The organism is Pseudomonas sp. MPB23 (genome assembly GCF_046605395.1).
In the GTDB taxonomy this organism is placed as follows: domain Bacteria; phylum Pseudomonadota; class Gammaproteobacteria; order Pseudomonadales; family Pseudomonadaceae; genus Aquipseudomonas.
This window is the reverse complement of record NZ_CP176771.1, coordinates 5,142,207-5,199,877: the sequence shown is the minus strand read 5'-3', so window position 1 is coordinate 5,199,877 and position 57,671 is coordinate 5,142,207. Positions and strand designations below refer to the sequence as shown.

Here is a 57,671-nt window from a genome sequence, read left to right as displayed (position 1 = left end):
TGAAATGCTGACGACCGTCGAGGTCAGGTGGTTCCGTACCTCCACCGATGGCAAAAAGGAACACTTTTTCACCACCAAACTGGAAGACGCCACCGTCGTCGACATCCACACCGTGTTGCCTCACGCCCAGGACAGCGAAAACGAAAACTACACCCAGTTGATCAAGACCAGCCTGGCTTATCGCAAGGTCAGTTGGACCCACAAAGTGTCCGGCACCGAAGCCTCGGATGACTGGCGTAAACCGGCAGAGGCGGGCTAAACACAGGCCCGTTCCGTCGCTGCGGTGCGTGCAGCGGCGGGACCTTCACTGACTCAACCTGGTTAAGAAGGAGGTTTCATGCCGCGCCAAAGCGACCTGCGTTACACCTTCGAACCGCTGCGGGGCGATCCCTTCGAGGTGGTCTCGTTCACCCTCGAAGAAGGCCTGTCCCAGCCGTTCAAGCTCGTACTGGCGCTGGTGAGCTTCGATGCCGCCATCGACTTCAATCGGGTGCTGGATCTGGCGGGGCTATTCACCTTATGGCGTGGTGAGACTCCGGTGCGCTACGTCCACGGCCTGGTCAGCCTGTTCCAGCAGGGCGACACCGGCTTTCGTCGCACCCGCTACACCGCCGTGGTCGAACCGACCCTGGCGCGTTTTGATCTACGCTCCAACTGGCGCATCTTCCAGGGCCAGACCGTGCCCGACATCATCACGGGCCTGCTGGCCGAGCAAAAGCTGAGCGACATCCGCACGGACATCTGCTTCGACCACCAACCCCGCGAATACTGCGTACAGGCCGGTGAAACCGACCTCGATTTCATCGCCCGCCTGGCCGCCGAAGAAGGCCTGCTCTACACCTTTGAACACCGCGTCGACGGCCACACCCTGGTCCTCACCGACCACGTCGGCGGCCTGGGTACCATCGGCACCCACACCGATTGCCCGGTGATCTACCAACCCATGAGTGGCGGCGACTCCAATGAGCCGGCACTGAACCGCTTCCACTACACCGAGCAAGTGCGCACCGCCGTGCAGGTGCAGCGTGACTACACCTTCACCCACCCGCGCTACAACCAGCAACACACCGCCACCGGCGACCAGGACCTGAACAACCAGCACAAGGATTACGAACGCTACGACTACCCTGGCCGCTACAAGCGCGATATCGCCGGCAAGCCCTTCACCAAGACGCGCCTGGCCGCCCTGCGCAACGACGCCAAGCTGGCCCATCTGGAAGGCGACGATGCGCGCCTGCAACCGGGATTGGCCTTTGACCTCAACGATCATCCACGTGAGGACTTCAACGACCGTTGGCGCACCATCGCCATCAAGCACGAGGGCAAACAGCACACCCGTTTGCAGGAGGAATCGTTCGGCAGCGGTCTTGGCACGTCCTATGAAATGCAGGCCAGCGCCATCCGCTGGACCTGCGACTGGAAAGCCCCGCTGCGCGACAAACCCTGCATCGACGGCCCGCAGATCGCCACGGTGGTCGGCCCGCCCGGTGAGGAGATCTATTGCGATGAATGGGGCCGGGTCAAGGTGCAGTTTCCCTGGGACCGCTCGGACCAAAACAACGACCAGAGTTCGTGCTGGATTCGGGTGGCGCAGGGTTGGGCGGGTGCCACGTGGGGCGCCATGGCGATTCCCCGTGTCGGCCAGGAACTGATCATCAGCTATCTCGACGGCGATCCGGACCAGCCCATCGCCACAGGTCGTACTTACCGCGCGACCAACCTGCCGCCGTATGAGCTGCCCAAACACAAGACGCGGATGACCATCAAGAGCCGCACCCACAAGGGCGAAGGCTTCAATGAGCTGCGCTTTGAAGATGAGTTGGGCCACCAGGAAGTGTTCATCCACGCTGAAAAAGACAAGAACGTCCATATCAAACACAACAACGGCATCTTCGTCGGCAATGACCGCAAGGAGCGGGTCGAACACAACGAAACCGTGTCCATCGGCGACCACCGCACCGAAGACGTCGGCCAGAACGAAACCATCAGCATCGGCGCCAACCGCAGCGTGACCATCGGCGGCAACAAGGTCGAAACCATCAAGTTGGCCAAAGCCGAAACCATTGGTTTGGCCAAGGCATTGACTATTGGTGCGGCTTATCAGCGGACAGTGGGTGGGGCCATGAATACAACGGTGGGCCTCAGCCAGAGTGAGCAAGTTGGGCTGAACAAAGCGGAGTGCATCGGACATACCTACGCTATCGACGTCGAAGATGAGTTTTCGATTGTGGTGGGTAAATCAATTCTGGTGATGAAGTCTGACGGCACCGTTCTTATCAACGGCTGTACGTTCGACTTCAGTGCCACTGGGGCAGTCTTCATCAGCGGCGCAGAGGTGGATCTCAATATCAAGCTGGCTGAGCACGACAGCTCGATACACATCCACCGGCCGCCGCTTGAGTTGCATTACACCTATGACGATTTGAAGCCTGAGGTCGGGGCACTGTATCGAGTTGACTTTGAGGACGGCACGCAGAGAACCGGCAAGCTCGATGATCAGGGGACTGCGCTAATCGACAACCCTCCAGGCGCGGGAGTGGCCTATTTCGGCTATGACATCAGAGAATCGTTTCCCACCAACAAACAGACAAAAAATGACGTGTTTGGCCTTTTACCCAATACGCCGGGGGAGGCGGAGCAAACCATTGAGCGCTACCGGCGGCAAGAAGAGGAACACCGACAAAACACTTACTTTGCCGATGAGATTGAGGCGCTAGAAGCTGGCCGTCTGGACTACGACGACATGATTGAAAGCTATGCCTATACCGAGGACCCCGCCACTGAAGAGTCAGACCTCGTGACAGCCGGTGAGCATGAACAGGTTTCCTTAGTGATCGATCAAGAGGACGTGTCATGAGTCACCCCAGCACTTCCCGCCTTGAAGACGACACCTTTCTGCAGGTCCTTACCTGGGTCGAGGAGGTCGTCGAAGGACGTGGTGCTTCGCTGGCGCAGATGATGGTCAGTACGGTGCTGGGGCTGATCCCGTTTGTGGGGCAGGCGGTCGATGCGTACAACATTCTGCGTTGTCTCTATCAGCTCACACGCACCCCTGACAGCCACCAACACTGGCTGGACCTGGTGTTATCGCTGGTCGCGCTGGTGCCGGGATTCGGCGATGCGCTGAAAAACGTCTTCAACATGCTGCGTCACGGCAAGCCCATGGGGCGCATTCTCGACAGCCTGCCGCGCCATGTGCGCGGCGATATCGAAATCTGGTTTCGCCAGCTGGATTGGGCACGCTATACCGCCGAGATCCTCCAGAACATCGACGCGATTCTGTCCGGGTTGATCACCATGCTCAGCCGCAGCCTGTCGACCTGGGCGCTGGGACGCAACGGCGTGCAGCGCCTGATCGAGCAGTTGCGCCAGCTTCAGGATATGGCCCAGCGCCAGATCACCGAGGCGATGAACACCCTCAAGCGCGCTCACCAAAAAGCCCTGGCTGATCCGTTGCCCAGCACCACGGCGCGCACCCCTGCCGCGCCGGGCGGAAGCAAAGCGCCTGCGCCCAACAGTCAAGCCAGCGGCAATGTGGCGACCACGACGGCGGGTACTCAGTTACCGGCGCAAGGGCGGGTCTCGGCGCAACAGAGGCAGAGCGAACGCTCCAGTCAAAGGCCTCATCAGATCAGCGTCTCGGGTGAACACATTGCCGATTACTACTTCGTCAAACGCCAGCGGCGCCGGGCCAAGGTCAACCATCGCGGCAAGCTCTATGAAATGAGCCAGCCAGGGCATCGGGGGATTGACCATGTGTGGCATGGCGGCGGCTTGCCGGTGGGTTATCGCATCAGCGACACCAAGGGCACGGGTGGCGCGTTTCATCGATTGGAAACGGCCAAGGCGGTGTTTGCCGGGCTGGAGTATGGGATCGATGCGTACTTGGGGATGGAGGATGAAAAACGTGTGGAACGAGCGGTGAACAAACCCACGGTGGGGGATGGGCGACAGCTGAGTCATAAGTGGATTGCGGCGAAGATTCGGGATGCTCAGTTGACGAATGCTCACAGTGGAAAACTAGTGGACGCTATCGAGGCCTGGGAGCGAGTTGATTTCAAACTGGGTGCTAAAACCCACGTTGAGGTTGGTGAAGCTAACCGCCAACTGGTGAAGTGCCCTTATGACCGCAGTTTGATCACCGTGGTCGGCCCCAACCACAACCTACACGAGCGAGCTAAGGGGCCTGTCACGCCCAAATGCTGCAAAGCCTCAGTGTCGCATCAGATCGGCACCGAGTTCGTTTTACCTACCCAGATGCTAATCAAATGAGTGAAGCCATGCCTAATTTGCCTATTCCCGATTGGCCCCGCTGGTTCAGTTGGGAGATCACCGAAGCCGATTTTGAAAAGCGTCGGGAACGTTATGTGCTCTTTGAAAATTATGAGAAGCGTTTTGAGCGAATGCTGAATGGTATGCACATGATCACCACGGACTTGCCCAAGCATCGCGAGCGCTCTAAATCGGGAGGGTTGATGACTTCAACCCGGCGTCGACTCTGGGACGCCCTCGACTGGACCAACCTGCAATATTCCGCCGGTGCCCCTGTCGAGCAACTGGCCGAGGTCTGGCCTTACGCACTGGAGTGGGCAGAAGAATACGGCTACTTCGATGCACTGTTCGACCAGTCGCCCGAAGCGGGCAATTACATGGCCCCGCATGCCGCGTTGCGCACCGAAGAATACTGGATCGTCGCCCTGCGTCTGACCTGCTTTGGCCTGCTCAGCGGCTACGCCCATACCATGCCAAGGGTCATGGCGTTTCTCGATTACGCCAATGAACTGATGGGCGTGCGCGACGGTTTACTCGAGCACTTGGTGCGTCCGTTTGTGCCGGATCGTGGCCTGCCGCCGGATAAATGCACCCGGCACCTGCCGTATCGAAAACTGCTCAAAGTGTTCAGCACCGCTCCGACCAAGCGTGCGGAACTGATGAAGACCTATCTTGACGAGTGGTACCACGCCAGCCGCCGCGAACCCTATATCGATCAGCACGAAGAGGGCGGCTATCTCCACTACGGCTACTGGTCCTGGGAAGCCGCGGCCGTCACCTGGCTGCTATGCATCGACGACAGCAGCTACCGCGACATGCAGTTCTACCCCAAGGACTGGGTCGACTACGCCCGCCAATATCCGCCACCGCCCATCGAATCGGTTCTGCATTCAGGCCAGGCCTGCCCACAAAGCGGTTGGTGGTGGAGCGATGCCAGTCACCAGTCCCTGCGTCGCTTCGAGGCGGGGGATATTTTCCCGGACATTGCCAGCGGCCCAGCCCGTGGAATTACCGTGTGGCGTTGGTCGCTCGACCAGCGGCAGGGGGGATAAAGCAATGAGTCATCCCGCCATTTCCCGCCTTGAAGACGACACCTTTCTGCAGGTCCTCACCTGGGTCGAGGAGGTCGTCGAAGGACGTGGTGCTTCGCTGGCGCAGATGATGGTCAGTACGGTGCTGGGGCTGATCCCGTTTGTGGGGCAGGCGGTCGATGCGTACAACATTCTGCGTTGTCTCTATCAGCTCACACGCACCCCTGACAGCCACCAACACTGGCTGGACCTGGTGTTATCGCTGGTCGCGCTGGTGCCGGGATTCGGCGATGCGCTGAAAAACGTCTTCAACATGCTGCGTCACGGCAAGCCCATGGGGCGCATTCTCGACAGCCTGCCGCGCCATGTGCGCGGCGATATCGAAACCTGGTTTCGCCAGCTGGATTGGGCACGCTATACCGCCGAGATCCTCCAGAACATCGACGCGATTCTGTCCGGGTTGATCACCATGCTCAGCCGCAGCCTGTCGACCTGGGCGCTGGGGCGCAACGGCGTGCAGCGCCTGATCGAGCAGTTGCGCCAGCTTCAGGATATGGCCCAGCGCCAGATCACCGAGGCGATGAACACCCTCAAGCGCGCTCACCAAAAAGCCCTGGCTGATCCGTTGCCCAGCACCACGGCGCGCACCCCTGCCGCGCCGGGCGGAAGCAAAGCGCCTGCGCCCAACAGTCAAGCCAGCGGCAATGTGGCGACCACGACGGCGGGTACTCAGTTACCGGCGCAAGGGCGGGTCACGGCGCAACAGAGGCAGAGCGAACGCTCCAGTCAAAGGCCTCATCAGATCAGCGTCTCGGGTGAACACATTGCCGATTACTACTTCGTCAAACGCCAGCGGCGCCGGGCCAAGGTCAACCATCGCGGCAAGCTCTATGAAATGAGCCAGCCAGGGCATCGGGGGATTGACCATGTGTGGCATGGCGGCGGCTTGCCGGTGGGTTATCGCATCAGCGACACCAAGGGCACGGGTGGCGCGTTTCATCGATTGGAAACGGCCAAGGCGGTGTTTGCCGGGTTGGAGTACGGGATCGATGCGTACTTGGGGATGGAGGATGAAAAGCGCGTGGAACGAGCGGTGAACAAACCCACGGTGGGGGATGGGCGACAGCTGAGTCATAAGTGGATTGCGGCGAAGATTCGGGATGCTCAGTTGGTTGAGCCGCACACGTTAATTCTGGGGCGGCAGATTGAAGCTTGGAGGAGCGTCGAGTTCAAGATGGGGGCTGAAACCCGTCTCGAAAACGGTGAAGCCACTCGCCAGTTAGTGAGGTGCCCCTACGATCGCAGCCTGATTACGGTGGTTGGCCCCAACCACAACCTGCACGAACGAGCTAAGGGGACCGTCACGCCAAAATGCTGCAAAGCCTCAGTGTCGCATCAGATCGGCACCGAGTTCGTTTTACCTACCCAGATGCTAATCAAATGAGTGAAGCCATGCCTGATTTGCCTATTCCCGATTGGCCCCGCTGGTTCAGTTGGAAGATCAATGAAGCGGATTTCGAGCAGCGCCGTGAACACTATATTCTCTACAAAAATTATCCAGAGCGTTTTGATGACTTCATGGGCCGTATGCACATGATCACCACGGACTTACCCAAGTATCGCGAACGCTCAAAGCCCAGTGGGTTAATGACTTCTACGAATCAGAGACTCTGGGACGCCCTCGACTGGACCAACCTGCAATATTCCGCCGGTGCCCCTGTCGAGCAACTGGCCGAGGTCTGGCCTTACGCACTGGAGTGGGCAGAAGAATACGGCTACTTCGATGCACTGTTCGACCAGTCGCCCGAAGCGGGCAATTACATGGCCCCGCATGCCGCGTTGCGCACCGAAGAATACTGGATTGTCGCCCTGCGTCTGACCTGCTTTGGCCTGCTCAGCGGCTACGCCCATACCATGCCAAGGGTCATGGCGTTTCTCGATTACGCCAATGAACTGATGGGCGTGCGCGACGGTTTACTCGAGCACTTGGTGCGTCCGTTTGTGCCGGATCGCGGCCTGCCGCCGGATAAATGCACCCGGCACCTGCCGTATCGAAAACTGCTCAAAGTGTTCAGCACCGCTCCGACCAAGCGTGCGGAACTGATGAAGACCTATCTTGACGAGTGGTACCACGCCAGCCGCCGCGAACCCTATATCGATCAGCACGAAGAGGGCGGCTATCTCCACTACGGCTACTGGTCCTGGGAAGCCGCGGCCGTCACCTGGCTGCTAGGCATCGACGACAGCAGCTACCGCGACATGCAGTTCTACCCCAAGGACTGGGTCGACTACGCCCGCCAATATCCGCCACCGCCCATCGAATCGGTTCTGCATTCAGGCCAGGCCTGCCCACAAAGCGGTTGGTGGTGGAGCGATGCCAGTCACCAGTCCCTGCGTCGCTTCGAGGCGGGGGATATTTTCCCGGACATTGCCAGCGGCCCAGCCCGTGGAATTACCGTGTGGCGTTGGTCGCTCGACCAGCGGCAGGGGGGATAAAGCAATGAGTCATCCCGCCATTTCCCGCCTTGAAGACGACACCTTTCTTCAGGTCCTTACCTGGGTCGAGGAGGTCGTCGAAGGACGTGGTGCTTCGCTGGCGCAGATGATGGTCAGTACGGTGCTGGGTATGATCCCGTTTGTGGGGCAGGCGGTCGATGCGTACAACATTCTGCGTTGTCTCTATCAGCTCACACGCACCCCTGACAGCCACCAACACTGGCTGGACCTGGTGTTATCGCTGGTCGCGCTGGTGCCGGGATTCGGCGATGCGCTGAAAAACGTCTTCAACATGCTGCGTCACGGTAAGCCCATGGGGCGCATTCTCGACAGCCTGCCGCGCCATGTGCGCGGCGATATCGAAACCTGGTTTCGCCAGCTGGATTGGGCACGCTATACCGCCGAGATCCTCCAGAACATCGACGCGATTCTGTCCGGGTTGATCACCATGCTCAGCCGCAGCCTGTCGACCTGGGCGCTGGGACGCAACGGCGTGCAGCGCCTGATCGAGCAGTTGCGCCAGCTTCAGGATATGGCCCAGCGCCAGATCACCGAGGCGATGAACACCCTCAAGCGCGCTCACCAAAAAGCCCTGGCTGATCCGTTGCCCAGCACCACGGCGCGCACCCCTGCCGCGCCGGGCGGAAGCAAAGCGCCTGCGCCCAACAGTCAAGCCAGCGGCAATGTGGCGACCACGACGGCGGGTACTCAGTTACCGGCGCAAGGGCGGGTCTCGGCGCAACAGAGGCAGAGCGAACGCTCCAGTCAAAGGCCTCATCAGATCAGCGTCTCGGGTGAACACATTGCCGATTACTACTTCATCAAACGCCAGCGGCGCCGGGCCAAGGTCAACCATCGCGGCAAGCTCTATGAAATGAGCCAGCCAGGGCATCGGGGGATTGACCATGTGTGGCATGGCGGCGGCTTGCCGGTGGGTTATCGCATCAGCGACACCAAGGGCACGGGTGGCGCGTTTCATCGATTGGAAACGGCCAAGGCGGTGTTTGCCGGGTTGGAGTATGGGATCGATGCGTACTTGGGGATGGAGGATGAAAAACGTGTGGAACGAGCGGTGAACAAACCCACGGTGGGGGATGGGCGACAGCTGAGTCATAAGTGGATTGCGGCGAAGATTGAGGGGGCGCAGATCACGGAGGCTAACTATCTTCGGTTAACGCGTCAGATCAAGGCTTGGGAAAGTGTGGATTTTAAGCTTGGTGCTGAAACCCAATTTGAAAATGGTGAGGCTACGCGCCAGTTGGTGAAGTGCCCTTACGACCGCAGTCTGATCACGGTGGTCGGCCCCAACCACAATTTGCATGATCGAGCCCAAGGCCCCGTCACCCCCAAATGTTGCAAAGCCTCGGTATCGCATCAGATCGGTACCGAGTTTGTGCTGCCAACCCAGATGCTACGAGAGTGATGCCCATGCCCCCCCTACCTACCCCTGACTGGTCCCGATGGTTGACCTGGAAGATCAGCGAAGCCGACTTTGAAAGGCGCCGTGAGCGTTATGTGCTTTTTAGGAACTATTCGATCAATTTCGACGATAACGTCAATCGAATGGTAATGATCACCACGGACTTGCCCAAGTATCGCGAACGCTCCAAGCCTGGCGGCCTGATGACCTCAACGCGCCGACGGCTATGGGACGCCCTCGACTGGCTCAACCTGCAATATTCCGTTGGTGCGCCAGTCGAGCAACTGGTCGAAGTCTGGCCATACGTACTGGACTGGGCGGAAGAATATGGCGACTTCCACGCGCACTACCATCAGTCGCCCGAAGCAGGCAATTACATGACGCCCCACGCCGCCCTGCGTACCGAAGAATACTGGATCGTCGCCCTTCGCCTGACCTGTTTCGGCCTGCTTAGTGGTTACGCGCACATGATGCCAAGGGTCATGGCGTTTCTTGATTACGCCAACGAATTGATGGGCGTACGCGACGGTCTACTGGAGCGTCTGGTACGTCCGTTTGTGACGGATCGTGACCCGCCACCGGACAGTTGCACGCGGCACTTGCCCTATCGAAAACTGCTCAAAGTGTTTAGCACCGCTCCGACCAAGCGTGCGGAACTGATGAAGGCCCACCTTGACGAGTGGTACCACGCCAGCCGTCGTGAACCTTATGTGGATAGACATTTTGAGGGCGGATTCAGTCATTTCGGCTACTGGTCCTGGGAAGCCGCGGCCGTCACCTGGCTGCTAGGCATCGACGACAGCAGCTACCGCGACATGCAGTTCTACCCCAAGGACTGGGTCGACTACGCCCGCCAATATCCGCCACCGCCCATCGAATCGGTTCTGCATTCAGGCCAGGCCTGCCCACAAAGCGGTTGGTGGTGGAGCGATGCCAGTCACCAGTCCCTGCGTCGTTTCGAGGCGGGGGATATTTTCCCGGACATTGCCAGTGGCCCAGCACGCGGAATTACCGTGTGGCGTTGGTCGCTCGATCAGCGGCAGGGCGGGTGAAGTAATGGCGCGACTCGCCACTGATGACAATCAAACTAGCTAGGAGCGATTCATGAAAATGGTCTGGAGTTACCTCAAACGCTGGGGCTTGCCGGTACTGCGCCAGTTCAACCAGGCGGTGCCGGTCCTGGTATTGCTGGGCATGGTGTTGTTATTGATCGTCATTGGGTGGCTGGGCCCGCAGTGGATGTGGCGTGGGCATCAGCCGCTGGGTGAGTTGGCGATGCGCGTTTCGGCCAGTGTCGTGGTGCTGGTGGTGCCGCTGCTGATCTGGGCGTGGCGGGTGCGTAGTCGCTTCCAGCGTTTGCAACTTGAGCGCCAACATGAGACCGCGGTGCAAGTCGATCCTTGTCTGCCTTATGTCGAGGCGCAGGAGCGAGCGCTGGACCGCAGCCTGGGCAATTTGCTGAACAACATGGAGCGCCGCGGCTCGCTCTATCAACTGCCGTGGTATCTGGTGCTGGGCGAGGAAAATGCCGGCAAGACCAGCCTGATCACGCGTTCCAACCAGAGCTTTGCCTTGTCCCATGTGACCAAAGCCGGGGTCAGGGCGCATCAGGAAGAGCAACTGGCCTATCCGGTGGATTGGTGGATCGGTGACGCGGCGGTGTTGATTGACCCGCCGGGTGAGTTCCTCAGCCATCCGGAACCGATGCCTGACAATGTCGAGCAGCAGGGCGTGACCCAGGGCAAGTTCAAACCCGTATTACCCGCCGGGACTCATCCGCGGTTATGGCTGCACCTGCTCGACTGGCTCGCCCGCAACCGCAGCCGTCGAGCGTTGAACGGGGTGGTGTTGGTGGTCGATGTGCAGGCCTTGTTGGCGCAACGTCCCGAACAACGCAAGGCCCACGCCAACCTGCTGCGCACCCGGCTGTTTGAGCTGACGCGGCAATTGGGCACGCGTTTGCCGGTGTACGTCACGCTGAGCAAGTTCGACCTGCTGGAAGGCTTCGAGGAATTTTTCGCCCGGTTATCGCGCAGTGGGCGCGAAGACCTGCTGGGCTTCACCTTCAGTCTGGATGCGGTGGATGATTTCGATGCATGGCTGGCGGAGCTGACGCGCCAATACCAGGCCTTTGTCGTCTGCCTCAGCGAGCAGGTTTTCGACAGCGCCAATGAGTCGCGTACGTTGACTGAGCGCGATCGCTTGCAGGCGCTGGTGCATCAGATGGCGGGCCTGCGCCCGGCGCTGTTCGGCTTCCTCAGCGAAATGCTTGGCAGCGATCGTTTCACCACGCCGGCGTTGGTGCGCGGGCTGTATTTCTCCTCGGTGCTTCAGCAAGGCACCCTGAGCAACGCCTTCGTCAAAGAAGCAGGGCAAGCCTATCAACTGCCGCCACCGCCACCCGAAGTCAAACCGGCCGGTGGCACGGCCATCTACTTTGCCCAACAACTGTTCCAGCGAGTGATCTACCCCGAAGCGGGCCTGGCAGGGGACAACATCAAGGTAGCCCGCAACAAGCGGCGGCTGCTGATCGCCGGATTCAGCGTCGCGTCCCTGGGCTGTCTGGTGGTCATCGGGACTTGGCAGTTTTACTTCACTATCAATCGCGACAAGGCTGCCAGTGTGTTGGCCAAGAGTCAGGAGTTCAGTGGTCGGGACATCGACGCCAAAGTCGACACCACCGGTCGCAATCTGCTGGTGCCGTTGGAGCAGATTCGCAATGCGGTGCTGGTCTACGGCGACTACCGCGAGGCGTGGCCGTTGCTGTCGGACATGGGGCTGTATCAGGGGAGGGCGATTGGCCCGACGGTGGATGAGGCCTATCTGAATCTGCTGTCCAAACGCTTTTTGCCGGCCATTGCCAGCGGTGTACTGGAGGCAATCAACACCGCGCCCGCCGGCAGCACTCAGCAACTGGCGGCCTTGCGCGTTTACCGCATGCTCGAAGAACGACAGAACCGCCGCCCGGCCATCGTCGAGGAGTGGGTCGCCAGGCAATGGCAGCGCGCCTATCCGGGCCAGGGCCAGTTGCAGGTCGACTTGATGGGGCACTTGGACTACGCGCTGAAATACGCCGACGCCGACCTGCCGCACTACCGAGAACGCATAACCCAGGTGCAACAGCAATTGCGCCAGTTGCCCATGGCCGAACGGGTCTACATGAGCCTGAAACAGGATGCACAGCAGCGTTTGCACCGCCCACTGGACCTGCGCAATGAGGTCGGCCCGGCGTTCGATATCGTCTATCGTCCGCTGAGCACCGATCAAGAAGGCAGCGGCTTGCTGCTGGCGCCACTGCTCACCGCCAAGGGCTTCAAGGATTACTTCGAGCCCGGCACCGAGGGCATCATCGAGCTGGCCATGATCGACCAGTGGGTGCTCGGCGAACGGCAACGCCCGGACTACTCCGACGAAGACCGTAAAGTGCTGACCCAGCGCATTCGCGCTCTGTACAGCGCCGACTACGTGGACAGTTGGCGGCGCGCTTTGAATCGGTTCGCGGTGACTGACTTCGATGACCTCAGTCACGGTGTGGCCGTGCTGGAACAGGTCACCGGCCCGGCCGCACCGCTGCGGCGTTTACTGGAAACCCTGCGCGACAACAGTGTGATTTACCCGTCGGTGCCTTTGGCCGAAGGGCAGGCGCCCCTTGCGCTGGACAAGGTGTCGGACGGCCAACAACAGGCGGCAGGGATTCGGCGCGCGTTCTCCAGTCTTGCAGAGCTGATCATTACGCGAGGCGAGCAGCCATCTTATTACGAAGAAACCCTGCGTTCGGTCAGCGGCGTCTACGACTACGCCAAAGCGGTGCGCGACAATCCCGATCCCGGCAAGGCGGCGCTGAAAGCCGTACTCAACCGCTTCTCCCTGGGCGGTGCCGACCCCATCGCCAACCTGCAACGCGTCGCCGTGGGCCTGCCCGAGCCGCTGAATCAGCACGTCAAAAAGCTCGCCGACCAGACCTCACAGGTACTGGTGATTGCGGCGTTGCGCGAACTGGAAAAGCGTTGGGACAGTGAAATCTACCGTTTCTACCGTGATCGCCTGGCAGGCCGTTACCCGTTCAAGGCCAGCGGTGAGGACGCCTCGCTGGAAGACTTCGAAGCCTTCTTCGGCCCCCAGGGGCGCCTGCAGCAGTTTCACGACCAATACCTGAACGTATTCCTCAAGGACAACCTCGACGCCCTGTACTCCGACAGCCTCGGCGGCTATCTGGTGCGCAGTGATGTGCTGGATCAGCTGAAAAAGGTCGAGCACATCCGCGACACCTTCTTCAACCATCGCGGCCACCTGGCGGTGCAACTCACCATCGAGCCCCTGGCCCTGAGCGCCACCCGCCTGAGCAGCATGCTCAGCGTCGACGGCCAATTGATCCCTTACCAGCACGGCGCACCACAACGCACCGGACTGGTGTGGCCCAACAGCCTGGGCAATACCAATGGCAGCCAACTGACCCTGGTGCACAGCACCGGCAATACCGCCAGCCTGAGCTATCGCGGACCGTGGTCACTGTTCCGGCTGCTCAGCCGTGGGCACCTCAATGGACGAACCGACACCAGTGTGGACCTGACCTTTGCCGTTGCCGATGGGCTGATGCGTTATCGGATTGGCGCGGAGAAAGCCAACAACCCGATTACGCAGCGCAGTTTTGAAGGGTTTGTGTTGCCCAGGACGTTGCTGGAGGAACGTCGATCAAAGAGAACCATAAACAAAGTTGAAGATGTCGCCGTAACGGCGCTCAGCGATGAGCGCACCTAAATCAGCGCGTGCTGGATACGAAGTAATCACAAGTGAAACAGGACCGTTTACATGGCAATCAGGCTACAGATGTTGACTGAAGACCCCAAAGAAATTGAGTTGATTGAGCGTTACTGGGCCGTCGACGAGTCAGGGCAATACCTCGAGAAAGTCAGTGCTCTAGAGGGCATCGTTGAAATGGCTCAGGGCGTTACCCTTGCCAGTTTCATACGGCAACGTTGCAATGCGTTCGATGAAAATCAGGTCTGTCCCAAGTGCGCGGGGCTGGTCGAAATCAAGAATCGCTCACAGGCTAAAAAAGTCTCGCAGCCCTCTATCAAGCTTTGTACGTTGTGTCAGGAAGATCAGGACGCTATTGCCTTAGAGGCTCAAAAGGCGAAGGCAGCGGAGCTTGCGCGGCAGTTGACGGAGTATGTCCGCAAGCAGTCAACCCGAACGGTGGACTACTCAACTATTGCGGATAGGCAGGTGCTTCTTCTGTTGGCGTTAGACAGGGCCGTTACGCCGAGATTGACCCATGGCGGCTTCACCGTAGGTGACTGCCGAGGACTTGCGCCCAGGTACGTCGGTGACTTTTTGCAGCAATTGCGTGAGGCCGGGCTGGTCCTTGATGACCCCACCAAAGCCAGGCCGGGCACCTACTATTGGGAGGGCGACGAGATTTGGATGTTCCGGGATCAAGTGGTTTATCGTTTGGCGCCGGATGCCGCGTCAAGAAGTGCGGATGAGGTCATTCGGAGCCTGCAGGATAGGGTGTACACCGACGCTGAAGGGCTCTTCACTCTGTGGCTTGATTATTCAGTGGCTGACGTCATGCGTTATTTGGGTGCCCAATGTGCACTCTACAACCATGAACTCTCTGAGCGGGAGCTGGAGGAAATTAACAGCACCCTGCGCTCAGCGCTGGAAACCTACAGTGTCTCGCAGCTCTGGTCGGTGGTCTGGAAGGTCGTCAGGGACGCCGCCAGTTTAGCTAATCGTGAGTATTACAACCGCCCCAAAGCGGCTGCGACCATTCCTGGGAAGATTCGGCGGAACTTGGAGAAGGTGCAGCGCGAATCGATTGAACTCAAGGCATGGAGTCGCCCGGAGCAACATCCCGCAGGCACATTGGGGATGGTGTTGGGCGAGATTTTGGGCGTTGATGAAAATACATCAGGCCATAGGGTCTCTTCCCTTGTTACCTGGTTCACCGGGCAGGCTTGTTCACCCACCGTCGAAGCCGAGCTTCATGAGCCGGTGCGGGAGTTGATGACCATCGCGCTGGCGCATGACGTTGGATCTAGCGTTATGCTTCGGTTTGCCGAACTGATTCGTGCGGGTCATGACGTGGGTTCTGCGGTCGAGGAAATTGGGAGTGCTTTGCGATCGTGAATGGCAGTGCGTAGTTCAGTCTGAACCTACCGCCACGCATGACGCGCTACTGGGGGAGGAGTCTCTGGCCCGGGCTCTGTTCAGGCGCTCGAACGGGGGGGAGCGGCATCCAATACGGTCGTAATCGCCGATCAACCGGCACGAAAAAAGGCGGGAGCTGGATGGGGGCTCAGGTGTGTCGCTAGGTATTGAGTCAAGGTTGATGATAGGTTTTGCGTCCAAACCATCCTCTGCGGGAGATAACCGATGTTTGGCGTGACCGACTATGGCGCTTTCATCATCGCATTCATCATCGTCCTGGCCATTCCCGGCCCCGGCAATTTTGCCCTGATCACGGCCACCGGCAAAGGCGGCATAAAAGCGGGTTTGGCGGCGACATGCGGGGTGATTCTGGGGGATCAGGTGCTCTTGTGGTTGGCGGTGGCGGGTGTCGCAACCCTTCTGGCGGCGTATCCGGCAGCGTTCCATGCCATTCAATGGCTGGGCGCGTCGTACCTGGCGTGGCTGGGCCTGCGGATGCTGTTCAGTAAGGTGGGCAGCGCGCCGCGCAAGAGCCGCATGGATAACGGCCATTACCTGCGCCAGACCATGATGATCACCTTGCTCAACCCCAAGGCGATCGTGTTCTACATGGCCTTTTTTCCCCTGTTTGTCGATCCGGTGAAGCATCAGGGCATCGTGACATTCGCGTTGATGGCCGCGACCGTGGCGGTGGTGACCTTTCTCTATGGTTTGATCGCGGTTCTATTGACCCACAAGCTGGCCCAGCGCATGCGGGCCAATCCGCGCATTGCCAATGTGCTCGAGCGCCTGGCCGGCGTTTGTCTGGTGGGGTTTGGCATCAAACTGGCAGCCATGCGCTGAAAGGCGCTGGGTTTAATTGTTCTCGGTAAAATATTTTATTGACTAAAATTATTTGTCGGTTAATTATTTCTGCGCATCTGCTTTCACGCAGAGTCATTTCCAGGGTTATTTCCCATGGGCCAGAAAATCACGCCATCACTGGCGAATCTTTATACCGACAGCCTCCAATCGTCATCCCAGCCTCGCGTGGCGCCTTTACTGATGCAGGGCTTCCCGGCGGAGGCTAAACACCGGGTTACGTGGAACAACTGGATGCGCTCACCCTTCAGCCAATGGGGGTTTCGTAATCTGGGGCGACTGCGTCCTACCATCGATGTGCAGGCGGGCGCCGGGCCTGTCGGTCCTCTCAAGACTGCCCCGCTCGCATTGGACACGTTGCAGTTCGACAGTGAGTGCGGCGTGAGCGTCAGCGTCATTGATCATCTGCGGGCCAGTCAGACCGACGGCTTTGTGGTGATGCAGGGCGACACCGTGTTGTTCGAGCGCTACTTCAACGGTCAACGTGCGTGTGACCGGCACATCATGTTCTCGGTGACCAAATCTCTGATTGGCACGCTGGGCGAGCAACTGGTTACCCACGGCGTGCTCCGGCCCGAATTGCCGGCAGCGCACTACGTGCCTGAGCTGGCGGGCAGTGCATTCGGGGATGCGACGGTGCGCCAGTTGTTCGATATGGCGGTCGGCGTCGACTACAGCGAGGTCTATGACGATCCCGATTCAGAGAGTTCGCAGTACGGTTATGCCTGCGGCTTTCAACCGGCACCGGCGCACTACGCCTCGTTCGAGTCGTTGTACCAATACCTGCCGTCCCTCAAGAAACGCGGTAGCCATGGTGGGTTTTTCCACTACGTGACGGCGACCACCGAAGCCTTGGCGTGGGTCATGGAGCGTGCCTCGGGCAAGGCCTGCAGTCAGTTGTTGCAGGACGTCTGGGAGCGATTGGGGTGTGAGCGCGACGGCTATTTCATGGCTGATCCCTGGGGGCGTAACGTCGCCGGGGCGGGCTTCAGTGCCACGTTAAGAGACATGGCGCGTTTCGGCGGCCTGCTGGCCAATGAGGGGCGTCATGAAGGGCGTGAGCTGTTGTCGCCCGAGACCGTGGCGCGCATTGCCGCCGGGGCCGATCCGGCGATCTACGCCAAAAATACCGAGTTCTCCCGTTGGACACCGGGTGCTTCCTATCGAAGCCAGTGGTACGTGTTCAACGATCACAGCCAAGCGCTGATGGCCGGCGGTATCCACGGCCAATACCTGTTCATCGACAAGCCCTCCGGCGTGGTGATCGTCAAGCAATCGTCCCTGACCGATGCGGTCGGGCCGTTCGATGCCGACAGCGTGCGCATGCTGCGCGCGATCACCGCCCACCTGAGTCGCTGACACACACCCAAAAAACAACAATCTTGCGTTTTGTTCGCCTGGCTAGACCAGGCGTTGGCGGCGCTTTGCGTCGCTATTGACTGCCCTGTAACAACAATAATCACACAGGAGCTTCTTATGATTTTCAGCAAGCGTTTCTCTCGGGTGCTCTTGGCGCTCGGTTTACCCCTGACCACTCACGTCGCGTTGGCGGGCTACACCTTCGAGGATGGCGACCTCAAGGGCGAAGTCAACCTCACGGCAGGGGGGGCGACGCTATCAACCCGTGGCGTCAACTTCGGTAGTGGACGTGTCGATGCCCGCAACGGTAAAAACGGCGGTGCCGAGATCAACTGGCAAGAGTTCTACGTAAAACCAGGGGTCAAACTCGACTATGCGTTGCAACCCGATTTCAGCCTGCTGGCGGGCGGTTCCCTGGTGGCGGCAAGCACTTTCGGCGATGGCGATGCTGGCGGCTTCACCCGCAGTTCCGACGGCAAGGTGGCGGCGGAAGAACTCTACGGCGGGTTTCGCGCCGGTGAGTGGACGTTCACGGCCGGCCGCCAGAACTACATGATTGGCACGGGCTTCATCGTCATGGACGGCAACCTCGACCAGCTCAAGGATGGCGCCTACTGGCTGGGCCCTCGAACCGCCTTTAAGGATTCGGCGGTTCTGGCCTGGAGTCATGGGGCGGTGAAGTCGCAGGCATTCACCTTGCGCACCGATGACGATCTGGGGGATTTCCGCATGACGGGCGTCAACCTGGATTACAACGTCGACGATCAGCTGACACTGGGTGCCATGGCCATGAAGGTCAATGCCCTGGGGCCCAAAGGCAGTACACTGCCGCGTCGGCGCGACGGGATGCTGGTGTACAACCTGAGGGCGCTCAATGCCAAGCCGCCCGGCATAGAGGCACTGACGCTGAATGCCGAGTACGCGCTGGAGCGAGGCAGCGGCGAAGGGGTCGATTACGACGCCAACGCCTGGTATGGCCAGGCGGACTATGCCTTCAGCACATTGCCGCTGACGCCCGTCGTGGGTTATCGCTACGCGAGCTTTTCCGGTGACAGCAACCTGGCCGATAACCGGCAAAAAGCCTGGGACCCGCTGAGCAAAGGCTTCGTTGACTGGAGCACATGGCTTGTGGGCGATGTGGTCGGCAACTACCTGCTGTTCAACAGCAACGAAAATGTCCAGCAGTTCTCACTCAAGACCCACCTCAATCAGACCCTGACCCTCGGCGCGATTCACTATCAGTTCTGGCTGGATGAGAAAAACTACATGGGCGCGGCGGTCAGCGATCGACGTTTTGCCGACGAGAGCGTGGTCTTCCTCGACTGGACGCCGACCCCGTCTTTCTATACGTCGCTGTCCTATAACTGGGTCAAGCCATTGGCCGCCGCCAAACAAGTATTCGGTGATGACCGTACGTTCAGCGCGCTGGAACTGTACTTCACCTATCGCTATTAAGTGCTGCGAGCCATCGCGGCCGCGCTGGAGTGTTTTCTTATGAACAGGTTTTTGCGTAACACCTTGCTGGGCACTATCGCTTCGTTGCTGATCAGTGGTTTTTGCCTGGCACAAGAAAGAACGGTACGGATCTACAACTGGATCGAATACCTGCCCCCCGAGGTGCTCAAGAGCTTCCAGGACGAAACCGGCATTCGCCCGATTTACGATGTGTTCGACAGCGCCGAAACCATGGAGTCCAAGCTGCTGACGGGGAACTCCGGGTATGACGTGGTGTTCCCGGGCACCGCCAACCTGGGGCACCTGATCACCGCCGGCGCGGTGCAGCCACTGGATCGCAAGCAACTGCCGAATTGGCAGCATCTGGACCCGCAGTTCATGCAGTCGCTGGAAGCGGTGGGTGACAGTGGCAATCGCTACGCCGCCCCGTACCTGTGGGGCACCACGCTGATCGGTTACAACGTCGATAAGGTGCGCAAAGCCCTGGGCCCCGATGTGCAGATGAATACCTGGGACATGATCTTCAAGGAAGAAAACCTCGCCAAACTCGCCAGTTGTGGGGTCGGATTTCTCGACGCCGGCAACGAGATCGTGCCCATTGCCTTGCACTACAAGGGTCTCGATCCCAACAGCCAGAAGCGTGAGGACTATCCCCAGGCCCAGGCCGTGATGATGAAGATCCGCCCGTACATCACTTACTTCAACTCGTCGCGCTATGGCATGGACCTGGCCAACGGTGATATCTGCGTGGCCGTGGGCTGGTCCGGCGGTGTCGCATTGGCCAAGCAATTGGCCGATGCCGCGGGCAAGGGCGTCAAGGTCGAGATGGCATTACCGAAGGAGGGCGCGCCGATGTGGTCGGACGTGATGATGATACCGGCCAACGCACCCGATCTCCCGGAGGCCCATGCGTTCATCAATTACATCCTGCGCCCGGACGTGATTGCCCGAATCAGCAACAAGATCGGCTACCCCAACCCGAACAAGGACGCGACCGCACTGGTGGATGCGAGTATCCGCAACAACCCCAACATGTATGTGCCGGACGAAGCGCGTAAGACCCTGTTCGCCCTGGAGCCGGTTCCGCCCGCAGTAGAACGCATCCGTACCCGGACCTGGACCACCATCAAGACCAACCGTTGAACGATATGGCCCGGTGCACGTGCGCCGGGCCTGGTGGTGATTCATGCCTATCGCTTTTACTGAGCGTCGACCCAGGGATGGGTCAGGCCTGCATGCCGTAGAACACCAACTCGGTGATTCGCTTGACCTGCGCGGAGTGCGCGTCGATGTCCGGGGTTTCCTGGTTCACCAGTCGGAATAGCTGCAGGTGGGAGTAGTCGTTCAACAGGAACGCGGCCAGCTCGACATCCAGTTGGGGTCGCAGCTTGCCGGCCCGTTGCAGCTCCCGGAGCAGCTCGCTGATTTGTGCCCTGAGCGCGTCGTTCATGGCGCGATAACCTTCGGGCAGTTCATTGTTGCCGCCGAACAGGATCAGAGGGAGCAGTTCGCGCCAAAGGCTGGGATGCATGACTTCCAGGGCATAAGCCGTGAGGAGCCGTTCCAGATGGCAGAGCGCCTCGACCGGGTCCTCGATCTCTTGGATCAGGCGGCGGGTGTCGGTGATGGCGCGTTGATCGGCGTGATGCAGGATTTCCAGAATGATTTCCTGCTTGTTGCCGAAGTACTTGAACACCGTCGGCGCCGACACGCCCGCCTGGCTGGCGATCTGTTCGATGGTGGTGTGTTGGAAACCCTGGCGCTCGAACAGTTCGATTGCCGCCTGACTGATGGCTTGCCGGCGTTCGGCTTTCTGACGTTCACGCAGTCCGCTCACGGGAGATCCTTGTCACGAGGAAGAAGAGGGCGTGTGTCGCCCATTACCCGTGCAAAATACTTAATTGGGTAAAGCTTTTAAAGCACTTATTGCCAGTCCGAGCTTTTTGCCGCCAAAGGCAACCCGCTGCCGATCAGCGGGCTGCACACGGTTCAGGCGTTGGTGCGGCTGGCCGTCCCAGCCTCGGGCCGGTTCAGTGGCGTCGTGCGCACCAGCACACTGATGATGGTCAGTGCGGCGATCACCACCCCGGGGGACGTCGCCAGCAGAACCCCCGCAGTGCCAGCGCCTGCAGCGAGCAGTTGCCCGGCCGCCAGCGGCCCGGCCACCGAGCCGAGTCGGCCGATGGCCACGGCGGCACCGACGCCGGTGGCGCGTACCGTCGTCGGGTAGGAAGGCGGTGCCGATGCATAGAGCACCAACTGCGCGGCCATGACGAACAAGCCGGCGGCGAAGCCTGCGATGGCCATGGGCACGATGCCCGCCGACAGCCCGACACCGGCCAGCGCGGACAGCAAGCCGGCGTACACGAACAGCACCACTTTGAGCGCGTTGCAACGGTCCAGCAGTACACCGCCGAGCAGCGAGCCCAGGGCGCCGCCAATGTTGAACAGCATCTGCACCATGCCCGCCTGGGGCTTGCTGAAACCCTGTCCCACCAACAGTGAAGGCAGCCAGTTGAGCAGCATGTACATCACGGTCAGGGTAAAGAAGTAGCTGAGCCACAAGGCCAGTGTGGTGCGTGCGCGACCTTCGCCGAACAGCGCCTGGCGCGTGGAGGGGCGGGCGCCGGGCGTGCGTTCGAGCTGTTGGCGAAAGGCGTTGGATTCAGGCAGCAGCAGGATCATCAACGGCACGGCCAGCAACGGCGCCAGGCCGCCGATGATAAAGGTGGTCTGCCAGTGCTCGCTGGAAAACATCGCCACCACCGCAGCCAAGGCGCCACCCAGCGGCACGCCGCAATACATCACGCTGATGGCGGTGCCACGGCTGCGTTCGCTGACCGCTTCGGCGCACAGGGCGATCAGGTTGGGCAGCGCGGCGCCCAGTCCCAGGCCGGTCAGAAAGCGCACCAGCAGCAGGCTCGAGTAGCTTTCGACAAACGCGGTGCTCAGGGAGAACAGCCCGAACAGCAGCACGGCGATCACCAGGATCTTCTTGCGTCCGATGCGGTCAGCGACCCAGCCCCCGAAGAACGCTCCCGGCAGCAGGCCAATGATCCCGACGCTGAATACCCAGCCGAGCATCTTCGGGTCCAGGGCAAAACTCTGACGCAACCCCGCGGCGGCGGTGCCGGCGGCCTGCAGATCGAACCCCTCGATCAGCGCAACGATAAAACACAACGCAATAGTCAGCGTCGAACGACGCGATGGACTGTCCATGGGCAAACCTCATTGTTGTTTTTGTTGTGGTGGCGAGCCTGACCGGCCGCTGGCAATTAAGATAACAAATATAACTATAAAAAGAAGGGTGCCGAATTTCCGCGAAAAAACACGATAAGAGCCTTCTAGATCAATGGTTATAGATTCTCGTCAGTAGACAATCTGAAAATAGATATGTTTATTAATGTTCGATTATCGGTCATTTACAGTTGACGAGTGCCGTCAGCTGTTTCCATTCTCTGTTCGCCAGGCCGATTGGGCCGAGCGCGTGTCACCCCCAAAAACAACAACAAAAAATGGACATCGAACATGCAAAAACTTCCCACGGGCGCCGTCGCGGCGACCTGCTGTGCGTCGAACAGCACCCCACGCCTGATCAGTGCGTTGCTGATGTTGAGTGTGCTGCCCACCCCACTATGGGCGGCCGGCTTTATCGACGACAGCCACGGCACCTTGACCCTGCGCAATTACTACCTGGACCGGGACTACAAGGACGACGGTGCGAAGACCGCCGCGCGGGAATGGGCCCAGGCGTTCATCCTCAACCTGGAATCGGGATACACCCCAGGCCCGGTAGGTTTTGGCCTGGATGTGCGCGGGTTGATGGGGGTCAAGCTCGACTCGTCGCCGGACCGCAGCGGCACCGAGTTGTTGCCGGTATCGGCCAGCGACAAGCGGGCCGCCGATGAATACTCACGCCTGGCGCCCACCGCCAAGTTGCGATTTGCACAGACCACGGTGAAAACCGGTGACGTGTCGATCTTCCTGCCGTTCGCCTTTGCCAGCCCGTCGCGCCTGCTGCCGCAGACCTTTCGCGGCACCACCCTGAGCTCCAAGGACATCGACGGCCTGACGCTCAACACCGGCTATATCGACCGCATCAACAAGCGCGATTCCACCGACTATCAGGCCATGACCGTCGCCTCGCCCAACCGGCGTTTCAACTCAACCGCCACCACCTCGCACCTGGCTTACGTGGGCGGCGATTACCAGGTCAACAAAGACCTCAGCCTGCGCGCCTACCACTCCCAGGTGGCAGACCTCTACCAACAGGACACCCTGGCGTTGCTGCACAATCTGCCGGTGGGCGATGGCGTGCTCACCAGCGACCTGCGCAGTTTCTTCAGTCGCGAGGACGGCAGTGCCAAGGCCGGCAACGTGGATAACCGCAACCTCTCGGCGCTGTTCGGCTATCGCCTGGGCGGTCACAAACTCAGCCTGGGTTACATGCACTCCAGCGGGGACACGGCCACGCCCTATATCTCCGGGACGGAGCTGATGGGCATGAGCGAACTGACCATGAGTTCGGACTTTCTCAACGCCAAGGAGCGCACCTGGCAGGCGATCTACGACTACGACTTCGCCGCCTCGGGCGTGCCGGGCCTGAAGGGCCGGCTGCGTTATGTGCGGGGCGACAACATCGAGCTGGCGGCTTTCAATGCCGAGGATCGCAAGGAGCGCGAGTTCCAGATGGAGCTGGGCTACGTGATCCAGAGCGGCCCGCTGAAGAACGTCGGGTTGATGGCGCGCAAGTCGATCTATCGCAATGACTTCCCGAGCGGCGCGGCGTTTCGCGATGAAAACCAGACCCGTTTCCTGGTGCTCTACACCGTGGCGCTCTGGTAACCCCGTCAGTCCTGATAGACCTTCTTGAGCAAGCGCAGCAGCTCTGCACGTTCCTCACCGTCCAGGGCTGCGGTGGCGTCAAGGTCACTCTGGGCGGCGATCTCTTTAAGCGTCTTGAGCAGGGTTTCGCCGGGCTTGCTGAGGAAGATCCCGTAGGAGCGCTTGTCCGGCTTGCAGCGCACGCGTACGGCGAGTGCGCGGCTTTCCAGTTTGTTCAGCAGGGGCACTACCTGGGGCGGCTCGATGGCCAGGGCGCGGGCCAGGTCGGCCTGCATCAGCCCGGGGTTCTGTTCGATGATCGCCAGGGCCGAGAACTGCGCCGGGCGCAAGTCGTGCTCGGACAGCCGGCCGATCAGGTTCTGGAACAGCTTGAGCTGGGCGCGACGCATGGCATAACCGATCAGGTCGTCCAGGGCCGAATCCAGCGGCGCAGGCCCTTCGGGGGTGTCGGGCAGGGCCAGGTTGGCGTCGGCGATAGTGGAAGGCTTGGCCATTAGCAGTGCAATCCTCAGAAGGTGGAGGTTAAGAAAGCTATCTAGTTTGCCGAGGTTGGCGCGCCATGGCTATGCCGGCTTTTCATAACGCCCCAGCAGCTTAGGGTTTACACGGGGAAAATATTGGTTATGCAGATTAATAGTTAATTGACATAACTATATTTGCGGTTTAATTTCGACTCATCTTCCAACCAAGAACAAGAGCGTACCGTCATGAGCAATTACGAAGGCCGTTGGACCACTGTCAAGGTAGAGATCGAGGAAGGCATTGCCTGGGTCATTCTCAATCGCCCGGAAAAACGCAACGCCATGAGCCCGACCCTGAACCGGGAAATGATCGACGTCCTGGAAACCCTGGAGCAGGACCCCGCCGCCGGCGTGCTGGTGCTGACCGGTGCCGGCGAAGCCTGGACCGCCGGCATGGACCTCAAGGAATACTTTCGTGAAGTGGATGCCGGCCCGGAAATCCTTCAGGAAAAAATCCGCCGCGAAGCCTCGCAATGGCAATGGAAACTGCTGCGCATGTACGCCAAGCCCACCATCGCCATGGTCAATGGCTGGTGCTTCGGCGGCGGCTTCAGCCCATTGGTGGCGTGCGACCTGGCGATCTGTGCCGACGAAGCCACCTTCGGCCTGTCGGAAATCAACTGGGGCATCCCGCCGGGCAACCTGGTGAGCAAGGCCATGGCCGACACCGTGGGACATCGCCAATCGCTGTACTACATCATGACCGGCAAGACCTTTGGCGGGCAGAAAGCCGCCGAAATGGGCCTGGTCAACGAAAGCGTGCCGTTGGCGCAACTGCGTGAAGTGACCATCGAACTGGCGCGCAACCTGCTGGAAAAAAACCCGGTGGTGCTGCGGGCCGCCAAGCATGGCTTCAAGCGTTGCCGCGAGCTGACCTGGGAGCAGAACGAGGATTACCTCTACGCCAAGCTCGACCAGTCACGCTTGCTCGACACCGAAGGCGGTCGCGAGCAGGGCATGAAGCAGTTCCTCGACGACAAGAGCATCAAGCCTGGCCTGCAGGCGTATAAACGCTGAAGTGTGCGGCCTGCGGGCCGCACTGCTGTGACCCTGCTTGAACGTGTTCCCGATAAAGACAATAAAGAGGAATCACCATGCTGGACGTGCCCCTGTTGATTGGCGGCCAGTCGTGCCCCGCCCGCGACGGTCGAACCTTCGAACGCCGCAACCCGGTGACCGGTGACGTGGTTTCGCGGGTTGCCGCCGCGACCCTGGAAGATGCCGACGCCGCCGTGGCTGCCGCCCAGGCCGCGTTTCCCGCCTGGGCCGCGCTGGCGCCCAACGAACGCCGCACTCGTTTGCTCAACGCCGCCGAGCAATTGCAGGCGCGCAGTGATGAGTTCATCGCCGCCGCCGGCGAAACCGGCGCCATGGCCAACTGGTATGGCTTCAACGTGCGCCTGGCGGCCAACATACTGCGCGAAGCGGCCTCGATGACCACCCAGATCACCGGTGAAGTGATCCCCTCCGATGTGCCGGGCAGTTTTGCCATGGCCCTGCGTCAGCCGTGCGGCGTGGTGCTGGGGATCGCGCCTTGGAATGCCCCGGTCATCCTCGCCACGCGCGCCATCGCCATGCCGTTGGCCTGCGGTAACACCGTGGTGCTCAAGGCCTCTGAACTGAGCCCGGCGGTGCATCGCCTGATCGGCCAAGTCCTGCAGGATGCCGGCCTGGGCGATGGGGTGGTCAATGTCATCAGCAATGCGCCGGAAGATGCCGCGGCGATTGTCGCGCGGCTGATCGCCAACCCAGCCGTGCGTCGGGTCAACTTCACCGGTTCGACCCATGTCGGGCGGATCGTCGGCGAACTCTCGGCGCGCCACCTCAAGCCGGCCTTGCTGGAGCTGGGCGGCAAGGCGCCGCTGCTGGTGCTCGACGACGCCGACCTGGACGCAGCGGTGGCAGCGGCTGCGTTTGGTGCCTACTTCAACCAGGGGCAGATCTGCATGTCGACTGAGCGCTTGATCGTCGACACGAAGGTCGCCGATGCGTTTATCGCCAAGCTCACCGCCAAGCTCGCGACCCTGCGCGCGGGCGACCCCGCGGCGGCGGATTCGGTACTCGGCTCCCTGGTGGACGCCAGCGCCGGCACGCGCATCAAGACGCTGATCGACGATGCCCTGGCCAAGGGCGCGCGCCTGGTGGCGGGTGGGCAACTGGAGGGCAGCATCCTGCAGCCGACCCTGATCGATGGCGTCACCGAAGACATGCGCTTGTACCGCGAAGAATCCTTCGGCCCGGTGGCGGTGTTGCTGCGCGGTGACGGTGATGAAGCGCTGCTGCGCCTGGCCAACGACTCCGAGTTCGGCCTGTCGGCGGCGATCTTCAGCCGTGACACCGGGCGCGCGCTGGCCCTGGCGCAACGGGTGGAATCGGGCATTTGCCATATCAACGGCCCGACCGTGCATGACGAGGCGCAGATGCCCTTCGGCGGGGTCAAGTCCAGCGGCTACGGCAGTTTTGGCGGCAAGGCCTCCATCGAGCACTTCACGCAATTGCGCTGGGTGACCTTGCAGAACGGGCCACGGCACTACCCGATCTGAGCCTGTGCCGCGACATAACAATAACAAGGCGGCGTTGATCCGCCTTGATGGAGGACACCCTTGTGAGTTCCGAATGCAGACCGCAACCCCAGTCCGAGCAACACCCGCCGCGATACCGAGCGGTGTCCATCGGCCATGCGCCGGTCGAGGTGACTGAAGAGCAGGGCGTGCTGCATATGCGCTCCCTGGAACCCCTGGCCGAGTTGCCGACGCGCTTGCTCGACCGGCTGGTGCACTGGGCCCAGGTGCGGCCCGAGCAGACGTTTATCGCCACACGCCAGTCTGGTGGCGATTGGCGCCGCGTCAGTTACCGTGAAATGCTCGCCAGCGTGTGCGCGATTGCCCAGGGCCTGCTGAGCTATGGGCTGTCGGCGGATAAGCCGCTGGTCTTGCTGTCGGGCAACGACATCGAGCATCTGCAGGTGGCGCTCGGCGCGATGTACGCCGGCATTCCCTACTGCCCGGTGTCGCCGGCCTACTCATTGCTGTCCCAGGATTTCGCCAAGCTGCGGCATGTCTGCGACCTGCTGCAACCGGGGCTGGTGTTCGTCAGCGATGCGGCGGCCTACCAGCGTGCGATCGACGCGGTATTGCCCGCCGAGACGCCGCTGATCAGCGTGCGCGGCCACGTGCCGGGGCGCGTCCAGGCCAGCTTCGCCAGCCTGCTGCAAACCCCCGCTGGCAGTGCTGCCGAGCAGGCCTTCAAGGCCACCGGCCCGGACAGCATTGCCAAGTTTTTGTTCACCTCGGGCTCGACCCAACTGCCCAAGGCGGTGATCACCACCCAGCGCATGCTCTGCGCCAACCAGCAAATGCTGTTGCAGACCTTTCCGGTGTTCGGCGAGGAGCCGCCGGTGCTGGTGGACTGGCTGCCGTGGAACCACACGTTCGGCGGCAGCCACAATGTCGGCATCGTGCTTTACAACGGCGGCACCTTTTACCTCGACGAGGGCAAACCCACGGCCCAGGGCTTTGCCGAGACCCTGCGTAACCTCAAGGAGGTGTCGCCCACGGCCTATCTGACGGTGCCCAAGGGCTGGGAAGAATTGGTCGGCGCCCTGGAGCAGGACGCCGAACTGCGCGAGCGTTTTTTTGCGCGAATGAAACTGTTCTTCTTCGCCGCCGCCGGCCTGTCCCAAAGTGTCTGGGATCGTCTTGACCGCGTGGCCGAACGGCACTGCGGCGAACGCATCCGCATGATGGCCGGGCTGGGCATGACCGAAGCCGCACCGTCCTGCACCTTCACCACCGGGCCGCTGTCCATGGCCGGTTATATCGGTTTGCCCGCGCCGGGCTGCGAGGTGCGCCTGGTGCCGGTGGACGGCAAGCTCGAAGGCCGCTTTCGCGGGCCGCACATCATGCCGGGCTACTGGCGCGCCCCTGAGCAAACCGCCAAGGTTTTCGATCCCCAGGGTTTTTATTGCTCGGGGGATGCGATCAAGCTGGCCGACCCGAATCGGCCGCAACTGGGGCTGATGTTCGACGGGCGCATTGCCGAGGATTTCAAGCTGTCCTCCGGGGTGTTTGTCAGCGTCGGTCCATTGCGCAATCGCGCGGTGCTCGAAGGTTCACCCTATGTGCAGGACCTGGTGATTGCCGCGCCGGACCGCGAATGCCTGGGCGCGCTGGTGTTCCCCAGACTCTACGAGTGCCGCCGACTGGCGGGCCTGAACGCCAACGCCAGCGACGCCGACGTGTTGGCCAGCGCGCCGGTGCGCCACTGGTTTGCAGACTGGTTGCAGCGCCTCAATCGCGAGGCCACCGGCAATGCCAGTCGCCTGGAGTGGATTGCGTTGCTCGACGAGCCTGCGTCCATCGACCGGGGGGAAATCACCGATAAGGGCTCGATCAATCAGCGTGCAGTGCTGCAATGGCGCGCGGCCAAGGTCGAGGCGTTGTATCGCGGTGAGGACGCCTCGATCCTGCGTGGCGGGTCCCGGCCTTGAAGCGCATCGGTCAATACTCGGCGTTCGCCGACGTGGTGATTTTCGAGGCGGCGCGCACACCGTGGGTCGACCTCGGCGGGGCACTGTCCCAGGTTTCCCCCATCGACCTGGGGATCAAGGTCGGTCGTGAAGTGCTGGGCCGCGCGGGCATCGACCCGCTGGCGGTGGACAGCGTACTGGCCGGCTCCATGGCCCAGGCCAGCTTCGATGCGTACTTGCTGCCACGGCATATCGGCTTGTACAGCGGTGTGGCGCAATCGGTCCCGGCGCTGGGGGTACAGCGCATCTGTGCCACCGGTTTCGAGCTGTTGCGCCAGGGAGCCGAACAGCTGCGCGACGAGGCGCAACTGGTGTTGTGCGTGGCCAGTGAGTCGATGTCGCGCAACCCGATTGCGGCCTACACCCATCGGGATGGTTTTCGTCTCGGCGGCGCGGTGCAATTCAAGGATTTTCTCTGGGAAGCGCTGTACGACCCGGCGCCGGGCCTGGACATGATCGCCACCGCCGACAACCTGGCGCGTCGCTATGGCCTGAGCCGCGACGCCGTGGACCGCTACGCCTGCGACAGTCATCAGCGCGCCTTGCAGGCGCAGCGTGACGGCGCCTGGGTTGACGAGATCGTCACGGTCGACAACGAGGTGTTCGCGCTCGATGGGTATCAGCCAAGGGGCATCAGCCTGGCACGCCGGGCCTCTGCCGTCAGCGAAGACAGCCACCCGCGTTCCACCACCCTTGCCGCCTTGGCGCGCTTGCGCGCCGTGCACCCAGACGGCGTGCAAACCGCCGGCAACAGTTGCGCGGTGGTCGATGGCGCGGCGGCGGCGCTGGTGGGGCGTGCCTCGGCCTGCACGCGGCCGGCCCTGGCCCGGCTGCTGGCCAGCGCGGTGGTCGGCGTGGCCCCCGAGTTCATGGGCATCGGCCCGGCGCCGGCGATCCGCCTGCTGCTGCAACGCAGCGGGTTGAACCTGAGCGACATCGGCCGCGTCGAGATCAACGAAGCCCAGGCCGCCCAGGTGCTGGCGGTGGTCCAGGAACTGGAACTGGACAGCACCCGGCTCAACGTCCAGGGCGGTTCCCTCGGACTGGGGCATCCACTGGCCGCCACCGGCCTGCGCCTGGTCATGACCCTGGCCCGGCAATTGCGCGAGTACAACCTGCGCTACGGGATTGCCGCTGCGTGTGTCGGCGGCGGGCAGGGCATGGCGCTGTTGATCGAGAACCCGGCGTATCGCGCCTGAGTTGCTCAGCGGCACTCCTTTTTCTGATTCGATGAGGTTTCCCATGTGGAGCTATCAGGCGCCCCTGCGCGACATGCAATTTGTACTTGAACACTGGCTGCAAGCGCCCCGGGCGTGGAGCGCTAGTCCAGCCTTCGAGGCGCTGGACATGGCCTTGGCCGTTCAGGTTTTGGAAGAGGCCGGGCGCTTCAGCCAGGGCGTGCTGGCGCCGTTGAACAGCAGCGGCGATCGTCAAGGTTGCCGCTGGGTAGCCGGGCAGGTCAGTACCCCGGAGGGGTTTGCCGAGGCCTATCGCGCTTATGTCGACGGCGGCTGGCCCGCGCTGGCCTGCGCCGAAGCGTTGGGCGGGCAGGGCTTGCCGCAACTGCTCGACGCCGCGCTGCAAGAGATGCTCTATGCCAGCAATCACGCCTGGGCCATGTACACCGGGATCTCCCATGGCGCCTACCTGTGCCTCAAGACCCACGCCGCGCCCTGGCTGCAGGCGCGTTACCTGCCCGACATCGTCAGCGGCCAGGCCTTGCCCACCATGTGCCTGACCGAGCCCCAGGCCGGCAGCGATGTGGGCTTGCTGCGCTGTCGCGCCGAGCCGCAGGCCGATGACAGTTACCGCCTGAGCGGTAGCAAGCTGTTTATCTCCGGCGGCGAGCACGACTTGACCGCCAATATCCTGCATCTGGTGCTGGCGCGCTTGCCCGATGCACCGCCGGGCAGCCGTGGGATTTCACTGTTCCTGGTGCCCAAGTTACTCGACGACGGCCAGCTCAACGGTGTGCGCTGTGACGGAATTGAACACAAAATGGGCATCAAGGGCAGCGCCACCTGTTCCCTGGTCTTCGACGGCGCCCGAGGCTGGTTGATCGGCGACGCCAATCGCGGCCTGGCGGCGATGTTCGTGATGATGAATTCGGCGCGCCTGCATGTCGGCCTGCAAGGCCTGGGGCATGTCGAGGCCGCGTGGCAGAACGCCCGGCAGTACGCCGCCGAGCGCGTGCAGATGCGCGCACCGTCACGGCCCGAAGGGGTGCCGGCCCGGGCGGCGGATCCGATTGTGTATCACCCGGCCATGCGCCGCGTGCTGCTGGAGTTGCGCACCACCAGCGAAGGCATGCGCGCCATCGGCTATTGGGCCGCGCACTTGCTCGATCAGGCCGAGCACGACCCCGACCCGCAGGCGCGCGAACGCGCCGGCCAACTGGCGCCGTTGCTGACGCCGATCATCAAGGCGTTTTTCACCGAGCAGGGTTTTCGTCAGGCGAGCAATGGCTTGCAGGTGTTCGGCGGTTACGGTTACGTCGCCGAGTTCGCCATCGAGCAAACGCTGCGGGACAGTCGCATCGCGATGATCTATGAGGGCAGCAACGAGATCCAGGCCAATGACCTGCTGCTGCGCAAGGTGCTGGGGGACGACGGCCGCGCCTTCGGCCTGCTGCTGGCAGCGCTGCGCACCGAGGCTGGGCAGGGCAGCGAATGTGCCGAGTGCGCGGAGTTTGCCCGCGCACTCGGCAGCCTGTGTGATGCGCTGGCCGGTGTGGTCGAGGCCATCCGCGAGCACACACGACACGACAGCGAGTACCCCTATCGGGCGGCGCCGGACTTTCTCCAGCTCTGTGGCGTGAGCCTGCTGGCCATGGCCTGGGCGCGGGCCGCACGGGTGTCCAGGGCGTTGCCCGACGACGATCCGTTGCGTACCGCCAAGCTGCAGAGTGCCGGGTTCTTTTTCGATTACCTGCCGTCCCGGCTGGCCCAACACCTGGGGGCGATAGACGCTGCGCGCGCGGCCTTGGCGTTCGTCTGACGAGGTCAGGCGCTTGCGGTACTATGGCGACCCACGGTTTTTCTGGAAGTCGCCTGGATGAGTAAACCCGGTCAATTGGTGCTGGTCGCACTGCGCAAGATGATTGCCAGCGGAGAGTTGGCGGCCGGCGAGCGGCTGATGGAGATTCCCACCGCGCAGCGCTTCGGCGTGTCGCGCATGCCGGTGCGCATGGCGTTCCGAACCCTTGAGCAGGAAGGTTTGCTGGTGCCGTTTGGCGGGCGCGGCTATCAAGTGCGTTCGGTCAGCGCCAGTGACATCGCCGGCGCGGTCGAAGTGCGTGGCGTGCTCGAAGGCCTGGCGGCGCGCCAGACCGCCGAGCGCGGCTTGTCCGATGAGGCGCGTGCCACGCTTGAACGCTGCCTGGTCGAAGGCGACCAACTGTTCGACAAGGGCTACGTGACCGAGGACGACCTTGAGGTCTATCACGACCTGAACATGCGCTTTCACCACGTTATCGTCGAAGGCAGCCACAACCCGGCGATCGCCGACGCACTGGCGCGCAACGACCATCTGCCGTTCGCCTCCGTCACGGCGCTGGCGGTGGATCGCGAAGACATGGCCCGTGAATACCGACGCTTCAACTATGCCCACATGCAACATCACTCGGTCTTCGATGCCCTGGTCAATCGCCAGGGCGCGCGGGCCGAAGCCATCATGCGCGAGCATGCCAACGCGACCTTGCGTTATGCCGAGATCTTCGGTTCCGCCACCGCCAATGCACGGATGAAGGTCATTCTGCCCACGCCGTGATGCGGTTCAGATATCGAGCACCAGCAACGGGGTCTTCGCGCGCGAGCAGCAGGGCGTGAACTGGTCGTTGAGCGCTTGCTCCTGTTCGGTGAGGAACAGGTCGCGGTGCTCCGGGATGCCGTCGAGCACGCGGGTCAGGCAGGTGCCGCAAATCCCCTGTTCGCAGGACACGGCAATCTCGATGCCGTGGCTTTCCAGGACCTGGACCACGCTCTTGTCGGCAGGAATGTCGAAGACCTGGCCGCTGCTGGCGACCTTCACCGAAAACCTCCCATCGAGACTGCTGTCGGTCGGCGTCGCGGCGAAATACTCGCGATGCAGACGCTCCTCCTGCCAGCCCTGAGCCCGGGCGCTGTCGAGCACATGCTGCATGAAACCGCCGGGGCCGCAGACGTACAGGTGCACGTCATCTGCGGGCGCCGCCAGCACCTCGGCGGCATTCAGGGCGGTGTCGGGCTGCTCATCGAAATGCAGGTGCACCCGCTCGGCAAAGGCCGACGCCTTGAGGCGCTGCACAAACGCCGCGCGTTCTTCGGCGCGGGCGCAATAGTGCAGGTGGAAGTCGGCGCCCAGATGGGCCAGGCGCTCGGCCATGCACAGGATCGGGGTGATGCCGATGCCACCGGCGAACAGCAGGCTGCGTCGGGCGTCGTGGGCCAGGGGGAAGAGGTTGCGCGGTGCGCTGATCTGCAGGCGGGCACCTTCGTGAATCAGTTCATGCAGGCTGCGCGAGCCTCCCCGCGACGCCGGGTCCTTGAGCACGCCGATCAGGTAGCGATGGCGTTCGTCAGGGTGATTGCACAGGGAGTATTGCCGGATCAGCCCACCCGGCAGGTGCACGTCGATATGCGCGCCGGCACTGAAGGCCGGCAGCGGCTGGCCATCGACGCTGGCCAGTTCATAGCTGCAAATGTCCTGGGCTTGCGTGCGACGGGCTGTCACCACGACCTCAATCATGTTGGTTCTCCGGCGCGTTCCCTGGCGATCAGGCGTTCGAGGACCTTGCGCGATTGCACGCCGCCGGCATCGATATTCAGCTTGAGCAGGTTGCGCGTCGGATGGGCGAGCAGGTTCTGTTGCTGGCGCTCGAGCATCTCCAGGTCCTCGCTGAAAATCTTGCCCTGGCCTTCGCGAATGCTCGCGGTCAGTGCTGCGTCGTGGGGCTGGAAGTTGCGCGCCATGCCCCAGAAATACCAGATCGAGGTCTCGGTTTGCGGGGTGATGAAATCCACCACGATGCTTGCGGCCTTGTGCTCGGGCGCGGCGTGGTAGCCGCCCTTGCCGGCGTGGGCCACGCCGACTTCGATCAGCACATGGCTGGGCGGGGTGAAGCGGCAGATCTGCCAGCGGTCCACCGGCACATCATCGGCCAGGTTGTTGCCACGCAGGGCCATGCGCCAGAACGGCGGGGCCATGATGTTTTCCATGTGGCGCGCAGTCACCACTTCGTCGCCGTGCACCGTGGTCACGGGCGGCGCTTCGTCGATTTCCTTCTGGCCGATGCTGGACGCGTGGACGTAGGTCTCGTGGGTCAGGTCCATCAGGTTGTCGATCATCAGGCGGTAATCGCACTGGATATCGAACAGCCCGCCGCCATAGGCCCACTCATCACTCACGGCCCATTCCAGGTGATGGATCAGCGCCGGGTCGGCCTGGCTCTGATCGCCCGGCCACACCCAGATGAAGCCATAGCGCTCCACGGCGGCGAACGTCTTGTTGCAGGGAAAACCGCGCACGCGCTGACCGGGCATGTCGACGGTCTTGCCGTCGCCGCCCATGACCAGCCCGTGATAGCCGCAGACCAGCTTGCCGTTTTCGACATAACCCAGCGAGAGCGGCGCGCCGCGATGAGGGCAGAAGTCCTCGACAGCCACCACGACGCCTTCCTCGCCACGATAAAACACCATTTTTTCGCCGCAGATCTGCCGGCCCAGGGGTTTTTGCGCAATTTCATCGGGGGTGCAGGCGACATACCACGTGTTCTTGGGGTACATGGTGACTCTCCAGGCAATGGATTATTTTTATTTGGTGGATCCATTAAATTGGAGGCTGCTTGGAGAGTCAATCTTTGACAAAGGTTTTGTTGGGCGATTATCGGCCATTTGGTATTTAATGGATCCATTGGCGGGTTGGTCTCAGTAGCGAATCATCACCGACTTCAACTCGGTGTAATCCTCGATAAAGGCGCCGCCGAACTCCCGCCCCATCCCGGAGGACTTGTTGCCGCCGAACGGGACCGCCGGATCAAGCAGGGTGTGCATGTTCACCCACACCGTCCCGGCCTCGGCCTCTTTTTCAGTTCCATTCGAACGCACAGCGTTCTGATCGAGACCTTTTGGTTTCCGTGGTTCCAATATCGGGGATACTGTTGCGCTGTTTTTCAATTATCAAGTTGTCTTCAGTTCCCGCGCCCCGATCAACAATGGGCGTGGCATGGACTGGGTTGTGGAGTCTCGATGCACAGTATTTCCGCAGTGTTGGCCCAGGCGTTAATGAATGCCGTGGTCCTTGCGCGCCCTCACGCTACTGATCCAGACGTCACGCTCTCTGGAACCCCTTCACCGGGGGCAGGGGGCATTCGGCAAATTCCACTGGATGAACTCAACGAGTTTTTCTTGAGGGCGCAACGGCACAGTGGCAGCGAAGATATCGGCTTGTTGGCTTACCAACGAGCCCATCCCGGCAATTTGGGCGTTTTGGGCTATGCGATCATGTCCAGCCCAACCCTTCGTTGCGCGCTCAAGTGCATCACCGATTTTTACCCTACCGTGGGAACGGGTTTTTGCCTCTACCTTGATGAGCAACCTACGCTGCTGAGGATTGTCGGCGCGTCGGCAGACTCCTCCACCCCGCCATTTCCCCGAGTATTCCTCGATGCGATCGCCGCCATCACGCTCGGGCTTCTGCATTGGCTCACGCCCAACACGCGGATAATGCCGCTGCGCGCTGAGTTCACCTACCCAAAGCCTCACGATACGCAGCCACTGCAAACGTTGTTTGGCCCCAATCTGGTGTTTTCTGCCGCCGTCAATGCGCTGACATTCAGCTGTGAAGATGCTGATTTACCCATCGCGACGTTCGATGCGTCCCTGCAGCAAATACACAATGATTACCTGAGCCGAAAAACGAGTGAGCTGATCAATGACACTTTAATCACGCGCCTCAGGCGAGCCGTCATGCAGCGGTTGTATCAAGCTCAATCGCTGATGATTGAAGATGTTGCCCGGTCTATGAACCTCTCCGTGCATCAGTTGACCCGGTCGTTAAAGATTGAAGGTGTCAGTTTTCAACGGCAGGTGGACGTGGCACGGCGTCAATACAGCCAGCATCTACTTATCAATACCGGGCTGACACTCAAGCAGATCAGCTACCGGCTCTGCTTTAAAAACCAAAGTGCTTTTAACAAAGCCTGTGAACGCTGGTTCGGTATGTCTCCGGGGCGCTACCGCTCTTCAGGACAGTCGTCGGTGTCACACGCCGGCAACTAGCCGCGCCGTTTCGTTGCGCACTGCGCCCGGCCTTTTTTATCCCCGTACCGCTTTCAGTTATCCGCGCCTTATGGCGCGCCTGAACGATCACTGAAAGTGGGGGAGAATCGCTCTCAAGCTTTCTCTCCCCCATGGACCCTCTGATGCTGTTAAGACAATTCAAATTCGCCACACGCCTGTATTTGTGCTTCGCGGTAGTCATCCTGGCGTTAATCGGAGTCGGGGCTTTCGCCATTCTGCAAGCCAAGCACATTCGCAATGCAAGTCTGGTGATCGAAACCGATGCACTGCCGGGTATTGCACTGGGTGACGACATCACCTTGGCATTTGCGAAAGTTCGCTTTCGCATCTTGAGCCTGCTGACCTCACCCCGTCCCGACGTATTGCAAGCACGCTACGACGCACTTATTGCCGAGACCCGCGAGTTTGCCGCAGCGCAGGACGCTTATCGGCCCTTGATAACCGGTGAGCAGGAGCGCGACATTTTCAACCGTATCGGCTCAGGGTATGCCACGTACCGGACCGCGGCCTTGACCGTGTACGAGCACCTCAAACAAGGGCGCAACGCCGAAGCACAGGCGTTGGTCAACGGTGACATGACCCAACTGGCCCAGAGCATCAACGCACTGTTGGGCGAGTTGGAAACCCTCAATGACGACGCGCAGAGGCGCGCAAGTGAGGTCGGTCAACGTGCTTATGACCTGTCGCTGAAGATCACATTGATGGCTATTGTCCTGGCCACGTTGGGCGCGATCGTCATTGCCCATCGCCTGACGGTCAGCATTGCCCGTCCGATTGCCCAGGCGCTGGAGTGCGCCGATATCATTGCCCAGGGCGACTTGCGCGTCGCGCAGATGGACGTGGCTGGAAACGATGAAGCGGCTCAACTCCTGCGGGCTATCGTGGTCATGCGCGATAGCCTCAGTGATACGCTCTCCAGCGTCTACCAGGTGGCCAACCAACTGACGGGCGCGGCCGAAGAACTCAGCGTGCTGGTGGCCAGCAGCAATACGGATCTGCAGTTGCAAAACAGTGAAATCGAACAAGCCGCCACGGCGATCACTGAAATGAGCCAGGCTGTCGACGAAGTCGCGCGTAACGCACTGGGTACATCAGACGAGTCGAAAGTCTCTTTGCATTTGGCAAAAGACGGCCAACAGCAGTTGGATTCGACGATGAGCGCGATTGCCCGCCTGGACGTCAGTGTCAGCGGCGCTTCGGAGCAAGCCAGCGTATTAGCTACCAATACGCTGGAGATCAGTAAAGTTCTGGAAGTGATACGTTCGGTCGCCGACCAAACCAACCTGCTGGCACTCAACGCAGCCATTGAAGCCGCCCGTGCAGGCGAAGCCGGTCGTGGATTTGCCGTGGTGGCCGATGAGGTGCGTTCCCTGGCGCATCGCACCAGCATCTCCACCATGGATATCGAGCGCATGGTCGTTCATATACAAACTGGCACGCAGCACACCGTTCGCGCCTTGGACGACAGTTCGGCCCAAGCGTTCCAGACCCGCCGGCAAGCGGACTCAGCCAACACCGCGCTGCAGGGCATCACCCGAACGGTGGGCCGCATTGATGAGCGCAACAGCTTGATTGCCACCGCCTGCGAAGAACAGGCGCTCGTCGCCAAGGAGATTGATCGCAGCATCATTCGTATACGTGATCTATCCGTTCATTCTGCTGTCCGTTCCGACCAGACCCGCGCGGCCAGTCAGGATCTGGCTCAGATTGCGGTGGACCTTAAACAGCGCCTGGACGGCTTCGTCTTTGTCTGAATCGCTCGGTGAATATTGGGGGGCATTCCCATTCCTGTGTTTATTTGACTCGCTGAGGTGTCCGCGATGAAGCCTGAAAACCCACTCACCAACAGTTTGACCTGCCTGCTTGAATGTTTCGCCAGCCGACGGGGCGAGATTGACCCGACGGACCAGAAAAAACTGCTGGACGCCTTGCAGCAACTGTATGCGGCGAATGAAAGTTTGAAATGCCAACTGCAGTCTCTGGCGGCGCAGTTGCCAGAAGTCGGGCGCCAGCGCCCGGTTTTATTCCTGGTGAAGTGAACCTGCGGTTATCAGAGCGGCCCATCCCGGCGTCCGACGGTGACGTAGGGGCCGTACGACGTCGTCCGCAGCAACCTTCAGGTGCGCCTCAACGCAAAACGCCCCGGTAAGCCGGGGCGTTCTGCAGCGGATTGACCTGCCGGGACGTTACCAGAGCGCCAAGGTGTAATCGATGTTCACCCGCAGCTCGTTGTCATCGCGAAACGAAGCGGTCGAGGCGAAGTCATTGCGGTACCAGGCGTGGCGCAAGCGGAACGCGACGTTCTTTAAGGTGCCGCTCTGCACCACGTAGGACAGCTCGATGTCTTTCTCGCTCTCGCTGCGATCTTTGCCGCCCAATGCGGTCGGCAGTTCGATATGGCTGGCGTCCAGGTACCGCACCATGCCCTTGAGACCGGGAACCGCCAGGGCGGCGAAGTCATAGTCGTAGCGGACTTGCCAGGTGCGTTCCTTGGGGTTGAGGAACTCGCTGCTCAAGGCGCCTTCGCTGACCACCATCGGTTCCGAACCGGCGATGTAGGGCATCGCGGTGTCGCCGCTCAGTTGCATGTAACCGAGCCCCAGGCTGTGGGCGCCCAGGTTGTAGGTGCTCATCACGCCGAAGGTGCGGTTGTCGACCTTGCCCGCTTTGGCGGGGCCGTCTTCGCCGCTGATGTGGTAGCGCACATCGGTTTTCACCCGCCCAGGGCCCAGGGGGCGGTTGTCGATGAAACCGACGAAGTCCTGGCGATAAATGTCCGCAAGTTCGGCGTGGTAGTACTTGAGCGTGAGGGCGTCGGACCATTTGTAGTCGCCACCGGCAAAGCTGAAGCTGTCCGATTCGGCCGCGCCGTTGAAGCGTCGGTTTGGCGAGGCCAGGGTGATCTTCTGGTAGTTGGTGGAGTCACGCTGGTTCATGCGGTCGAGCCGGCCGGCGTTGAGCGTCAGGTTGTCGATGTCCTGGGACTTGAGCTGGACGCCGCGAAAGGTCTGGGGCAGCAGGCGCGTCGGGCTGGCAAACAGGATGGGCAGGTTTGGCGTGAGCGTGCCGCCTTGCAGTTCGGTGTTCGACACCTTGACCTTACCGGTCAGCCCCAGCTCCGAATAGCTGTCGTTCGGTTCGCGGGTGACCGGGTCGTACGGCAGCAGACCGGTGCCGGTGCGGTCGGGGCTGGAGTCGAGTTTCAAGCCGAGCAGGCCCAGGGCATCGAGGCCGAAACCCACGGTGCCAGGGGTATAGCCGGAGGTGAAGCGCAGGATGAAACCCTGCGCCCATTCACGGGTCGCCGATTGCGCCGAGTCACCTTTGTAGTCGCGGTCGAAGTAGTAGTTACGTGAAGTCAGCGTGGCCTTGCTGTCTTCGATAAATCCCTGGGCCAGCAGCGCGGGGCTGATGCTGCACAGCGTACCGAGGGCGAGGGTGGTGTGAACCCGTTTCAGAGTGCTCATGGAGGTGACCTTTTTATTATTGTCGTCGAGGTTATTCAGGTGCATGCAAGAGGACCCATTGCTGGTCCTGTACCGTCACCAGCGCGCGCGCCCGCTGGTCGTGGCCGAAATGGTCGGTGGCGCTCAGGTTGTACACGCCGTGGGTGCCGACCACGTTGCGGGTCTGTTCGAGCTGGTCGCGCAGTTGCTCGCGAAACGCCGGCGTGCCCGGGGTGCTGCCTTTGAGCGCGGCGGGCACGGCGGCCTCCACCAGGCGCATGGCGTCGTACAGGTAGGCGCCGAACGGCGACAGGCTGTTGGCGCCGTACTGGGCCTGGTAGTCCTGGGCGTATTGGCTGGCGATGGCTTTGGACGGGTGGCTGGCGGGCAGTTTGTCCCACACCACCACGGGGCCCACGGGCAGGATCGCGCCGTTCAGGGCTTTGTCGCCGATGCGCAGGAACGCGCTGTTGGCCGCACCGTGGGTGTGATAGATGGCGCCCTTGTAACCCAGGCGCCGCAGTTCGGTGTGGGGCAGGGCTGCGGGGGTACCGGTGGCGCCGATCAACACGGCGTCGGGCTTGCTGCTCATGACCTTCAGGGCCTGGCCGCTGACCGACGAGTCGGTGCGGTTGAAGCGTTCGTCGCGTACCAGTTGGATGCCTGCCGCCGGCGCCATCTGACTCAGCACTTTGTACCAGTCCTCGCCCCACACATCGTTGTAGCCGATGTACGCCAGGGTTTTAACGCCGGCTTTTTGCATGTGCTCGATCAGCGCCTCGGCCATCAGGGCGTTGGTCTGGGCGATGGTGAAAATCCAGGCCTGCTCGCCACTGGCCGGGGCGAAGGGGGCCAGGGCGATCTGCGCGGTCTTGCTCTCCTTGGCGATTTGCGCGACCGCCGCCGAGGTGGGCACGGTGGTGGAGCCGATCAACAGGTCGACACGGTTTTCGCTCACCAGTTTGCGCGCGTTCTTGGCGGCGGCCGTGCTGTCGCTGCCGTCGTCCAGGACCACGTATTTCACCGCCTGACCGGCAATTTCCTTGGGCAACAGGGCCACGGTATTGCGCTCGGGAATACCCAGCGAGGCACCGGGGCCGGTGGTGGAGAGAATCACGCCAACGGTCATGTCCGCCTGTGCGGCGGTAGACAACGAGGCGAGCAACAACAAGGGAAAAATGGCTTTCATACACGCTCCTGATATTTTTTTTATGGTGGGGCAAGGGCTGTGGCGGGGCGCTACGTGCCGGTAGCGCGAGGGACCTCCGGGGTGGTGTGGGCGGGGCTGCGGCCCAGGTAGATTTCGGCCACCCGGGGGTTGTTGGCCAACGCATGGGCGCTGCCTTCAAGCACGATTTCGCCGACTTCGAGCACGTAGCCGTAGTCGGAAATCTTCAGCGCGGCGCGGGCGTTTTGCTCGACCAGCAGGATCGACACGCCGCTCTGGCGCAACGTCTCGAAGATCGTAAAGATCTCGCCGATCACTCGCGGCGCCAGGCCCAGGCTCGGTTCGTCGAGCATCAGCAAGCGCGGCTTGGCCATCAGCGCGCGGCCGATGGCAAGCATCTGGCGCTCGCCGCCCGACAGGGTGCAGGCCTGCTGATGACGCCGTTCGTACATGCGCGGGAACAGGCCGAAGACCTCGTCGAGGGTGTTCTGATGGTCGCGAAACCCGCGCCGATGCCGGCTGAAGGCACCCAGGCGCAGGTTGTCCTCGACGCTCATCAGGCCGAACAGTTCGCGGCTTTCCGGCACCAGCGCCATGCCCTTGTCGATGCGCTGGGCGACATCGTGGTGAGCCAGCAGCGGCTGGCCGGCGTAAGTCACTTGGCCCTGGGACGGCAGCAGGCCGATCAGCGCCGCCATCAGGGTGGTCTTGCCGGCGCCGTTGGGGCCGATCAGGCTGACGATCTGGCCTTCTTCCAGGCACAGGTCGAGTTGGCGCACCGCCTCGACCTTGCCGTGGCTGATCGACAGGTTGCGCACATCCAACAGGCGACTCATTCGACACCTCCAAGGTAGGCGGCAAGTACCGCCGGGTTTTGCTGTATCTGCAGGGGCGTGCCGCCGGCCAGGCGCTGGCCGAACTCCATCACCACGATCTGGTCGGCCAGGCCCATGACGAACTCCATGTCGTGCTCCACCAGCAGCACGCCCAGGCCTTCGCCGCGCAGTTGTTCGAGCAGGTGCGCCAGCGCTTGTTTTTCGCCGTAGCGCAGCCCGGCGGCGGGTTCGTCGAGTAACAACAACAGGGGATCGCTGCACAGCGCGCGGGCGATTTCGACGATGCGCTGCTGGCCCAGCGGCAGGCTGCCGGCGGGGGTGTGCAGGGCGTCGCCGAGGCCCACGCGTTCGATCTGGCGCCTGGCTTCGGCGAGCAGGGCGGCTTCTTCTTTGCGCTCCCAATGCAGCATCGAACGCAGCAGCCCGGCCTTGCCCCGTGCATGGGCGCCGAGGGCGACGTTTTCCAGCACGCTCATGTCCGGCAGCAGGCGCACGTGCTGGAAGGTGCGGCTGACGCCCAGTCGGGCGATGGCACGCGGGGACAGGCCGTCGATGCGCTGGCCGAGAAAAACGATCTGGCCGGCATTGGGCGCCAGCACCCCGGACAACAGGTTGAACAGGGTCGACTTGCCGGCGCCGTTGGGGCCGATCAGCGCGGTGATTTCAGCACCATGGACGGTCAGGCCCATGTCTTTGTTGGCCACCAGTCCGCCGAACTGTTTGAGCAGGCCTTCGGCGACCATCAACGGCTGCCCGTTGGCGGGCATCGTCCGGCGCGGCAGCGCATGGGCCTCGTGTTCGGGCAGCGGGCTGGGTTTGGCCGCCGGGACGAGGCGGCTCAGCACCGGCAACAGACCGCCGCGGGCGTATTGCAGCACCAGGATCACCAGCACGCCGAAGAAAATCATCTCGACGTTATCGGCGTGTCCGAACAGCTGTGGCAGTACGTCTTGCAGCACCTGTTTGATCAGCGTCAGCAGGGTTGCACCGAGCAGTGCGCCCCAGAGACTGGCAACGCCGCCGAGCACAATCATGAACAGGTACTCGATCCCCATCACCACCGAGAACGGCGTGGGGTTGACCACCCGTTGCAGGTGCGCATACAGCCAGCCCGACAACGCCGCGAGCAGCGCCGCAATGATGAACACCTGCAAGCGGCTGCGCGCCGTGTCGATGCCCATCGCCTCCGCCATGCCGGCGGAATCCTTGAGGGTGCGGATGGCGCGGCCCTGGCGGCTGTGCAGCAGGTTGTCGAGCAGCCACAGGCTGATCACCAGCAGCACTCCGATCAGCAGGCTGAAGTCGGCCGTGTCGCGGATCTGCCAGCCGAACAGGCTGATGTTCGGCAGGTTTTGCAGGCCGCCGAAGCCGCCCAGCCCAGGCAGGTTGCCGAACAGGTAGAACAGCGCCAGGCCCCAGGCCAGGGTGCCGATGGGCAAGTAGTGGCCGGCCAGGCGCAGGGTCAACAGGCCCAGGGCGGTGGCAATCACCAGGGTGATCGCCAGTCCTGCGAGCAAACCGAGCCAGGGTGACAGGCCATAGTGGGTGGTCAGCACAGCGCTGGCATACGCGCCGATACCGACGAACGCGGCCTGGCCGAACGAGGTCATGCCGCCAATGCCGGTCAGCAGCACCAGGCCCAGGGCGACCAGGCTATACAGGCCGATGTAATTCAGCAGGGTGACGTGGAAGCTGGGCAGCAGCCGGGGTGCCAGGCCGGCCAGGAGCAGCAGGGCAAGCAGGGGGATCAGTCGACGGATCATCAGTGTTGCTCCTCAAGGTGAGGGTGCTTCAACGAAAGCCACAGCAGGACCGGGATCACCAGGGTGAACACGATCACCTCCTTGTAGGCCGAGGCGCCGAAGTTGGCGAAGCTCTCCAGCACGCCGACGAAAAACGCACTGGCCGCCGCAATCGGGTAACTGGCCAGCCCGCCGAAAATGGCGGCGACAAACCCCTTGAGGCTGATCAGAAAGCCCGAGTCGTAGTACAGGGTGGTCAGCGGGCCGATCAGCACGCCGGAAATGGCGCCGATCAACGCCGCCAGGCCGAACGCCGCCTTACCGGCCAGTTGCGTCGGGATGCCCACCAGTTGCGCGCCCTTGCGATTCAGCGCCGTGGCGCGCAGGGCCTTGCCATACAGGCTGTGGCCGAAGAATGCGTAGAGCAGGCCGATCAGCAGCAGGGCGCTGGCGATCACCAACAGGCTTTGCAGGCCCACCGGCAGCTCACCGAGCATGAACACCGCTTCGGCCAGGGCATCGGTGCGCACGCCTTCTGCGCCGAACATCAGCAAGCTGAGGCCCACCAACGTGATGTGCACGGCCACCGACACGATCAGCAGCAGCAACACCGAGGTTTCGGCCACCCGTTGATACACCAGGCGATACAGCAGCGGCCCCAGCGGCGTGACCAGCGCCAGGGTCAGCAGGATTTGCAGCACGGCCGGCAAACCCGCCAGCTCGAAGGTGTCCAGCACGACCCACAGCACCATCGGCAAGCCCAGGTAGCGCACTAGCAGGCCGGGAACCCGTCGCGATTGACCACGGCGCCATGCGGCGACGCTGTCCAGCGTGCAGGCGGCCAGTGAACAGCCGATCAGCAGCCACAGGGTGCCGGGCATCAGCCCCAGTTGCAGGGTGGCCAGGGTCAGGGCGCTGTAGGTGACGAAGTCGCCCTGGCATACCAGGATCGTGCGCGTCACCGAAAACACCAGCACCAGGGCCAGCGCCACCAAGGCATAAATCGCACCCGTGGTCAGGCCGTCCTGGGCGAGAAACGCCAGTATCGAAATATCCATGAGCAGGCCTCAGCGAGCGGTAGGGAAGGGAGGCGGGAGTGCGCGACAGCGGGCGCCGGTCGGGGTTGTGCCAGTGGGGGTTCGTCGGAAGGTCGAGGGGTCAAGCGCGCAGGGCGTGGCCATGCGGACGCGTGCATGCAAGTGCATAGTGAGGTACCCGTTTTCTATTCTTATTGTCGTGTGGATAAGCCTGAGAGAGCGCCATACACCGCTTTAAAATACACATGTGAATGTGTATGTATAGACTACGCGGGAGGGTGGGCGCTTTGTCAATAGGCCCGGTTGTAACGGTTTGTTTAAAGGTGTTTGGCTGATTTATCTGGTTGTTTTTTATGTAAAAAATAAAATATTTTTTTACGCGATCACAACCAAGGATCACGTGCTCTGGCTATTTTTTGATCTTTAAAAATACATGTGTGTATTTTTTTTGAATGCCGACGCGTGTCGGCATCCGGGCTCAGGCGGGGAGGGTGCAGGGTTCGGGGATCAGGATGCCGGCCATGCGCTGGCTGCGTTCCAGGCGTTGTTGCGGGGTGTCTTCGCTGTGCAGCAATGACAGGCTGATCTGGTACGCATAGATCAGGTAGGCACGGTCCTGGGCATCGCCGCTGGGCACGCCCGCCTGGATCAGCAGGCCTTCGATGTAGCTCAAGCGATGGCTGTCGACTTCGTCGATGGCCTGGCGCGCCTGTTTGTCGCGACGGGCCCAGCCGCGAATGCCCAGTTCGATTGAGGCGGCGTCCTTGGCGGTCTGCCCGTGGGAGGGCAGTTCGAGCAGGCGTTGCAGTTGTTGCAGCGGCGAGCTGTGGGCATTGCGCAGGTGCAGGATCACATCTTCGGTGGCGCGGGCGCGCCAGTTGCCGAGGATGCCTTCGAGCAGTTCCCCGCGACTTTTGAAGTGGTAGTAGAAGCTGCCACGGGTGATCTTCAATTCTTTGGCCAGGGTGTCGACCCGCACAGCGTCGACGCCGCTGGTAACCAGGACTTCCTGTGCCGCATGAATCCAATCTTCCCGCGTGAGGTTAGTGCGTGATGACATTGTCTAGGGGCCTTGTCCAACAAGCTGGATAAGCGCCAGGGCACAGCAGCGTTCGACGCTCGCCTTGGCAGCGAGCCGCCATTCTAACGCCCGGTACAACCGCGACGCCATTGCCGCTGCACCGGCGGTGGCCTGCGCACGGGCCCTGCATCGGTGCGAATTTCAAAGTACATCTGTGTAGGTTGGCTTTCGGATTATTTGCACAAACCCATATTTTTTTAATTGACGCAGGTCAAAACGGTAAATAGCATACAGATACACATCTGTATGTTAAGAATAAGAACCGGAGGCCGACATGAGCGCAAATCCAAAGACTCTGCTCGCAGCAGGGCACACGACCCACTACCACGAAGCCGGTCAGGGCGAGGCCTTGTTCCTGTTGCATGGTTCGGGTCCCGGTGTATCGGGCTGGGCCAACTGGGCCAATACCGTGCCGGTGTTCGCTGATCGCTGGCGCGTGGTCGTGCCGGACATCGCCGGCTTCGGCTTCACCGAGTTCAAGGAAGACGCCAAGTACGACATCAAGCTGTGGGTCAGCCATCTGCTCGGCATCATGGATGCGCTGGACATCGAAAAAGCCTCGTTCATCGGCAATTCGTTTGGCGGCGCCCTGGCCATCGGCCTCGCGGTGTTTGCGCCGGAACGCGTCAACAAGCTGGTGCTGCTCGGCACCCCGGCCGGTGAATTCGTGCAGACCCCGGGCCTGCGTGGGGCCTGGGAATACGAGCCGTCGCTGGACAACATGCGCGAACTGATGAAGCTGTTCCCCTATGACGTGTCGCTGATTACCGATGCGATGGTGCAGGCACGTTACGAAGCCAGCGCACGTCCTGGCGCCCAGCAGGCGCTGCGCAAACTGATCCCGCAGCCGGCGGTCGACGGCCCGACCTTGGTCAAGGGCTTTCCCGCCGCCGCGCTGGCCAAGATCGTCGCGCCGACGCTGGTGGTGCACGGCCGTGAAGACCGCGTGGTGCCGCCCGAGTGCGGGCTGCTGATCGCCAACAGCATTCCCGATGCCGACCTGCACCTGTTCGGGCGCTGTGGGCACTGGGTACAGAGCGAGCAGCCGCGCCGCTTTGCCGCGCTGGTCCGCGATTTCCTCAGCGAGTAAGCCGGTATGAGCAGAAACGTAATGGAGCGTGCGCTCTGGCAACTGTGCGTCGAGCGGGCCGCCAAGGAGCGCTTTCGGCAGGACGCGGCGGGATTTCTCGGGCGTTTTGCCTTGGACGAGGATGAGGTCCGCATGATCGTCGAGTTCGACGTCGCCGGGCTGCAGGCGGCCGGGGTCAACCCGATGCTGACCATGGGCTTCTGGCAGGAGCTTGCCCCTGACCGCAACATGAGCCTCTATAAACAGCGCCTGGGCGCTACCGACGAACACAGCGCGGGGTTTTCCGCCGCGCTCAAGGGGTGAACCGATGGGCAAGATAGTGGGCGGCTTCTGGATGCCGCATGACCCGGTAATGTTCGTGGCCCCCGACGCGCCGCCGGCGGCGCAACGTGAAGCGGTATGGGGCGCCTACGCAACCTGCGCCGAACGCCTGGCGGCCTTGCAGCCGACCTCGGTGATCATCGTCGGTTGCGACCATTACATTCTGTTCGGCACCCATTGCCTGCCGCGCTATGTGATCGGCACCGGTGATGTGGACGGCCCCATCGACCGTCTGCCGGGGCTCGACCGTGGCGCGGTGCGCAACCATGAAGCGTTGGCCACGCACATTGTCGAGCACGGCGATGGGCACGGCGTGGACTGGACCGTGGCGCGCAGTTTTACCGTCGACCATTCGTTTTCCATTCCGCATCAACTGGTGGTCAAGCCGGCCGAGGCTTTGCTCGGGCGTGAGTTGCCGAGCATCCCGGTGTACCTGGCATGCGGCGTGGACCCGTACATCTCGCTCAAGCGTTCGGCCGATCTGGGCCGGCAACTGCGCGCGGCCGTCGAAGCGTTCGATGCCGATGAGCGCGTGGTGATTATCGGCAGTGGCGGGATCAGTCACTGGGTCGGCACCGCCGAGATGGGCCGGGTCGCCGAAGACTTCGACCGCGAGATTCTCGCCCACGGCGTCAATGGCGACCTGCAAACGCTGTGCGCCTACAGCGACGAAGAGATCCTGGGCCGGGCCGGCAACGGCGCGATGGAAATCCGTAATTTCGCCTGCGCCCTGGCCGCCATCGAGCGCCCGCAGGGTGAAGTGATTGCCTATGAAGCCGTACCCGCCTGGGTCACCGGGCTGGGCTTTGTACAACTGAGTGTGAGGGCCGAGCATGAGCCGCGTATTACTTTGCCAACGTGATGAGCTGGCGCCAGGGGAGCTGAAGAAGGTCACCCACAGCGAGGGCGACGCCATCTGCGTCTACAACCTGGGCGGCACCTTCTACGCCACCACCGACATGTGCACCCACGCCACCGCGTCGCTGGCCGAGGGCGACCTGGAAGACGACCTGATCACCTGCCCGGTGCACTGGGGTCAATTCCATGTGCCCAGCGGCAAGGCGGTGACGTTTCCCTGCGAGCGCCACTTGCGCACCTACAAGGTCATCGTCACCGACCGCGAGGTGTTCGCCGACGTCGCCCTGGAGGCCGACGAGGCGCTGGCCGCCGCCAACAGCCCGGTGTGATCGGGTCGCTGTTCAACCGTATGCCTGTGAGTCTGAACCATGGATAACAACAAACACATACCGCTCAGAACCATTGAAAGCACGCCTGCCCTGGGCAACCTCGATCGCATCTGCGACATGGAAGAAGGGCGCCTGTCCGGCAAGGTCTTCTGGGACCCGGCCATTTACGAGCAGGAGCTGGAGAAAATCTTCGCGCGCTGCTGGCTGTTCGTCGCCCACGAGTCGCAGTTGCCCAAGTCCGGCGACTACCTGACCACCTCGATGGGGGAAGACGAAGTGCTGGTGGTGCGCCAGAAAGACGCCTCGATCAAGGTCTTCCTCAATGCCTGCCCGCACCGTGGCAACAAGGTGTGCTTCGCCGAGGCCGGCAACGCCCGCGGCTTTATCTGCAACTACCATGGCTGGTCGTTCGGCGCCGATGGCGGGCGGCTGATGGGCATGCACGAGTCCAAATGCTACGAAGAAAGCCAGTTCGACAAGTCCAAGCACGGCCTGCGTGAAGCCCGTGTCGCCAGCTACAAAGGCCTGGTCTTCGCCACGTTCGCCAGCGATGCACCGACCCTGGAGGAATACCTCGGGCCCATGACCTGGTACATGGACGTGATGCTCGACATGGACGAAGGCGGCAGCGAGTTCCTCGGTGGCTGCATCCGTTCCACCATCGAATGCAACTGGAAGATCGCCGCCGAGAACTTCGTCGGCGACATCCTGCACGGCGGCTGGACCCACGATTCGGCGGCCAAGGCCATGCTCGGCGGGCCGGTGGCGAATGTCGGCGAGTTGCCCGAGTCGTACTCGGTGAACTGGAACGGCCACGGCTACGAGTTCGCCACCGACGTGGTCGGCAACGCCGCGACCCTGGGCGAGAAAGACATCAACAAATACCTGCACGTGCTGCGCCCGAAGGTGGCGGACCGTCTCGGCGAGTTCCGCTCGCGGCTGATCGGGGCGATTTCCTCGTTCACCGTGTTCCCCAACTTTTCCTTTCTGCCGGGGCAGAACACCGTGCGCATCTGGCAGCCGCGCGGGCCGCACAAAATCGAGCTGTTCACCTGGGTGATCGTCAACAAAAACGCCCCGCAGGAGATCAAGGACAAATGGCGGCGCGGCGCGATGATGACGTTCTCGCCCACCGGGGTGTTCGAGATGGACGACGGCGAGAACTGGGAGTACTGCACCAAGAGCAGCCGTGGCGTGGTCACGCGTTATCAGGACCTGTACGTCGGCCTGGGCATGCACACCCGTCTTGAAGACAGCGAGTTGCCCGGCAATGTGTTCAAGGGCCAGCTCAACGAATGTAATGCGCGCGCGTTCTATCAGCGCTGGAAGGACTTGCTGCAGGCACCGACCTGGGCCGATGTTCCAGACCGCAATGGCACGCTGCGCTGAGGGGGACCCGATGACACACGAACAACAGGACAGCCTCGTTTCAGTCGAGGAAACCCGCCGCGTCGAACAGTTCCTGCTGCGCGAAGCGCGCCTGCTCGACGAGGAGTGCTGGGACGCATGGCTGCATGGTCTGAGCGAAGCCATCCACTACTGGATGCCGGGCATCGAGAACCGGCGTCGCGAAGACAAATCCGGGCCGTATTGCCTGGACCACATGGCCTTCTTCGATGACGGCATGCGCGAACTCAAGCGCCGCGTGGCACGCTTCAAGCAGCCGTCGGCCTGGGCCGAGAACCCGCCGACGCGCAACGTGCACCTGGTCAGCAACATCGAGGTGTACGCCGGCGCGGCGCCAGGCGAATACCTGGCCTACTCGTGCTTTATCAACGTGCGCAGCCGTGGCCTCGACGAGCATCACCAGATCGCCGGTCGGCGCGAAGACGTGCTGCGCCTGGAGGCCGACGGCCTCAAGTTGCTCAAGCGCAAGATTCTGATCCCCAACGCGATGTTGCTGTGCAAGAACATCAACACCTTCCTCTGAGGGCTGGCATATGGCTTGGTTAAAAGGGCAGGTGGCCCTGGTCACCGGTGGCACCGGCGGGATCGGCAGCGCCATCGTCCGTCGTTACGTGGCCGAGGGCGCGCGCGTTGCGGTCATGGGCCGCGATGCGGCGCAACTGGCTGCATTGGCTGACACTCTGGGCGACGCGATCATCACCATTGAGGGGGATGTGTCGCGGTATCAGGACAACCAGCGTGCGGTGGCGGCGACCCTGGAGGCGTTTGGCAAGCTCGACACCTTTGTCGGCAACGCCGCCGTGTTCGATTACTTCACCCGCCTGGACCGGATTGCCCCGGAGGATTTCGAGGCGGCGTTCCAGAAACTCTTCGCCACCAACGTGCAGGGTTATCTGCTGGGCGCCCAAGCCTCGATCGAGGCACTGCGCGAAACCAGCGGCAGCATGATTTTTACCCTCTCCAACAGTGCCTTTTATGCCGGCGGCGGTGGCATTCTTTACGTCACCGCCAAGCACGCGTTGGTGGGCATGATTCGTCAGTTGGCTTACGAGCTGGCGCCGGACATCCGCGTCAACGGCGTGGCACCGGGGGCGACCAACACGCCGATGAAGAGCCTCGAAGGGCTGAACAGCCGCAGTGTGCCGCTGAACCAGATCCCGGGCTTCGAAGCGGGGGCGGCGCAGGCGGTGCCGTTGCAACGGATTGCCGAGCCTGAAGACCACACCGGGCACTACGTGCTGTTGGCCTCGCGGGAGAACTCCGGCCTGACCACCGCCAACATCATCCACAGCGATGGCGGCTGGGAGATCCGCAGTGCCGGTGTGGCCAAACCACGCAAGGTCTGAACCAGGCGATGCCTGGATCACTAAAATAAGAGAGATGCGTGATGACAAGAACAAGCCTGAGTGCACCGCAACAGCAACTCCTGAACCTGTTTGCCGGGCTCAACCTCCCGGTACTCGCCGCACCGATGTTCCTGGTCTCGGGGCCGGACCTGGTGGCCGCCTGTTGCCAGGCCGGCATCGTCGGCAGCCTGCCGGCGCCCAATGCGCGGACGGTCGAGCAATTGCAGCAATGGCTGGAGCAGATCGTCCGCGAGCGTGACCTGGCGCGGCAACGTGGCGAGCAGTGGGCGCCCTGGATGCTCAACATGATCGTGCACAGCACCTATGACCGCTTCGAGGCCGAACTTGACCTGGTGCGCCGTTATCAGCCGCCCATCGTGTCCACGGCCCTGGGCAGCCCCAAGCGCGTGCTTGAAACCGTGCACGCCTATGGCGGCGTGGTGATCGCCGACGTCATCAGCCCGGCGCTCGCGCGCAAGGCGGTGGCCGCCGGTGTCGATGGCCTGGTGCTGGTGTGCAACGGCGCGGGCGGGCATACCGGCAGCTACAACCCGTTCGCCTTCGTTGCCGAAGTGCGTCAGTTCTGGGACGGCCCCCTGGGGTTGGCCGGGGCGATTTCCAACGGCCGCGACATTCATGCCGCCCAGGTATTGGGCTGCGATTTTTCGCTGGTCGGAACCCGGCTGATCGCCGCCCACGAAAGCCTGGTGGAACCCGCCTACCGCGACATGCTGGTGGCCTGTTCGCTGGATGACGTGACCACCACCAAGGCGGTCAGCGGCGTGCTCGCCAACTGGATGCGGCCGTCGCTGGAAAAGGCCGGCATCGACCCCGGTGCCGAAAGCCGCGCCAGCATCGACTTCTCCGGTGACATCGCCACGGCCAACAAGGCCTGGAAGCACGTGTGGTCGGCGGGGCAGGGCGTAGGCCAGATCACCGGCACCTACAGCGTGGCGCAACTGGTGGACGAGTTGCACCAGGGTTACCGCGACAGCCGCGCACGTACGTTGTGAGTCATCCCGAACCGTTCAGGAGCAACCCCCATGCACCACGAAAACCTTCAGGCCGCCGCCGCTGCGCTGGCCCTGGCGCGGTCGAGCCGCAGCCCTTGCCCACGCATTTCCGAGCGTTTTGACATCCAGTCCCTGCACGATGCCTACGCCGTGCAGGAGATCAACACCCTGGCCGCCCTGGCGGCCGGTCGGCGCCTGAGCGGGCGCAAGATCGGCCTGACGTCCCTGGCGGTACAGCAGCAATTGGGCGTCGATCAACCCGACTTCGGCATGCTGTTCGCTGACATGGAATACCGCGACGGCGAGACCATCGACAGCAGCCGGCTGATCCAGCCCAAGGTCGAAGGCGAGATCGCCTTTGTGCTGGGGCGCGATCTGCCCCATCCCGATACGACCCTGGGCGAACTGCTGCGCGCCGTCGACCACGTGCTGCCGGCCCTGGAAATCGTCGACTCGGCGATCGAGGACTGGAAGATCACCCTGGTCGATACCGTGGCCGACAACGCCTCATCGGGCCTCTACGTGCTGGGCAAGACCCCCGTCAGCCTGCGCGGCCTGGACCTGGCGCTCGAAGGCATGCTGCTGGAGAAGAACGCTGCCCAGGCGGCCATCGGCGTGGGGGCTGCGTGCATGGGCAACCCGCTGGACGCTGCGCTGTGGCTGGCGCGCACCATGGCCCTGACCGGCCGCCCACTGCAGGCGGGCGACGTGCTCTTGTCTGGTGCCCTCGGGCCCATGGTGCCGGTGGTGGCGGGCGATAGCCTGCGCCTGCGCCTCACCCGTCTGGGTGAAGTGAGCTGTCGGTTCGGCTGAGGCCGGCAGGCGACAACCCTGCTGCCGAGCTGACGATTCGGTGGCGACTACAACAATAAAACCAGTGAGCAGCGGGCTTATGACCTGCGGTATTCACGAGGGCGTGCAATGTACGATTTCTTTACTGATCCAACCCAATTGGCCCCTGCCAAGGTGCTGTATGAGGCGCGCGCCGACGGCAGCTTCGTGCTCAGTTCGCCCGAGCCCCTGCAGCCCTATGCGCGCTGCATCGGGCAGTGGCTCGAACACTGGGCCGCGCAGGCGCCGGAACGCGCCTACCTGGCCGAACGGCGCGGCGCCGGCTGGTTCAGCCTCAACTATGCCCAGGTGCGCCAGCGGGTCGGCGCGTTGGCCCAAGGCCTGCTGGAGCTGGATATACCCGCCGGGCGCCCGCTGCTGATGCTCTCGGAAAACGATCTGGACCAGGCCTTGCTGACCTTGGCGGCGCTGCACGTGGGCATTCCGGTGTCGACCGTTTCGGTGGCCTACTCGCGCAACACCGGCAGCGGTTGCAGCAAGCTCAAGGCGATTGTCGAGGTGCTCAAGCCGGCGCTGATTTTCGTCAACGACGGTGATGCCTATTGCCGCGCCATCGAGCTTATCAACCCGGATTGCCCGGTGGTGGCGGCGCGCAATGCCCAGGAGATCCGTGGGGCGCTGGCCTTGCCGCAGTTGTACAAGAGCGAAAGCCCGGCGGTGATGCATGCGTTCGCGCGGCTCGACGGCGACACCCCGGCGCGCTACCTGATGACCTCCGGTTCCACCGGCGCGCCCAAGGCGGTGGTGCATACCCACGGCATGCTCTGTGCCAACCAGCAGGCGATTGCCCAGTGCTGGCGCTTTCTGGAGCACGAAGAACTGATCGTGCTCGACTGGCTGCCCTGGAGCCATGTGTTCGGGGCCAACCACAACTTCAACCTGGTCCTGCGCAACGGCGGCACCTTGTACATCGATGACGGCCTGCCGTTGCCGGGGCAAATCGACCGCACCGTGGAAAACCTCAAGTCGGTGCGACCCACCCTGTACTTCAACGTGCCGCGCGGCTACGAGGTGCTGCTGCCGTACCTCGAACGCGATGAGGGACTGGCACGCGCCCTGTTCGGGCGCCTGCGCATGCTGTTCTACGCCGCTGCCGCGCTGCCCCAAAGCAGTTGGACACGGCTGGCGGCGTGCGCCACCAAGGTCCGCGATACGCCGCTGTTCTTCGCCACCGAGTGGGGCTCGACCGAGACGTCGCCGGTGGTCACCAACGTGCATTTCGCCGCCGACAAGGCCGGCATCATCGGCCTGCCGGTGCCGGGTACGCAGCTCAAGTTCGTGCCCTGCGGCGACAAGCTGGAGATGCGCGTGCGCGGCCCGTCGGTGTTCCCGCGTTACCTGAAGGACCCCGCCGGCAGCCTGGCGGCGTTCGACGAGGAGGGCTTCTACTGCATCGGTGACGCCGGGCGCCTGGTCGACCCGCAACGGCCCGAACTGGGGGTGCAGTTCGACGGTCGGGTGACCGAAGACTTCAAGCTCAGCAGCGGCACCTGGGTGTCGGTGGGCACCCTGCGTCCGCGCCTGGTCAGTGCCCTGGCGCCTTACGCCAGCGATTGCGTGATTTGCGGGCATGATCGCGACGTGATCGGCGCGCTGATCTACCCGAGCCCGGCCCTGCGCGATTTGCTCGGTGCCGACGGCCAACACATGAGCGGCGCGCAACTGGCGATGCAGTCCGAGGTGCGCCTGGCCTTGTGTTCCGGGCTGCTGGCGCTGGCCAAGGAATTCCCGGCCTCGTCGCAGCACGCCGTGCGCGTAGTGATTCTCGACTCGCCGCCCAGCCTCAACGACGGCGAAATCACCGACAAAGGCTACATCAACCAGCGCATGGCGCTGAGCCTGCGCGCCGAGGCCGTGACGCGGCTGTACGCCGACAGCCTCGACCCCAGCGTCATCCTCCTCGCTGAAGTTTACGGAGAAGCCGTATGAACCCTGCAACACTCAAAGTCGCCATCATCGGCTCCGGCAACATCGGCACCGACCTGATGATCAAGATCCTGCGCAACGCCAAGCATCTGGAAATGGCGGTGATGGTCGGCATCGACCCCGCCTCCGACGGCCTCGCCCGCGCCCAGCGCATGGGCGTGGCCACCACCCACGAAGGCGTCGAAGGCCTGACCCGCATGGAGGTGTTCAAGGACATCGACTTCGTCTTCGATGCCACCTCGGCCGGTGCCCATGTGCAGAACGATGCGTTCCTGCGCGCGATCAAACCCGGTATCCGCCTGATTGACCTGACGCCGGCGGCCATCGGCCCGTACTGCGTGCCGGTGGTGAACCTGGAGCAGAACCTCGAGCAGCTCAACGTCAACATGGTCACCTGCGGTGGCCAGGCGACCATTCCGATGGTCGCTGCGGTGTCGCGGGTGGCCAAGGTGCACTACGCCGAAATCGTCGCTTCGATCGCGAGCAAATCCGCCGGCCCCGGTACCCGCGCCAACATCGACGAATTCACCGAAACCACCTCCAAGGCCATCGAAGTGATCGGCGGCGCGGCCAAGGGCAAGGCGATCATCGTGATGAACCCGGCCGAGCCGCCGTTGATCATGCGCGACACGGTGTTCGTGCTGTCCGAAGCGGCGGATCAGGTGCTGGTCGAAGCCTCCATCGTCGAGATGGCCGCTGCCGTGCAGGCCTATGTGCCGGGTTATCGCCTCAAACAAAACGTGCAGTTCGACGTGATCCCGGCAGACGCGCCGCTGAACATTCCCGGCCTGGGCAAATTCTCCGGCCTGAAAACCTCGGTGTTCCTCGAAGTCGAAGGCGCCGCCCATTACCTGCCGGCCTACGCCGGCAACCTCGACATCATGACCTCCGCTGCCTTGGCCACCGCCGAGCGCATGGCGCAGTCGATGCTGAACGCCTGAGGAGACCGACATGACCTTCAACCCCGGCAAGAAACTCTACATCTCCGACGTGACCCTGCGTGACGGCAGCCATGCGGTGCGCCACCAGTATTCGCTGCAGAACGTGCAGGACATCGCCCGCGCCCTCGACAAGGCCAAGGTCGACTCCATCGAAGTCGCCCACGGCGACGGACTGCAAGGTTCGAGCTTCAACTATGGCTTCGCCGCGCACACTGATCTGGAATGGATCGAAGCCGCCGCCGACGTGATCAGCCACGCCAAGATCACCACGCTGCTGCTGCCCGGCATCGGCACCGTGCACGACCTCAAGGCCGCCTACAACGCTGGTGCTCGCGTGGTGCGCATCGCCACCCATTGCACCGAGGCCGATGTCTCCAAACAGCACATCGAGTACGCCCGCGAACTGGGCATGGACACCGTCGGCTTCCTGATGATGAGCCACATGATCCCCGCCGAGCAGCTCGCCGCCCAGGCGAAGCTGATGGAAAGCTACGGCGCGACCTGCGTGTACATGGCCGACTCCGGTGGCGCGATGAACATGCAGGACATCCGCGATCGCTTCCGCGCGTTCAAAGCCGTGCTCAAGCCGGAAACCGAAACCGGCATGCACGCCCACCACAACCTCTCGCTCGGCGTGGCCAACTCGATCACCGCCGTCGAAGAAGGCTGCGACCGCATCGACGCCAGCCTCGCCGGCATGGGCGCCGGGGCCGGCAACGCACCACTGGAAGTATTCATCGCCGCCGCCGAACGTTTGGGCTGGAACCACGGCACCGACCTCTACACGCTGATGGACGCCGCCGACGACATCGTGCGGCCGTTGCAGGACCGCCCGGTGCGGGTCGACCGCGAGTCCCTGGCGTTGGGGTATGCCGGGGTGTATTCGAGCTTCCTGCGCCATGCCGAGATTGCGGCGGCCAAGTATGGCCTCAAGACCGTGGACATCCTCGTCGAACTGGGCAAGCGCCGGATGGTCGGTGGCCAGGAGGACATGATCGTCGACGTGGCGCTGGATCTGTTGGCCGCTGGCAAGCACACACACTGAGGAGGCGCCCATGAGCTATCAACTGCAGATTCTTCCGGTCGACCTCAGTTGTCCGCTACTGCCTGGACAGACCGTGCTGGACGCGGCGCTGGCCGACGGCCTGATGCTCAAGCACAGTTGCCGCACCGGCACATGCGGCAGTTGCAAGGGCCAGGTGCTCAGCGGTGACGTGGACCACGGCGACAGCTCGCTGGAGGTGCTCAGCGCTGCCGAGCGGGCACAGGGGCTGGCGCTGTTTTGCTGCGCCACGGCGCGCTCCGACCTGGTGATCGAGGCGCCTGAAGTGACGGCGTTGCGCGGCATCAGCATCCAGCAGATGGGCGTGCGTGTGGCCAGCATCGACAAGGTCAGCAGTGACGTGGCGGTGCTGCGGCTGATGCTCGCGCCGGGCGCCGGGTTTGATTATTTTCCCGGCCAGTACGTGCAAGTGCTGCTCAAGGACGGCAGCCGGCGCAGCTATTCGATGGCCACCCGCAGCCCACGTGACAACCAGTTGGAGCTGCACATCCGGCACATGCCCGGCGGTGTGTTCAGCGGGCACGTGTTCAACGCCTTGCAACCCAAGGCCATCCTGCGCATGGAAGGCCCGTTCGGCTCGTTCTACCTGCGCGACAGCGAGCGGCCGATGATCTTCCTGGCCAGCGGCACCGGTTTTGCGCCGATCCAGGCCTTGCTCGAACAACTGCGTGAGCGCGACAACCGGCGTCCGGTCTACCTGTATTGGGGCGGCCGACGTCGTGAGGATCTGTATCGCCATGAGCAGTTGCTGGCCTGGGAAGCCCAGTTGCCGTGGCTGCGCTACACCCCGGTGCTGTCCGATCCGACCCCGGCCTGCGATTGGCAGGGCGCGACCGGCTTCGTCCACCGCCAGGTGCTGAGCGACTTCCAGAGTCTCAAGGGGTTTGAAGTGTATGCCTGTGGTGCGCCGATCGTGGTCGATTCGGCGCGGCGCGACTACGTCGAGTTGCGGCAATTGGAAGCGACCGATTTCTATGCCGACGCGTTCGTCTAGTTC

The 57,671-nt window shown here is 62.2% G+C and carries 49 protein-coding genes (1 of these 49 only partly in view); 37 read left to right on the top strand and 12 right to left on the bottom strand.

What is annotated here, in order from left to right; all coding sequences use genetic code 11:
- From ACLH0J_RS23360 to ACLH0J_RS23295, 14 genes are all read left to right on the top strand, one after another.
- A protein-coding gene (locus tag ACLH0J_RS23360; protein ID WP_411389235.1) for an Hcp family type VI secretion system effector crosses the window boundary here: on the top strand, positions 1–259 show its final stretch. It extends 263 nt beyond the left edge of the window; 259 of the gene's 522 nt are visible here — the last part of the coding sequence; its start codon lies beyond the left edge, outside the window; the stop codon is at positions 257–259.
- A gap of 78 nt (positions 260–337) precedes the next feature.
- The gene (locus ACLH0J_RS23355; RefSeq protein ID WP_411389234.1) at positions 338–2,857 is read left to right on the top strand and encodes a type VI secretion system Vgr family protein; all 2,520 of its coding nucleotides are present in this window, start codon (positions 338–340) and stop codon (positions 2,855–2,857) included.
- A complete protein-coding gene (locus tag ACLH0J_RS23350; protein ID WP_411389233.1) occupies positions 2,854–4,272 on the top strand; it encodes a hypothetical protein in 1,419 nt (472 codons plus the stop codon). Before ACLH0J_RS23355 ends, ACLH0J_RS23350 begins: the two co-directional genes overlap by 4 nt.
- Before the next feature lie 8 nt (positions 4,273–4,280).
- Positions 4,281–5,324 (top strand): PoNe immunity protein domain-containing protein, encoded by a 1,044-nt coding sequence (locus tag ACLH0J_RS23345; protein WP_411389232.1) that lies wholly within the window; start codon positions 4,281–4,283, stop codon positions 5,322–5,324.
- Between the two features lie 4 nt (positions 5,325–5,328).
- On the top strand, positions 5,329–6,747 hold the full coding sequence (locus tag ACLH0J_RS23340; protein ID WP_411389231.1) for a hypothetical protein: 1,419 nt from the start codon (positions 5,329–5,331) through the stop codon (positions 6,745–6,747).
- An 8-nt stretch (positions 6,748–6,755) separates the two neighbouring features.
- Positions 6,756–7,799 (top strand): PoNe immunity protein domain-containing protein, encoded by a 1,044-nt coding sequence (locus ACLH0J_RS23335; RefSeq protein ID WP_411389230.1) that lies wholly within the window; start codon positions 6,756–6,758, stop codon positions 7,797–7,799.
- 4 nt (positions 7,800–7,803) lie between these two features.
- A complete protein-coding gene (locus ACLH0J_RS23330) occupies positions 7,804–9,222 on the top strand; it encodes a hypothetical protein (RefSeq protein WP_411389229.1) in 1,419 nt (472 codons plus the stop codon).
- A 5-nt stretch (positions 9,223–9,227) separates the two neighbouring features.
- A complete protein-coding gene (locus tag ACLH0J_RS23325) occupies positions 9,228–10,271 on the top strand; it encodes a PoNe immunity protein domain-containing protein (RefSeq protein ID WP_411389228.1) in 1,044 nt (347 codons plus the stop codon).
- 52 nt (positions 10,272–10,323) lie between these two features.
- Positions 10,324–13,977, top strand: a complete 3,654-nt coding sequence (tssM, locus tag ACLH0J_RS23320) for a type VI secretion system membrane subunit TssM (RefSeq protein ID WP_411389227.1) — start codon at positions 10,324–10,326, stop codon at positions 13,975–13,977.
- Positions 13,978–14,028: 51 nt separating this feature from the next.
- Positions 14,029–15,351 carry a hypothetical protein gene (locus ACLH0J_RS23315; RefSeq protein WP_411389226.1) on the top strand — a complete coding sequence of 441 codons (1,323 nt, stop codon included), beginning with the start codon at positions 14,029–14,031 and terminating at the stop codon, positions 15,349–15,351.
- Between the two features lie 246 nt (positions 15,352–15,597).
- Complete coding sequence (locus tag ACLH0J_RS23310) at positions 15,598–16,215, top strand: LysE family transporter (protein ID WP_411389225.1); 618 nt, start codon at positions 15,598–15,600, stop codon at positions 16,213–16,215.
- A gap of 114 nt (positions 16,216–16,329) precedes the next feature.
- On the top strand, positions 16,330–17,592 hold the full coding sequence (locus ACLH0J_RS23305) for a serine hydrolase domain-containing protein (protein ID WP_411389224.1): 1,263 nt from the start codon (positions 16,330–16,332) through the stop codon (positions 17,590–17,592).
- Positions 17,593–17,709: 117 nt separating this feature from the next.
- Entirely contained in the window at positions 17,710–19,047 is a 1,338-nt protein-coding gene (locus ACLH0J_RS23300; RefSeq protein ID WP_411389223.1) for an alginate export family protein, read from the top strand.
- A 39-nt stretch (positions 19,048–19,086) separates the two neighbouring features.
- Positions 19,087–20,190: a polyamine ABC transporter substrate-binding protein gene (locus ACLH0J_RS23295; protein WP_411389222.1), complete on the top strand. Its 1,104-nt coding sequence runs from the start codon at positions 19,087–19,089 to the stop codon at positions 20,188–20,190.
- An 82-nt stretch (positions 20,191–20,272) separates the two neighbouring features.
- Here the strand turns inward: ACLH0J_RS23295 and ACLH0J_RS23290 are convergent, their stop codons facing one another.
- Together ACLH0J_RS23290 and mhpT are read right to left on the bottom strand one after the other, a co-directional pair.
- On the bottom strand, positions 20,273–20,884 hold the full coding sequence (locus tag ACLH0J_RS23290; protein ID WP_411389221.1) for a TetR/AcrR family transcriptional regulator: 612 nt from the start codon (positions 20,882–20,884) through the stop codon (positions 20,273–20,275).
- 152 nt (positions 20,885–21,036) lie between these two features.
- Positions 21,037–22,266 carry a 3-(3-hydroxy-phenyl)propionate transporter MhpT gene (mhpT, locus tag ACLH0J_RS23285; RefSeq protein WP_411389220.1) on the bottom strand — a complete coding sequence of 410 codons (1,230 nt, stop codon included), beginning with the start codon at positions 22,264–22,266 and terminating at the stop codon, positions 21,037–21,039.
- Positions 22,267–22,575: 309 nt separating this feature from the next.
- Between mhpT and ACLH0J_RS23280 the strand changes: the two genes are divergently transcribed.
- Positions 22,576–23,892, top strand: a complete 1,317-nt coding sequence (locus ACLH0J_RS23280; RefSeq protein WP_411389219.1) for an OprD family porin — start codon at positions 22,576–22,578, stop codon at positions 23,890–23,892.
- A gap of 5 nt (positions 23,893–23,897) precedes the next feature.
- Here the strand turns inward: ACLH0J_RS23280 and ACLH0J_RS23275 are convergent, their stop codons facing one another.
- Positions 23,898–24,386, bottom strand: a complete 489-nt coding sequence (locus tag ACLH0J_RS23275) for a MarR family winged helix-turn-helix transcriptional regulator (RefSeq protein WP_411389218.1) — start codon at positions 24,384–24,386, stop codon at positions 23,898–23,900.
- 213 nt (positions 24,387–24,599) lie between these two features.
- On the opposite strand from ACLH0J_RS23275, the gene ACLH0J_RS23270 reads away from it, so the two are divergent.
- The 6 genes from ACLH0J_RS23270 (at position 24,600) to ACLH0J_RS23245 (ending at position 32,709) form a co-directional block, all read left to right on the top strand.
- Positions 24,600–25,430: a p-hydroxycinnamoyl CoA hydratase/lyase gene (locus ACLH0J_RS23270; protein ID WP_010567568.1), complete on the top strand. Its 831-nt coding sequence runs from the start codon at positions 24,600–24,602 to the stop codon at positions 25,428–25,430.
- A gap of 77 nt (positions 25,431–25,507) precedes the next feature.
- Complete coding sequence (locus tag ACLH0J_RS23265; protein WP_411389217.1) at positions 25,508–26,956, top strand: aldehyde dehydrogenase; 1,449 nt, start codon at positions 25,508–25,510, stop codon at positions 26,954–26,956.
- 62 nt (positions 26,957–27,018) lie between these two features.
- A complete protein-coding gene (locus ACLH0J_RS23260; protein ID WP_411389216.1) occupies positions 27,019–28,902 on the top strand; it encodes a feruloyl-CoA synthase in 1,884 nt (627 codons plus the stop codon).
- Positions 28,899–30,140 carry a thiolase family protein gene (locus tag ACLH0J_RS23255; RefSeq protein ID WP_411389215.1) on the top strand — a complete coding sequence of 414 codons (1,242 nt, stop codon included), beginning with the start codon at positions 28,899–28,901 and terminating at the stop codon, positions 30,138–30,140. The genes ACLH0J_RS23260 and ACLH0J_RS23255 overlap by 4 nt, the downstream gene beginning before the upstream one ends.
- A 43-nt stretch (positions 30,141–30,183) precedes the next feature.
- Positions 30,184–31,938 carry an acyl-CoA dehydrogenase family protein gene (locus ACLH0J_RS23250; protein WP_411389214.1) on the top strand — a complete coding sequence of 585 codons (1,755 nt, stop codon included), beginning with the start codon at positions 30,184–30,186 and terminating at the stop codon, positions 31,936–31,938.
- Between the two features lie 57 nt (positions 31,939–31,995).
- Positions 31,996–32,709, top strand: a complete 714-nt coding sequence (locus ACLH0J_RS23245; RefSeq protein ID WP_411389213.1) for a GntR family transcriptional regulator — start codon at positions 31,996–31,998, stop codon at positions 32,707–32,709.
- A gap of 6 nt (positions 32,710–32,715) precedes the next feature.
- Here the strand turns inward: ACLH0J_RS23245 and ACLH0J_RS23240 are convergent, their stop codons facing one another.
- The 3 genes from ACLH0J_RS23240 to ACLH0J_RS23230 all read right to left on the bottom strand — a co-directional run bounded on the left by ACLH0J_RS23240 (position 32,716) and on the right by ACLH0J_RS23230 (position 35,063).
- Positions 32,716–33,666 carry a PDR/VanB family oxidoreductase gene (locus ACLH0J_RS23240; RefSeq protein WP_411389212.1) on the bottom strand — a complete coding sequence of 317 codons (951 nt, stop codon included), beginning with the start codon at positions 33,664–33,666 and terminating at the stop codon, positions 32,716–32,718.
- Entirely contained in the window at positions 33,663–34,703 is a 1,041-nt protein-coding gene (locus tag ACLH0J_RS23235) for a Rieske 2Fe-2S domain-containing protein (protein WP_411389211.1), read from the bottom strand. Before ACLH0J_RS23235 ends, ACLH0J_RS23240 begins: the two co-directional genes overlap by 4 nt.
- Positions 34,704–34,844: 141 nt before the next feature.
- Positions 34,845–35,063 (bottom strand): aldehyde dehydrogenase family protein, encoded by a 219-nt coding sequence (locus ACLH0J_RS23230; protein ID WP_411392880.1) that lies wholly within the window; start codon positions 35,061–35,063, stop codon positions 34,845–34,847.
- A 102-nt stretch (positions 35,064–35,165) separates the two neighbouring features.
- On the opposite strand from ACLH0J_RS23230, the gene ACLH0J_RS23225 reads away from it, so the two are divergent.
- The 3 genes from ACLH0J_RS23225 to ACLH0J_RS23215 all read left to right on the top strand — a co-directional run bounded on the left by ACLH0J_RS23225 (position 35,166) and on the right by ACLH0J_RS23215 (position 38,257).
- Complete coding sequence (locus tag ACLH0J_RS23225; RefSeq protein ID WP_411389210.1) at positions 35,166–36,197, top strand: AraC family transcriptional regulator; 1,032 nt, start codon at positions 35,166–35,168, stop codon at positions 36,195–36,197.
- Positions 36,198–36,343: 146 nt separating this feature from the next.
- Positions 36,344–37,972 carry a methyl-accepting chemotaxis protein gene (locus ACLH0J_RS23220; RefSeq protein WP_411392879.1) on the top strand — a complete coding sequence of 543 codons (1,629 nt, stop codon included), beginning with the start codon at positions 36,344–36,346 and terminating at the stop codon, positions 37,970–37,972.
- Between the two features lie 66 nt (positions 37,973–38,038).
- Positions 38,039–38,257: a hypothetical protein gene (locus tag ACLH0J_RS23215; RefSeq protein ID WP_288097618.1), complete on the top strand. Its 219-nt coding sequence runs from the start codon at positions 38,039–38,041 to the stop codon at positions 38,255–38,257.
- Positions 38,258–38,404: 147 nt separating this feature from the next.
- On the opposite strand, the gene ACLH0J_RS23210 is transcribed toward ACLH0J_RS23215, so the two are convergent.
- The 6 genes from ACLH0J_RS23210 to ACLH0J_RS23185 form a co-directional block, all read right to left on the bottom strand.
- Positions 38,405–39,685 (bottom strand): OprD family porin, encoded by a 1,281-nt coding sequence (locus tag ACLH0J_RS23210; protein WP_411389209.1) that lies wholly within the window; start codon positions 39,683–39,685, stop codon positions 38,405–38,407.
- A gap of 31 nt (positions 39,686–39,716) precedes the next feature.
- Positions 39,717–40,853 (bottom strand): ABC transporter substrate-binding protein, encoded by a 1,137-nt coding sequence (locus ACLH0J_RS23205; protein ID WP_411389208.1) that lies wholly within the window; start codon positions 40,851–40,853, stop codon positions 39,717–39,719.
- A 50-nt stretch (positions 40,854–40,903) separates the two neighbouring features.
- Positions 40,904–41,659, bottom strand: coding sequence for an ABC transporter ATP-binding protein (locus ACLH0J_RS23200; RefSeq protein WP_411392878.1), 756 nt, complete (start codon positions 41,657–41,659; stop codon positions 40,904–40,906).
- 5 nt (positions 41,660–41,664) lie between these two features.
- Positions 41,665–43,431, bottom strand: a complete 1,767-nt coding sequence (locus ACLH0J_RS23195; protein ID WP_411389207.1) for an ABC transporter permease subunit — start codon at positions 43,429–43,431, stop codon at positions 41,665–41,667.
- Positions 43,431–44,468 carry a branched-chain amino acid ABC transporter permease gene (locus ACLH0J_RS23190; protein ID WP_078835250.1) on the bottom strand — a complete coding sequence of 346 codons (1,038 nt, stop codon included), beginning with the start codon at positions 44,466–44,468 and terminating at the stop codon, positions 43,431–43,433. Before ACLH0J_RS23190 ends, ACLH0J_RS23195 begins: the two co-directional genes overlap by 1 nt.
- A gap of 457 nt (positions 44,469–44,925) precedes the next feature.
- Positions 44,926–45,507 carry a TetR/AcrR family transcriptional regulator gene (locus tag ACLH0J_RS23185; protein ID WP_411389206.1) on the bottom strand — a complete coding sequence of 194 codons (582 nt, stop codon included), beginning with the start codon at positions 45,505–45,507 and terminating at the stop codon, positions 44,926–44,928.
- 295 nt (positions 45,508–45,802) lie between these two features.
- Here ACLH0J_RS23185 and ACLH0J_RS23180 point away from each other — a divergent pair, with 295 nt between their 5' ends.
- The 13 genes from ACLH0J_RS23180 to ACLH0J_RS23120 all read left to right on the top strand — a co-directional run bounded on the left by ACLH0J_RS23180 (position 45,803) and on the right by ACLH0J_RS23120 (position 57,668).
- Positions 45,803–46,618, top strand: a complete 816-nt coding sequence (locus tag ACLH0J_RS23180) for an alpha/beta fold hydrolase (RefSeq protein ID WP_411389205.1) — start codon at positions 45,803–45,805, stop codon at positions 46,616–46,618.
- 6 nt (positions 46,619–46,624) lie between these two features.
- A complete protein-coding gene (locus ACLH0J_RS23175; protein WP_042947676.1) occupies positions 46,625–46,921 on the top strand; it encodes an extradiol ring-cleavage dioxygenase in 297 nt (98 codons plus the stop codon).
- A 4-nt stretch (positions 46,922–46,925) separates the two neighbouring features.
- Positions 46,926–47,801, top strand: a complete 876-nt coding sequence (locus ACLH0J_RS23170) for a protocatechuate 3,4-dioxygenase (RefSeq protein ID WP_411389204.1) — start codon at positions 46,926–46,928, stop codon at positions 47,799–47,801.
- On the top strand, positions 47,773–48,126 hold the full coding sequence (locus ACLH0J_RS23165; RefSeq protein WP_010567586.1) for a non-heme iron oxygenase ferredoxin subunit: 354 nt from the start codon (positions 47,773–47,775) through the stop codon (positions 48,124–48,126). The genes ACLH0J_RS23170 and ACLH0J_RS23165 overlap by 29 nt, the downstream gene beginning before the upstream one ends.
- Before the next feature lie 39 nt (positions 48,127–48,165).
- On the top strand, positions 48,166–49,515 hold the full coding sequence (locus ACLH0J_RS23160; RefSeq protein ID WP_411389203.1) for an aromatic ring-hydroxylating dioxygenase subunit alpha: 1,350 nt from the start codon (positions 48,166–48,168) through the stop codon (positions 49,513–49,515).
- 10 nt (positions 49,516–49,525) lie between these two features.
- A complete protein-coding gene (locus tag ACLH0J_RS23155; protein WP_288097596.1) occupies positions 49,526–50,056 on the top strand; it encodes a 3-phenylpropionate/cinnamic acid dioxygenase subunit beta in 531 nt (176 codons plus the stop codon).
- A 10-nt stretch (positions 50,057–50,066) separates the two neighbouring features.
- Positions 50,067–50,879 (top strand): 3-(cis-5,6-dihydroxycyclohexa-1,3-dien-1-yl)propanoate dehydrogenase, encoded by an 813-nt coding sequence (hcaB, locus tag ACLH0J_RS23150; protein ID WP_411389202.1) that lies wholly within the window; start codon positions 50,067–50,069, stop codon positions 50,877–50,879.
- 41 nt (positions 50,880–50,920) lie between these two features.
- Entirely contained in the window at positions 50,921–51,892 is a 972-nt protein-coding gene (locus ACLH0J_RS23145; RefSeq protein WP_411389201.1) for an NAD(P)H-dependent flavin oxidoreductase, read from the top strand.
- A gap of 30 nt (positions 51,893–51,922) precedes the next feature.
- The gene (locus ACLH0J_RS23140; RefSeq protein WP_288097590.1) at positions 51,923–52,705 is read left to right on the top strand and encodes a 2-keto-4-pentenoate hydratase; all 783 of its coding nucleotides are present in this window, start codon (positions 51,923–51,925) and stop codon (positions 52,703–52,705) included.
- A gap of 108 nt (positions 52,706–52,813) precedes the next feature.
- Positions 52,814–54,673: a feruloyl-CoA synthase gene (locus ACLH0J_RS23135; RefSeq protein ID WP_411389200.1), complete on the top strand. Its 1,860-nt coding sequence runs from the start codon at positions 52,814–52,816 to the stop codon at positions 54,671–54,673.
- Positions 54,670–55,611 carry an acetaldehyde dehydrogenase (acetylating) gene (locus tag ACLH0J_RS23130; RefSeq protein WP_411389199.1) on the top strand — a complete coding sequence of 314 codons (942 nt, stop codon included), beginning with the start codon at positions 54,670–54,672 and terminating at the stop codon, positions 55,609–55,611. The genes ACLH0J_RS23135 and ACLH0J_RS23130 overlap by 4 nt, the downstream gene beginning before the upstream one ends.
- Before the next feature lie 10 nt (positions 55,612–55,621).
- Positions 55,622–56,656 (top strand): 4-hydroxy-2-oxovalerate aldolase, encoded by a 1,035-nt coding sequence (gene dmpG / locus ACLH0J_RS23125; protein ID WP_411389198.1) that lies wholly within the window; start codon positions 55,622–55,624, stop codon positions 56,654–56,656.
- A gap of 10 nt (positions 56,657–56,666) precedes the next feature.
- A complete protein-coding gene (locus ACLH0J_RS23120) occupies positions 56,667–57,668 on the top strand; it encodes a CDP-6-deoxy-delta-3,4-glucoseen reductase (protein ID WP_411389197.1) in 1,002 nt (333 codons plus the stop codon).
- The last annotated feature ends 3 nt before the right edge of the window (positions 57,669–57,671 follow it).

What these genes read in the sequence shown, in the direction of transcription:
- ACLH0J_RS23355 (WP_411389234.1), top strand. Translation starts at nt 338, where the DNA reads ATGCCGCGCCAAAGCGACCTGCGTTACACCTTCGAACCGCTGCGGGGC.
- ACLH0J_RS23185 (WP_411389206.1), bottom strand. Translation starts at nt 45,507, where the DNA reads ATGTCATCACGCACTAACCTCACGCGGGAAGATTGGATTCATGCGGCA.
- ACLH0J_RS23280 (WP_411389219.1), top strand. Translation starts at nt 22,576, where the DNA reads ATGCAAAAACTTCCCACGGGCGCCGTCGCGGCGACCTGCTGTGCGTCG.
- ACLH0J_RS23300 (WP_411389223.1), top strand. Translation starts at nt 17,710, where the DNA reads ATGATTTTCAGCAAGCGTTTCTCTCGGGTGCTCTTGGCGCTCGGTTTA.
- ACLH0J_RS23175 (WP_042947676.1), top strand. Translation starts at nt 46,625, where the DNA reads ATGAGCAGAAACGTAATGGAGCGTGCGCTCTGGCAACTGTGCGTCGAG.
- ACLH0J_RS23140 (WP_288097590.1), top strand. Translation starts at nt 51,923, where the DNA reads ATGCACCACGAAAACCTTCAGGCCGCCGCCGCTGCGCTGGCCCTGGCG.
- ACLH0J_RS23160 (WP_411389203.1), top strand. Translation starts at nt 48,166, where the DNA reads ATGGATAACAACAAACACATACCGCTCAGAACCATTGAAAGCACGCCT.
- dmpG (WP_411389198.1), top strand. Translation starts at nt 55,622, where the DNA reads ATGACCTTCAACCCCGGCAAGAAACTCTACATCTCCGACGTGACCCTG.
- ACLH0J_RS23210 (WP_411389209.1), bottom strand. Translation starts at nt 39,685, where the DNA reads ATGAGCACTCTGAAACGGGTTCACACCACCCTCGCCCTCGGTACGCTG.
- ACLH0J_RS23310 (WP_411389225.1), top strand. Translation starts at nt 15,598, where the DNA reads ATGTTTGGCGTGACCGACTATGGCGCTTTCATCATCGCATTCATCATC.
- ACLH0J_RS23155 (WP_288097596.1), top strand. Translation starts at nt 49,526, where the DNA reads ATGACACACGAACAACAGGACAGCCTCGTTTCAGTCGAGGAAACCCGC.
- ACLH0J_RS23240 (WP_411389212.1), bottom strand. Translation starts at nt 33,666, where the DNA reads ATGATTGAGGTCGTGGTGACAGCCCGTCGCACGCAAGCCCAGGACATT.
- ACLH0J_RS23345 (WP_411389232.1), top strand. Translation starts at nt 4,281, where the DNA reads ATGCCTAATTTGCCTATTCCCGATTGGCCCCGCTGGTTCAGTTGGGAG.
- ACLH0J_RS23195 (WP_411389207.1), bottom strand. Translation starts at nt 43,431, where the DNA reads ATGATCCGTCGACTGATCCCCCTGCTTGCCCTGCTGCTCCTGGCCGGC.
- ACLH0J_RS23335 (WP_411389230.1), top strand. Translation starts at nt 6,756, where the DNA reads ATGCCTGATTTGCCTATTCCCGATTGGCCCCGCTGGTTCAGTTGGAAG.
- ACLH0J_RS23145 (WP_411389201.1), top strand. Translation starts at nt 50,921, where the DNA reads ATGACAAGAACAAGCCTGAGTGCACCGCAACAGCAACTCCTGAACCTG.
- ACLH0J_RS23350 (WP_411389233.1), top strand. Translation starts at nt 2,854, where the DNA reads ATGAGTCACCCCAGCACTTCCCGCCTTGAAGACGACACCTTTCTGCAG.
- ACLH0J_RS23305 (WP_411389224.1), top strand. Translation starts at nt 16,330, where the DNA reads ATGGGCCAGAAAATCACGCCATCACTGGCGAATCTTTATACCGACAGC.
- ACLH0J_RS23135 (WP_411389200.1), top strand. Translation starts at nt 52,814, where the DNA reads ATGTACGATTTCTTTACTGATCCAACCCAATTGGCCCCTGCCAAGGTG.
- mhpT (WP_411389220.1), bottom strand. Translation starts at nt 22,266, where the DNA reads ATGGACAGTCCATCGCGTCGTTCGACGCTGACTATTGCGTTGTGTTTT.
- ACLH0J_RS23190 (WP_078835250.1), bottom strand. Translation starts at nt 44,468, where the DNA reads ATGGATATTTCGATACTGGCGTTTCTCGCCCAGGACGGCCTGACCACG.
- ACLH0J_RS23205 (WP_411389208.1), bottom strand. Translation starts at nt 40,853, where the DNA reads ATGAAAGCCATTTTTCCCTTGTTGTTGCTCGCCTCGTTGTCTACCGCC.
- ACLH0J_RS23270 (WP_010567568.1), top strand. Translation starts at nt 24,600, where the DNA reads ATGAGCAATTACGAAGGCCGTTGGACCACTGTCAAGGTAGAGATCGAG.
- ACLH0J_RS23340 (WP_411389231.1), top strand. Translation starts at nt 5,329, where the DNA reads ATGAGTCATCCCGCCATTTCCCGCCTTGAAGACGACACCTTTCTGCAG.
- ACLH0J_RS23275 (WP_411389218.1), bottom strand. Translation starts at nt 24,386, where the DNA reads ATGGCCAAGCCTTCCACTATCGCCGACGCCAACCTGGCCCTGCCCGAC.
- ACLH0J_RS23170 (WP_411389204.1), top strand. Translation starts at nt 46,926, where the DNA reads ATGGGCAAGATAGTGGGCGGCTTCTGGATGCCGCATGACCCGGTAATG.
- ACLH0J_RS23120 (WP_411389197.1), top strand. Translation starts at nt 56,667, where the DNA reads ATGAGCTATCAACTGCAGATTCTTCCGGTCGACCTCAGTTGTCCGCTA.
- ACLH0J_RS23325 (WP_411389228.1), top strand. Translation starts at nt 9,228, where the DNA reads ATGCCCCCCCTACCTACCCCTGACTGGTCCCGATGGTTGACCTGGAAG.
- hcaB (WP_411389202.1), top strand. Translation starts at nt 50,067, where the DNA reads ATGGCTTGGTTAAAAGGGCAGGTGGCCCTGGTCACCGGTGGCACCGGC.
- ACLH0J_RS23165 (WP_010567586.1), top strand. Translation starts at nt 47,773, where the DNA reads ATGAGCCGCGTATTACTTTGCCAACGTGATGAGCTGGCGCCAGGGGAG.
- ACLH0J_RS23295 (WP_411389222.1), top strand. Translation starts at nt 19,087, where the DNA reads ATGAACAGGTTTTTGCGTAACACCTTGCTGGGCACTATCGCTTCGTTG.
- ACLH0J_RS23225 (WP_411389210.1), top strand. Translation starts at nt 35,166, where the DNA reads ATGCACAGTATTTCCGCAGTGTTGGCCCAGGCGTTAATGAATGCCGTG.
- ACLH0J_RS23330 (WP_411389229.1), top strand. Translation starts at nt 7,804, where the DNA reads ATGAGTCATCCCGCCATTTCCCGCCTTGAAGACGACACCTTTCTTCAG.
- ACLH0J_RS23130 (WP_411389199.1), top strand. Translation starts at nt 54,670, where the DNA reads ATGAACCCTGCAACACTCAAAGTCGCCATCATCGGCTCCGGCAACATC.
- ACLH0J_RS23180 (WP_411389205.1), top strand. Translation starts at nt 45,803, where the DNA reads ATGAGCGCAAATCCAAAGACTCTGCTCGCAGCAGGGCACACGACCCAC.
- ACLH0J_RS23235 (WP_411389211.1), bottom strand. Translation starts at nt 34,703, where the DNA reads ATGTACCCCAAGAACACGTGGTATGTCGCCTGCACCCCCGATGAAATT.
- ACLH0J_RS23250 (WP_411389214.1), top strand. Translation starts at nt 30,184, where the DNA reads ATGTGGAGCTATCAGGCGCCCCTGCGCGACATGCAATTTGTACTTGAA.
- ACLH0J_RS23315 (WP_411389226.1), top strand. Translation starts at nt 14,029, where the DNA reads ATGGCAATCAGGCTACAGATGTTGACTGAAGACCCCAAAGAAATTGAG.
- ACLH0J_RS23215 (WP_288097618.1), top strand. Translation starts at nt 38,039, where the DNA reads ATGAAGCCTGAAAACCCACTCACCAACAGTTTGACCTGCCTGCTTGAA.
- ACLH0J_RS23245 (WP_411389213.1), top strand. Translation starts at nt 31,996, where the DNA reads ATGAGTAAACCCGGTCAATTGGTGCTGGTCGCACTGCGCAAGATGATT.
- ACLH0J_RS23265 (WP_411389217.1), top strand. Translation starts at nt 25,508, where the DNA reads ATGCTGGACGTGCCCCTGTTGATTGGCGGCCAGTCGTGCCCCGCCCGC.
- tssM (WP_411389227.1), top strand. Translation starts at nt 10,324, where the DNA reads ATGAAAATGGTCTGGAGTTACCTCAAACGCTGGGGCTTGCCGGTACTG.